This is a genomic window from Micrococcus sp. EYE_212 (assembly GCF_023147585.1).
Classification (GTDB): domain Bacteria; phylum Actinomycetota; class Actinomycetes; order Actinomycetales; family Micrococcaceae; genus Micrococcus.
This window is the reverse complement of sequence record NZ_JAHXOZ010000010.1, coordinates 56,312-108,277: the sequence shown is the minus strand read 5'-3', so window position 1 is coordinate 108,277 and position 51,966 is coordinate 56,312. Positions and strand designations below refer to the sequence as shown.

Genomic DNA, 51,966 nt, shown 5'->3' with positions numbered 1-51,966 from the left:
GTCATCGTGATGACTCCATTCGAGGGTGCTGTGAGAGGTTCACTCGAAGGATCACACGGTGGCCGCGTCCACGTCTGAGACGACGTGCCCGACCACCGGGCGCTACACCACTATGCGGGACTCAACTCAGCGGCCGACGGCAGGCCGGAGGAATAGGCGTCGCGATAGGGTGCACCCCGCGCAACAGAACCGTTGCGAAAGGTCTAACACCCCAACGCAACAGAGTGGGCCGCCATGCGCTGCCACGGGCCCGTGAACTTCGGTGTCACAGGTAGCGGCAGACATCCTCGGGGGAGCACGTGGCCGGGTCGCCGGCGGCGGCGTCCTCGCGCAGGTCGGCGATCGTGGTGCGTAGCTGCGCGAGCTCGGCGAGTTGCCGGTCGATCACATCAAGGCGGGTGTCGAGCAGGTCGGTGACGTGCCGGCAGGGGGCCTGCCCCCGGTCGCGGATGTCCAGCACCTGACCGATCTGGGCCAGGGTCAGCCCGGCCGCTTGCCCCCGGCGGATGAAGTCCAGCCGGTCGAGCACCTCGGCGCCGTAGTCCCGGTAGCCCGCCGGGGTGCGGTCCGCGGCGGGTAGCAGCCCGACCTCCTCGTAGTACCGCAGGGTCTTGCTCGTCGTGCCCGACGCCCGAGCCACCTCACCGATCCGCATGCCACTCATTCTCCCCCTTGACCTTCCAGTGCACTGGAAGGTCGATCCTGAGGGCGATGAAGGAGGAGTTCATGACGGCAACGGCTAACAGCAGGTCGTATGACCTGGCAATGATCGGGTCCGGTGGGGCGGCGTTCGCGGCCGCGATCCGCGCCACCAACCTCGGCAGACGGGTGGTGATGATCGAGCGTGGCACCGTCGGCGGTACCTGCGTGAACACCGGGTGCGTGCCCTCCAAGGCCTTGCTCGCGACCGCCGAGGCCCGCCACGTCACACTCGACGCCTCCCGGTTCCCCGGCCTGCCGCTCCCCGAAGTCCGGCCGGTCGACATGCCCGCCTTGATCGCCGGCAAGGATCGGCTCGTCGGGTCACTGCGTGGCGAGAAGTACCTGGACCTGGCCACCGAGTACGGATGGGATCTCCACCCCGGGGACGCCACGTTCGTCGGCACACCCAGCGAGCCGGCACTGCGCGTCACCGGCCCTGACGGCACGGTGGAGACGGTCCGGGCCGCGCACTACCTCATCGCCACCGGCTCCAGGCCCTGGGCGCCGCCGGTCCCCGGCCTGCAGGAGGCCGGTTACCTGACCTCGACCACCGCGATGGAACTGGACCACGTCCCGGAGTCGCTGCTGGTCATCGGCGGCGGCTACGTCGCGATGGAGCAGGCCCAGCTCTTCGCTCGGCTCGGCGTCCGGGTCACCATGCTGGTCCGCTCACGGCTGGCGTCCCAGGAAGAACCCGAGGCGTCCACCGCCCTGGATGAGATCTTCACGGACGAAGGCATCCAGATCATCCGCGGCGCGGTGCCCAGCGCGGTCCGCCGCGACCCGGCCACCGGCGAGGTCACGGTCACTGCCACCACCACTGACGGCTCACAGGAACTCCGGGCGGCCGAGGTACTCGTCGCCACCGGGCGCCGCCCGGTCACCGCCACGCTCGGTCTCGACACCGTCGACGTGCGCACCGGCGACCACGGCGAGGTGGTCGTCGACAGCCATCTGCGCAGCACCAACCCGCGCGTCTGGGCTGCCGGTGACGTCACCGCCCACCGTCAGTTCGTGTACGTCGCCGCGGCCCACGGCGCCCTCGTCGCCGACAACGCCCTCACCGGCGCCGGCCTCGAGGTCGACTACCGCCACCTGCCCCGGGTCGTGTTCACCAGCCCCGCCCTGGCCGCCGTCGGGATGACCGAACGGCAGGCCTCCGCTGCCGGGATCCGCTACGACAGCCGTGTCCTGTCACTCGCGCACGTCCCACGCGCGATCGTCAACCGCGACACCCGCGGGTTCATCAAGATGGTCACCGACGCCGACACCGGCCGCATCATCGGCATTACCGCCCTGGCCCAGGACGCCGGCGACCTCGCCGCCGCCGGGGTCTACATGCTCGAGGCCGGCATGACCACCAGCCAGGTCGCCAACCTCTGGAGCCCCTACCTGACCATGGCCGAAGGCCTCAAGCTCACCGCGCAGGCCTTCACCACCGACATCGCCAAGCTCTCCTGCTGCGCGGCGTGAACCTGCCCCGCACACAGGGACACCGATAGGGGACCGCCTCGCCCCGGGGCGCGAGACAAGAAAATGGGCGCCGATCAGCCCTACTTACTGGCACCCCTGCGTATCGGACCTGCAACCACCGGGGAGTTCAGTCGATGCAAGAACTCCCGTCCCAGGCCTATATCTGGACGTCTTCACGACCTCTACGTGCTCGACCCGACGAGGACAGCACTGGACGACGCGATGACCGCCTTGCGGCGCCGCCATGAGGCCGCGGTCCGTTTGGGCCGCGTCACCGCACCACCATGACCACGATCGTCACCACGTAAGCCGCGGCGACCAGACCGATCCCCAGCAGGGTGAGCACCACCCCGCGCCGGGCCGGCCGCTGGCCCTCGTCCGGCCCGGGGCCCTTGCCGTGCTTCGCGGTCATCGCGCGCTCCTAAGACGTTGCTCAAGCATGTGCGGCTCTCGCGAGCGGGCTTCCGTGCCGAGTGCTACCAGCTCAGGTCGTGACAGCCGTCGCTGCCGGCGCCCTCCACCTGCAAGGTGGCATGGGCGATACCGTAACGGTCGCGCAGCACCCGGCGCGCGCCGGCAAGCACGGCGCCGTGGTCCGCGCCCTGGTCAGCGACCAGGTGGGCCGTGGCCACGTTCATCCCCGACGTCAGGGTCCACAGGTGCAGGTCGTGGACCTCCTCCACCCCCTCGACCGCGTCCAGGTCACCGGCGACGTCCTCCGGGTCCACCCCTTCCGGGGCGTGCTGGCCCAGCACCGCGATCACCTGCCTGCCCAGAACCACCGCCCGGATGATGACGAAGACCGCGATGAGCGCCGCGACCACGACGTCCCAGATCGGCTGGCCGGTGAGGATGATCAGCACGCCGGCGACCATGACACCCACCGACCCGGCGGCGTCGGCGATCACCTCGTAGTAGGCGCCCTTGACGTTCAGGCTGTCCTTGGCCCCGCTGCGCAGCAGCAGCATGGAGATGATGTTGATCACCAGGCCGGCGAAGCCGACCGCGAGCATGGCGCCGGAGGCCACCTCCGGCGCGTCGCCCAGCCGGCTGATGGCCTCGACCACCACGTACACCCCGACCGCTAGCATCGCCAGCACCGCCAACGCCGAGGCGAACACCTCGGCCCGGTAGGAGCCATAGGTGCGTCGCCCCGTGGAGTCCGGCCGGCTCGCGATGCGCGTCGCCAGCAGCGCCGCACCCAGCACCACCACATCGGCAGCCATGTGCCCGGCATCCGACAGCAGCGCCAACGACCCCGACACCAGCCCCGCGACCAGCTCGATCAGGAAGAAGCCCGCCGTCAGGGCGAACGCCCCCGCCAGCCGCCGACGGTAGCGGCCACCGGCATGCCCGGTCGCCGGGGCATGGCTGTGTCCCGCCCCCATCAGCCCTGCCCCTCGTGGCGGGCGTGCTCACGGGAGACGTCCAGCAGCATCCGCACATGCCCGTCAGCGAGGCGGTAGTACACCATCCGCCCCTCCCGGCGGTTCTCGACCACCCCAGCGGTACGCAGCACCCGCAGCACCTGGGACACCGACGCCTCCGCGACATCGACCGACGCCGCCAGGTCACACACGCACAGCTCGCCGGCCTCCAGCAACGCATACAGCACCCGGGCACGGCGCGGGTCCCCCAGGAGCTTGAACAGCCCGGCCAACCTGCCGGCCTCGCGCTCGTCGGGGATCCTCTCCCGGGTCAGCGCCACCTTCTCCGGATGGACGGCGGTGACCTGACACGAATCCAACGGCGTCACACTCATGCCACGACCATACACCTATGCAGATATCAGCAACGGGAGCCACACACGAGAGGTCAGCAGGTTCTGTATGGTCAGCGCATGCTGACTATTGCTTCGCGGCTGGACGTGATGAACCGGCTGGGCCGGGCGATGGCCGACCCGACCCGCTCCCGCATCCTCATGACACTCCTCGAGGGCCCGAGCTACCCGGCGGTACTCGCCCGCGACCTAGGGCATGTCTGACAATCGTTTGGACCATGCGATCACAGCATTCAGCACCACAGCGGACCGGTAGACGATCGCGTACTTGTCATACCGGGTCGCCAGGCCCCGCCACTGCTTCAGGTGCGCGTACTGGCGCTCGATGACATTGCGGCCCTTGTAGGCGGCCGCGTCGAGGCCAATGGGGCGCCCGCCGCGGGCACCGCGCCGTCTGCGGTGGCCCTGCTGGTCGGCCGGTTCGGGGATGACCGCTTTGATCCCACGGGCGCGTAGGTGGGTGCGGATCGCCCGGGAGGAGTACGCCTTATCGCCCAGCACGGCCTCGGGGCGGGTCCGGGGCCGGCCCACTGGCCGGGTCACGCGCAGCTGCTCCAGAAGAGGAAGCAGCATCGGGGAGTCCCCTCACCTGGCCGGGGGTGATCAGGCTGACCAGTGGCAGCCCGGTCCCATCGACGAGCTGATGGATCTTCGTGCTCAGCCCGCCACGGGAGCGCCCGATGCCGTGATCGGCCGGCTCCTCACGCGGATTCTTGTAGTTCGATCCATCCCCCTGTGTGGCGGGTGATGTTCGTCGCGTGCTGGTGGGCGCGGGCGATCGTGGAGTCCACCGAGACCGACCAATCGATCAGGCCTTCGGCGTCAGCGGCGGCGGTCAGCGTGGCCAGCACCGTGTCCCAGGTGCCTTTATCGGCCAAGCGCCGATGCCAGGTCCACACGGTCTGCCAGGGCCCGTAGACCTCGGGCAGATCCCTCCAAGCGATTCCGCACCGGTACCGGTAGATGATCGCCTCCACCATGGCGCGGGCGTCGGCGAACGGCCTGCCGGCGCGGCCGGTCCGGGTCGGGAGCATCGGGGCGATCAACTCCCATTGGGCGTCGGAGAGCATCTGGAACCGGGACATGTCCCCAGGGTCTCAGCTGACTCGTGCATCTATTCTCAGACACGCCCTAACCCTGCACCAGTCCCCGGGCCGAGGCGCAGGTATCGTCCACGGCCTCCAGGGCACAGACCAGCAGCCCGGGGTCGGCTACCTCATCCCCGGCAGGCTCGGCCGGGAGCACGACCTCGGGCACCATGCCGGCCGGACCGATGGCCCCCGGCCCGAGGTGATGAACAGTTGTGGCGGCGGCCGTACCGGTGCCGGCCCAAGCCACGCTGGTGCCCGTACCAGCGTGCATCCCGAGCAGGCCCAGGATCAACACGAGGGTGCCCAGAACGGTTCGAAGGGCGGGCCAGCCGGACAGGGGGCGGCGGGAGGAGGTCACAGCAGCGATTCGGTGGTGTTCCCGCCGTCCGTGGTGGACAGCACGGTCGAGCCGACGACCAGCAGTGCTTCGGTCTGCCCGTCGTCGGTGATGCCCGTTCCCAGGGCGGTGGCCGTGCCGACCGGGCGGTCGCTGGCGGTCCAGGTGTCGCCGGCGTCGGTGCTGGTCAGCAGGTGTCCCTCGGTGCCGGCGCCCACGGCGGTGGTGTCATCGGCCCAGGCGACCAGGTGCATCAGCTGGGGGGTGTCCAGGGTGGTCCAGGTCGCGCCGTGGTCGGTCGAGCGCAACATGCCGGTTTCGGTGGTGGCCAGCACGGTCCCGGTTTGGGGGGAGATCGCCAGCGATGCCGGGGCGACGGGGATCTCAAGGCTCTGCCAGGTGAGGCCGTCGGTGCTGGCGCGCAGTTGCCCATCGAAGCCGAGAACCCCGTTCGGGCCGGCGGCCAGGGCGTGGAAATCGGATGCGCCGCCGCGGGAGAGCACCGTCCAGCTCTGGCCCCGGTCGGTGGACTCGGCCAGGCCCAGCGGCTCGGGCAGGCCGGTGCGCGGCGCGGGGTGACCCGAGGCCAGGTAGCGGCCCTCGGGAGTCAGGGTGAAACCCATGAAGTCCACGACCGGACCGACCTGGGTCAGCTCCCCGTCCTGGAGCCGGAACAGGCCCTGGTGGGTGGCCAGCAGCACCTCACCGGACTCGGGGTCCCGGGTGAGGGCATGGACGTGGGTGATGGCCGTGCCGGTGCCCTGCGTGCCGGTGCCCTGCGTGCCGGTGCCGGCCGCCGGGGATGTCGCGGGGTTCGGCGCGGCGCAGGCGGTGAGGGTGCCAGCGCCGAGCAGGGTCAGCCCGCCGGCGATCAGGGTTCTACGGGTCAGGGGGGTCATGGAGCCTTTCCGCCCCGGGCCAAAAGGCGGGGCTTCTACCATTGTCGGCCGGTGACGCGCCGGGATGGGGCGGTTTGCCTTGAAGATTCGATGAAGATTCCCCGCCCCGGCACCGTTCTGAGCCGCCGGGGCGCGAGACAGAGCGAGACTGGACCCATGAACTCTGGCACTGGCACTGGGACTGGTCCGGCGGCCGGCCGGGTGTTGGTGGTCGATGACGAGAAGCCGCTGGCGCGCATGGTGGCCACCTACCTGGAGCGGGCCGGCTACGAGGTGGCCCTCACCCACACCGGCCCGGCCGCAGTGCAGGCCGCCCGGGTTCACGAGCCCGACGTGATGGTCCTGGACCTGGGCCTGCCCGGGCTCGACGGGATCGAGGTGTGCCGGCGGGTGCGGGCCTTCTCCGAGTGCTATGTGCTGATGCTCACCGCCCGCGGCGATGAGCACCACCGGTTGGAGGGATTGGCGGTGGGGGCCGATGACTACATCACCAAACCCTTCAGCGTCCGGGAGCTGGTCGCCCGGGTGGGGGCGGTCATGCGCCGGCCGCGCACAACGGTGTCAGCCCCCGAACCGGAACGGGTCTGCGGTGACCTGGTCATCGACCTGGCCGCCCACGAGGCCCGCGTGTCGGGCCAGGTGGTGCAACTAACGCGCACGGAGTTCGACCTGCTGGCCGCCTTGTCGGGGCGCCCGCACCAGGCCTTCTCCCGGCGCCAGCTGATCGATATCGTCTGGGACCCGGCCTGGGTGGGCGATGAACGGCTCGTGGACGTGCACATCAAGAACCTGCGCCGCAAGCTCGACGCGGACCCGGCCCGCTATATCGACACCGTCCGCGGGGTCGGCTACCGGATGGCGGAGCAATGACCGGCCGGCGGCGCTACCAAGGATTAGCGGCCCGGTTCTTCCTCGCCCAGCTGCTGGTGGTGGGGGCCAGCGTGCTGGCCGCGGTGGTGGTGGCCTCCCTGGCCGGCCCACCACTGTTCCACGAGCACCTGGAACAGGCCGGGGCCGGACACGATGCAGCCCAGGTGCTGCACGTGGAGCAGGCCTACCGGGACGCCAATTTCTGGACCCTGGGCGTGGCCCTGGCCACGGCCTTGATCTGTTGTCTGGCATTGACCTGGCATGTCGCCCGCCGGATCCAGAGTCCGATCAACGCCCTGGCCCAGGCGGCCAAGGCCATGGCCGGTGGACGGTACGACACCCGCGTGCCGGCCATGGGCGCCGGCACCGAGGTGGAGGAGCTGGCAGGGTCTTTCAACACCATGGCCGCACGGCTTCAGCGCACCGAGGACACCCGTCGACGGATGCTCTCGGACCTGGCCCACGAGCTGCGCACCCCCGTCTCCGTGCTGACCGTCTACCACGAGGCCCTGCAAGACGGGGTGTCCCACTGGGACGAGCCCACCGGTGAGCTGATGGGCGAGCAGCTGGCCCGGTTGACCCGGCTGGTGGAGGACATCAACGACGTCTCCCGCGCCGAGGAGGGCCGGATCGAACTGGACCGCAGCCCCCAAGGGGTCAGCGGGCTGCTGCATGCCGCGACCGAGGCCCACAAGGAGGCCTACGCCACCAAGGGCGTGGCCCTGACCATGGACGCCGATCCGGGCCTGGCCGTGGACGTGGACCGCCAGCGCATGGGCCAGGTCCTGGGCAACCTGCTCACCAACGCCCTGCGCCACACCCCGGCCGGGGGCCGGGTCACCCTCGAGGCCCGACAAAGCCCGTCCGGGGTCACGCTCAGCGTCACCGACACCGGGGAGGGGATCTCTCCCGAGCACCTGCCGCACGTCTTCGAACGCTTCTACCGCGGGGACACCGCCCGCGACCGTGACCACGGCGGCTCCGGGGTCGGCCTGGCCATCTCCCGAGCTCTCATCCAGGCCCACGGCGGCACCCTGAGCGCCACCTCCACCACGGACGGGGCGACGTTCACCATCGACCTGCCCACCAAGCAGCCCCCCGACCAGCCCACCTACCGGCGCACCCGTTTATCCACCGTGAACACCGGCGCTCCACCCCTTGAATGATACCCCCGGGGGGTATATACCAAGAGGAGAGGCGCCGTCCGGCGCCGCCCTCAGACCTGAAGGAGACCGTCATGACCGAATCCGCCCGCACCCCGCTGCCGGGGGCCACCAACGGCTGCTCGTGCTGCGCCCCAGCCGCCGACGCCACCGCCCCCGCCGGGCGCCAGAGTGCCGACCCAACCGGGACGAGCGCCGGCGACGCGACCTACCAGGTGGAGGGCATGACCTGCGGACACTGCGTGGGCTCCGTCACCGAGGCCGTGAGCGCCCTGGACGGGGTGGACGATGTCCGGGTCGAACTGGTCGCCGGCGGGGCCTCCCCCGTCACCGTGACCGGGCCCGCCTCCGCGGACTCCGTGCGGACGGCCATCGAAGCGGCCGGCTACCGCGTCCGGATCTAACCGACCCATCCCCTCGAGGTCGGCGCCCCACCGCCGAGCCGGTCGCCGAACAGACCGCCGAGCAGAAGGAACACCATGAGCACCCCGCACCACCACGATCACCCCACCGACCAGACCGCCGAACACCCAGACCCGAACCCCCACGCCGGCCACGCCAACCACACCGACCATGCCGCCCACCACCCCGCGGACGCGGCCACCCACGGGCAGGCCATGCCCCAGGGCCACGCCCACTCGGCCCTGGACGAGGAGCACCAGGTCCATGACCACGGCAAGCACGCCGGGCATTCCACCGCGATGTTCAAGAACCGGTTCTGGGTCTCGCTGGTGCTGTCACTCCCGGTGGTGTTCTTCAGCCACATGGTCGGACAACTGCTGGGCTACCACGTCCCTGAGTTCCCCGGTTCGGCGTGGATCGCCCCGGTGCTGGGCACCGTGATCTACCTCTACGGCGGCGCCCCCTTCCTCAAGGGCGGACTCACCGAGGTGCGCTCCCGCCAGCCGGGGATGATGCTGCTGATCGCGATGGCCATCACCGTGGCCTTCGTCGCCTCCTGGATCACCTCCCTGGGCATCGGGGACCTGATGCTGGACTTCTGGTGGGAACTGGCCCTGCTGGTGACCATCATGCTGCTCGGGCACTGGATGGAGATGCGCGCCCTCGGCGCGGCATCCTCCGCCCTGGACGCCCTGGCCGCGCTGCTGCCGGAGAAGGCCGAGAAGATCGTGGACGGAGACACCGTGACCGTGCCCGTCGGCGAGCTGGCGGTCGGGGACACCGTGTTGGTGCGCTCCGGGGCCCGCGTGCCGGCCGACGGGACCATCCTGGAAGGCGCCGCGGAGTTCGACGAGTCGATGATCACCGGCGAATCCCGGGCCGTGGCTCGCACCGTCGGGGAGCGGGTGGTGGCCGGGACCGTGGCCACCGACAACACCGTGCGGGTGCGCATCGAGGCCGTCGGCGCCGACACCGCTCTGGCCGGGATCCAGCGGATGGTCGCCGACGCCCAGGAGTCCTCCTCCCGGGCCCAGGCGTTGGCGGACCGGGCCGCCGCGTTGCTGTTCTGGTTCGCCCTGGGGGCGGCGATCATCACCGCGATCGTGTGGACCGTGATCGGTCAGCCCACCGATGCGGTCACCCGCACCGTGACCGTGCTGGTGATCGCCTGCCCGCACGCCCTGGGCCTGGCCATCCCGCTGGTGATCGCGATCTCCACCGAACGCGCCGCCAAGGCCGGGCTGCTGATCAAGGACCGGATGGCCCTGGAGAAGATGCGGACCATCGACGTGGTGCTCTTTGACAAGACCGGCACCCTGACCGAGGGCGCCCACGCCGTCACCGGTGTCGCCGCGGCGCCCGGCATTTCCGAGGCCGAGCTGTTGGCCTACGCCGCCGCGGCCGAGGCCGACAGCGAGCACCCGGTGGCCCGGGCCATCGTCACCGCCGCCACCAGTCATGCCGAGGCCGCCCGGTTGGGCCTGCGCGGCACCGGATTCCAGGCCGCCACCGGCCGCGGGGTCACGGCCACCGTGGCCGGGGCCGAGGTCCTCGTCGGCGGGCCGAACATGCTGCGCGAGCTCACCCTGGACACCCCCGAGGCACTGGCCGCCGATGTCCGGGCCTGGACGGATCGGGGGGCCGGGGTGCTGCATGTGGTCCGCGACGGGTCCGTTATCGGCGCGGTCGCCGTGGAGGACAAGATCCGCCCCGAGTCCCGGGCCGCCGTGGCCGCCCTGCACGCCCGGGGGGTCAAGGTCGCGATGATCACCGGCGACGCCCGCCAGGTCGCCGAGGCCGTAGCGCGGGATCTGGGCATCGACGAGGTCTTCGCCGAGGTCCTTCCCCAGGACAAGGACACCAAGGTCACCGAACTGCAGGCCCGGGGCCTGTCCGTGGCCATGGTCGGGGACGGCGTGAACGACGCCCCGGCCCTGGCCCGGGCCGAGGTCGGCATCGCCATCGGCGCCGGCACCGACGTGGCCATGGAATCGGCCGGCGTGGTGCTGGCCGGCAATGACCCCCGTGCCGTGCTATCCATGATCCACCTGTCCAAGGCCAGTTACACCAAGATGATCCAGAACCTGGTCTGGGCCACCGGATACAACGTGCTCGCCGTCCCGCTGGCCGCCGGCGTGCTGGCCCCGATCGGCTTCGTGCTCTCCCCCGCGGTGGGCGCGATCCTGATGTCCGTCTCCACCATCGTGGTGGCCCTCAACGCCCAGCTGCTGCGCCGCACCGACCTGGACCCGGAGCACCTGGCTCCTCTCGAGCACCCCCGGTCGCAGGCTGCCCTTCAGCCGGCTGCGGTTTCCTGATCTCGCCCCTTGGCGTGAACCCTGATGTGAACCCTCAACCCACCATGAAAGGACCCACCATGAAACGCACCATGACGCTGACCGCCCTGACCCTGGCCTCCGCCCTGACCTTGACCGCCTGCGGCACCGGGGCCCAGGACGAGAACGCCGGCGCTGAGGCCTCGGCCACCGCGACCGGCTCCGCCCCCGCCGCCACCCCTGCGGCCACGGACACCGCGACACCGTCCGCCACGGAATCGGCTACTAGCTCGGCCACCGGTTCGGCCGAGGAGGTCTCCGCTGAGCACAATGACGCGGACGTGATGTTCGCTCAGATGATGATCCCGCATCACCAGCAGGCGGTGGAGATGAGCGAGATGCTGCTGGCCAAGGATGAGATCCCGGCCGAGGTGGCCGAGTTCGCCCAGAAGGTCATCGACGCCCAGGGCCCGGAGATCGAGCGCATGAACGCCATGCTCACCGCCTGGGGTGAAGACCCCGTGGACATGGGAGACATGGGCGGTATGGAGGGCATGGACCACGGCGGGATGTCCGGGATGATGTCCGAGGAGGACATGGCCGCCCTGGAGCAGGCCCAGGGCACCGAGGCCGCCCGGTTGTACCTGGAGCAGATGACCGCCCACCACCAGGGCGCCATCGAGATGGCCCAGGACGAGGTCGAGGGCGGGCAGACCCCGCAGGCCGTGGCCCTGGCCGAAAAGGTCGTCGCGGACCAGCAGGCCGAGATCACCGAGATGGAACAGATGCTTCAGGAGCTGCCCGCGACCTGACCGGCATCGCCGCACCACAATCCCAAGGAGGGCCCGTTCGGTGGACGGGCCGTCCTTGGAGGTGTGGTGCCGTCAGCGGATGATGGGCCGCCCTGGGTGAGGCCGGCCCCTGCTTCGACGGCAGGAGGGCCATCCCTTAGGGCGGGTCTGCCGTGAGTTTGGTTGACACGAGTTATCAGGCGGCGGCAGCCGCCTGGACTGATTGAACCATCTCGAACTCGACGGGGGTGAGTCTCCCGAGACGGGCCTGCCTACGACGGCGGTGATAGGTCCGCTCGATCCAGCTCACGATCGAGAGCCGGAGCTGGGCAAAGGACTGCCAGCGACGCCGGTCCAGCACGTTCTTCTGCAACAGCGCGAAGAAGGATTCCATCGCCGCGTTGTCCCCAGCAGCACCGACCCGGCCCATCGACCCGACCAAGCCGTTGACCCGCAGCGTCTCCACGAATCGCCTGGATCGAAATTGCGACCCACGATCCGAATGCACACGGCAACCCTGCACCTCGGCCTTGCCTCCACGCCGGGCCAGAGCCATCTGCAGGGCATCCACAGCCCGCTGCGAGCTCATCCGCCGATTGATCGAGTAGCCCACGATCCGGTTCGAGAACACGTCCTTGACCGCGCAGAGGTAGAGCTTGCAAGTCCCCGGACCAATGCTCTGAGATGTCCGTGAGCCGCAACTGGTTCGGCTTCTCAGCGCGGAACTGACGACGAACCAGATCATCATCAACGGCAGGGCCAGGACGCTTGCCCGAGCCGCGGCGGATCCAGTGGCCGCAGCGGACACGCACGAGCCGGCAGGCCTTCAACGTCTGGTGGTCTGACACGTCTAGGCCACGGTCGCGGAGCTTCTCAGCCAGGAACCGGTATCCGAACTCCGGGTCATCAGCATGGGCGTCGAGGACGGCATTGGCGGCATGCGCGTCGGACCGTTCCCGCGCGCTGACAGGTTCGGCCAGCCACTGGTAGTAGGCCTGACGGGTGAACCCGAGGACCCGGCAGGAGAGTTTCACGGGGATCCCGTCGCGGGCCAGGTCCTTCACGACGGGATAGGTCATTTCGGGGACTGGCCCAATTTCAGGTTCGCCTGCGACAGATACGCGGCGGCGCGGCGTAAGACCTCGTTCTCCATCTCCAATTCACGGTTGCCGCGCTTGAGCGCCTTCAGCTCCTCGTTCTCAGCTTTGGTGACGCCGGGCCGGATCCCGGCCTCGACATCGTCTTGGGCCAGCCAGCGACGCAGGCAGGACTCGGTGATGCCGAAGTCCTTCGCGACCTTCGCGATCGGCATCTGGCCCTTGCGGGCGATGCTGACGACGTCGTCGCGGAACTCTTGGGGGTAGGGGGCGGGCATGGTGCACATCCTTCCCGGCGGTGTGGGAACACTACAGATCGTATGTCACCTACACGCGCATCAGTCCCCGGACATTTATCGCCGCGAGTCAAAGGTGAGCACATCCAGCGCGAGCCGAGCGCGACAGACAAGACCGTTTCGGGCCGAGGCGACGCTGTGGTTCCAGCACGACGGGGCCACGGGGGCGGAGGTGGCCCTCGACGAGTCGTGGGGGTCGGGGGAGGATGGTCCGATGGAAGCGAGCACACAGGCACGGCTGGCCGGTCCGCGGGGGCGGCGTCTCTGCCTCGAAGCGGCGAGGGCGCTCAGCCCGCGGGTCGCGGACCTGGTGTTCTGGCTCGGGCATGAGCTGGCCCCGGATCGGGGCGGCGCCCGTCTCGTGTGGGCTGTCCACGAGGGCAGCTGCGTCCCGGTCTCGCCTCCGACGGTATCCCCGGACGAGGTGGCAGGGGCCCTGACCGGTCTCGACCTCTCGGGCTTCTCGGACGACGTGGTCCAGTCGGCTCTGGTCAGCGCCGTGGAATCAGCCAGGTACTGGCAGGAGCCCGACGGGGAGGACGTGCTGGCTGGGCAGTCGGTCATCCGCGCCGCCCTGGCACCCGTGGCCGCCGCCGTCGTGGCCTCACCCGCGTCCCGGCCCTGGGGACGTCCACGCCAGCCGGTGCAGTGGGTCGCCGACTGGCGGGATTTCGAGGATCCGACCCGGCTGACCCGTCACCCGGGTCGCGTCCTGTCGGAATGGGCCCAGGAGGAGCGGTTGCAGGAGGCTCGCGCCACCGTCGAACGCCCGGCCGACCCCACGGCGAACTGGTCCGGGAGCTGGTGGTCGATCCCTCAGGGAGTCACTGCCGGCTTCGGGCAGATCCCCGCGGGGTTGGACCTCGTCGAGGACGCTCTCGGCGCGGAGGCCGCCACGGTGATCCCGGTGCAGGGGGCGGGGAGGACGTATGAGATCCACGCCCCCGGTGACTGGGTGCGGCTGTGCCGGGAGTTCCCTCTGGAGGTGAGTGCCTCACGCCGGCACGACTGGTACCGGGTGACGGGCCGGTCCGGCCGTTGGGTCATACCGGACTGGGAGCAGGTCGCCTCGGAGTGGGACGCGGTGCATCTGACCACCATGGGCTATCTCAGCTCAGCCACCCGGGCGCTGTCCGTAGACGCTGATGCGGCCACGGTCCTCGCCGGGTGGGGCCCGGACACCACCGTATGGCTCACCGACACGGTGCGCGAGTCGGACGAGCCCAGGCAAAGCTGGCACCGTGGGCCCGGCGGCGGATGGATCCGCTGCGCGACTGCCGCTGATATCGGCTCCGCGGGGCCGGCACGGGCGGGTGACCGTACTCAGAAGGGGGAGAGGTGAGCACCCGCAGGCCGTCCTCTTCCGGCCCGATGCCCTCTAGGGAGGCGGTGTGCAGGCTTGTCGTCGAGCTGGAGCGGCGGCACTTCAGCCGAAACCGCTGTGCGTGGCTCCTGGATGCTGACGTGATCGCGGGGGTCCTCACGGTGGTGCCCTGGCAGGGGTGGCCGCCACCGGCGGACCCGGGACGGGTGATCGGGCAGCGGCCGGACCTGAGCCGACTGCTTACGAGATGCCCGGGCGATCTTGAGGCGGTGCTCATGGACGTGTTGCGAGGCCAGGTCCATGAGTCGAGCGCGCCGGGCAGGACGGCGTCCGGCGCAGAGCCGGCGTGGCTGCTGGAGCGATAACCGGGAGCCACCTGGTACGGGTGAACGCTCGGCGCCGCACGCAGGGCGCCAGGGGTCGGCGGCGAGGGCGCTCGGGATGCCCACGCGCTCCGTCTCGATGCCCAGCGTCATGGCGCGAAGCGGCTCGGCCAGAAATGACCGACTTCCCCCTACCGAACGGGTCGGAATCCGAGCCGCCGATAGATCCCCATGGCCGCTTCGGAGGTGCCTTCGCCGAAGCGCAGGCTGAGGGCGGGGTCGCCGGCGGCGGAGCAGGCGTCGACGGCGTGCTGTACCAGGGCGCGCCCGACCCCCTTCCCGCGCGCGGCGGGATCGGTGAAGAGGTCGATGATGAACGGCCCCGCGAGGTCCGCGTCCCAGATCGAGTGCGTGACGACCATGACCGCCCCGGCCCGGCGGCCCTCCACCCACGCTGAGGCGCTCGCGTCGGCGCGCAGCTCCCCGTAGTCGCCGCGTAAGGTCGCGTCCATCTCCTCGCGCGCCTCGGCCAGGTCGGAGGCGGCGACGCCCGGTGGGTAGCTGGCGAAGTAGCACCGGGCCAGCTCGTCAGCCGTTTCGACCTCCAGGCCTCGCAGCTCGAGGCCGCCGGGCACGTGCTCGCCAGGCCGCGCCGGCGACAGGTGGAGGGTTAGCAGGTCGGTGGGCACGGGGTTCCTCTCCTCATGGCCGGGGCGGCCCCGTCCGCGACGGCGACGGGTCCCTCCCAGCGCTGCTCGCCGTCGACGAGGTGTCCGGTGGGGCGCAGGCCGAGCCGCCGTGCCACGGCGGCCGAGGCAGCGTGGTCGGGGTGGATGTCGGCCACGACCTCGGGGACCCCGCGCCGGGCGAGCTCGTCGAGCAGCAGGCGCGCCGCGGCGGTCGCATGGCCCCGGCCCTGCCAGGGGACGCCGATCACCCACGCGATCTCGGCGGGCCCGCCCGAGACGGGCACGGTGGCCTGCACGTAGCCGACGGCTTCCCCGGTGTCGTCGAGTACCACCAGGTGGTTGAGCCACGTCTCGCTGCGGTCGTCGGAGTGGCCGCGGGCATGGACGGCGTACTGGCGGGAGAGGCCCTCCCGGGCGGGAGGCTCGCCGCCCGTGAACGTGTACAGGGCCGGATCCGAGAGGACGACGACCATCTCGTCGGCGTCGTCCGGGCGGAGGGGGCGCAGGTGGATCGGGGGAGTCATGGGCCCCACGGGATCGGGTCGGCGTGCGGATGTCAACACCGCCCCGGCGGGTCGGCGGGCGCGCCGGCGTCGTCACCGGCACCATGGGCCCCATGGCAACGGTGATCGAGGGAGGCGACCGGCCCTGGCTGTGCGTGCTCGCCGGACGCGCCGGGACGGGCAAGACCACGCTGGCCCAGGCGCTCGCGCGGGCGACGGGCGCCTGCTGTCTGCGGGTGGACGCCGTCGAGACCGCACTGGGGCGGGTCCAGGACCACGTGGGCGCTGCGGGCTACGCCGTCGTGCACGAGCTCGCGGTCTCCAACCTGCTGCTGGGCCACGACGTCGTCGTCGACGCCGTCCATCCCGTCCCCGCCTCCCGGGCCGGCTGGGCGGGGACCGCGCCGCGGGCGGGCGCGCGGCTGGTGGTCCTGGAGACGGTCCTGCCTGACGAACGGGAGCATCGCCGCCGGGTCGAGACGCGCGCGGCCGACATCCCCGGACACCGGGTCCCGACCTGGGATGACGTCCAGGCGGACGGCTGGGTGGCGTGGGACGTCGACCGCGACGGTCCCCGGACCGTGATCGACACGACCACCCGCGCGGCCGCGCTGCGCGACGCGCTGGCGGCCCTGCCCCGCCGGTAACGCGCGCCCTCGCCGTCGGCGGCCCGGGCGGCGTCCTGAGGGGGACCGCGCACCCGTGCCGCGTCGGGCCCACGGCCTAGACTCGAGGCCATGTCATTCCCCCACCAGCGCCCCCGCCGTCTGCGCCAGTCCGCCGCCATGCGCCGCCTGGTCGCCGAAACCCGCCTCCACCCGGCCGAGCTGATCCTGCCGGCCTTCATCAAGGAGGGCGTGGCCGAGCCGCAGCCCATCGCGTCCATGCCGGGCGTGGTGCAGCACACCACCGACTCGCTCAAGGCGGCCGCGGCCGAGGCCGCCGAGCTGGGCCTGGGCGGCATCATGCTGTTCGGCGTCCCGGCCACGCGCGACACGTGCGGCACCGCCTCCCTCGACCCCGAGGGCGTGCTGAACAAGGCCATCCGGGACGTCAAGGCGGAGGTGGGCGACGCGCTCGTCGTGATGTCCGACCTGTGCCTGGACGAGTTCACCGACCACGGCCACTGCGGCGTGCTCCGCGAGGACGGCGCCGTGGACAACGACGCCACCCTGGAGATCTACGCGCAGATGGGCGTGGCCCAGGCCGAGGCCGGCGCGGACGTGCTCGGCCCCTCCGGCATGATGGACGGCCAGGTCCGCGTGATCCGCGAGGCCCTCGACGACGCCGGCCGCACCGACACCGCGATCCTCGCCTACGCCGCGAAGTACTCCTCCGCGTTCTACGGCCCGTTCCGCGACGCCGTCGACTCCGCCCTGCAGGGCGACCGCAAGACGTACCAGATGGACGCCGCGAACCGCACCGAGGCCATGCTGGAGGTGGCGCTCGACCTCGAGGAGGGCGCGGACATGGTCATGGTGAAGCCCGCCATGAGCTACCTGGACATCGTGCGCGATGTCGCCGAGATGGCCGACGTGCCGGTCTCCGCGTACCAGATCTCCGGCGAGTACGCGATGATCGAGGCCGCCGCCGCGAACGGCTGGATCGACCGCCGCGCCGCGATCACCGAGTCCGTGCTCTCCATCCGGCGCGCCGGCGCCGACACCGTGCTGACCTACTGGGCGGCCGAGCTCGGCCGCTGGATGAAGGAGGGCTCCCTGTGAGCACCCGCACCCCCCGCACCACCAACGCCGCCGCGTTCGCCGCGGCCCAGACCGTCATCCCCGGCGGCGTCGACTCGCCGGTGCGCGCGTTCGGCTCCGTCGGCGGCACGCCCCGCTTCATGGAGCGCGCGCAGGGGCCGTACCTCTACGACGTCGAGGGCCGCGAGTACGTGGACCTCGTCTGCTCGTGGGGTCCCATGCTGCTCGGCCACGGCCACCCGGCCGTGCTGGAGGCCGTGCACGCCGCCGTGGACCGCGGCCTCAGCTTCGGCACCTCCACCGAGTCGGAGACCGCGCTCGCCGAGCTGATCGCCTCGAAGGTCCCCGTGGAGCGCGTGCGCTTCGTGTCCACCGGCACGGAGGCCACCATGACCGCCCTGCGCCTGGCGCGGGGCGTGACCGGCCGCAACCTCATCGTGAAGTTCGCCGGCTGCTATCACGGCCACTCCGACGGCCTGCTGGCCGCCGCCGGCTCCGGCGTCGCGACGGCGGCCCTGCCCGGGTCCGCGGGCGTCACCGAGGCCGCGGCCTCCGAGACGCTCGTGGTCACCTACAACTCCCGCGAGGACCTGGAGAAGGCGTTCGCCGAGCGCGGGTCCGAGATCGCCGCCGTGATCACCGAGGCCGTGCCGTGCAACATGGGCGTGGTGGAGCCGCAGGACGGCTTCAACGCGTTCCTGCGGGAGATCACGCAGCGTCACGGTGCGCTGCTGATCTGGGACGAGGTCCTCACCGGCTTCCGCGCCACGAGCCGCGGCGCGTGGGGCCTCAGCGGGGAGCCCGAGGGCTGGACCCCGGACATCTGGTGCTTCGGCAAGGTGATCGGCGGCGGCATGCCCGTCGCCGCGCTCGCCGGCTCGGCCGCGATCATGGACCACCTGGCCCCGCTCGGCCCGGTGTACCAGGCGGGCACGCTCTCCGGGAACCCGGTGGCGATGGCCGCCGGGTACGCGACGCTGAGCAGCGCCGACGACGCCGTGTACGCCGCCGTGCAGCGCGCCTCCGACGCGGTCCGCGAGGGCCTCGTGGCGGCGCTCGACGCGGAGGGCGTGGACCACTCGATCCAGCGCGCCGGGACGCTCTTCTCCGTGGCGTTCGGGACGTCGAAAGGCGGCGTGAATGACTACGCCGACGCGCAGGGCCAGGAGGTGTTCCGCTACGCCCCGTTCTTCCAGTCGATGCTGGAGTCGGGCGTGTACCTGCCGCCGTCGGTCTTCGAGGCCTGGTTCGTCTCGGCGGCGCACGACGACGCCGCGATCGGCATGGTCCTCGAGGCCCTTCCCGGCGCGGTGAGGGCGGCCGCGGCCGCGACGCCGCAGGGCTGAAAGCGGTCCGAGCTCCGAGGGTCAGGCGCCGGGCTCGACCGGCCACTCCCGCGAGACCGTGGCCGCCGGATCCTTCCGGCGCAGGTACTCCTCGAAGCTGGCGGCCTGCTCGGCCTTCCACTGGGCCTGCCTCGCGTGCAGCTCCGACAGCTCGATCTGGACTGCGGGGTACTTGCGGGCCAGGTGGTCCGCGACCTGGACGGCGGCGAGCGCGTCCGCGGCCGAGGTGTGCGCGTCCTCCAGCTGCACGCCGTAGTGCTCCGAGACGGCGGTGAGAGTGCGCTTGCCCTTGCGGTAGCGGTCCAGCTGCTTGTCCAGCACGTAGGGGTCGATCACGGGTGCGGCGTCGAGCGGGGTCAGGCCGTGCCGCCGCGCCTCACGGTCCATGACCGTGAAGTCGTACACCCCGTTGAACGCGATCACCGGGATGCCGGCAGCGAAGAGGTCCCGCAGCGTCTCCGTGATCTCGATGACCCCCTGCGCCGCGGGCATGCCCTCGGCGCGGGCCCGCTCCGTGGTGACACCGTGCACCTGCGCCGCCTCGTCCGGGATCGGGACGCCCGGGTCCAGGAGCCACTCGGCGGCGGACACGGCCGCGCCCGAGGCGTCCACCATCACGATGGTGGCCGTCACGATCAACGCCTGCTGGGGGTCTCTGCCCGTGGTCTCGAGGTCGAACCCGGCTCGGATCTGCTCATGCCAATTCACGTCCGCCACGCTACCGCCGGAGCCGGACGCGCGAAGCACCCTCAGGCGGGCGGGCAGGATGGGCTCGTGTCCTCCGCCGCCGTCCCGCGCCCCGCTCCGCCGCGCCGCGCTCCTCCCCTCCCTGCCGCGCCACCCGAGGGTCCGCTGACGGTGGCGGAGGCGCTCGCCGCCGTCGCGTGCCTCGTGCCCCCGGGGCGTGCCGTGTCCTATGGGGCGCTCGCGCGGATCCTGGGCCGCGGCGGCGCGCGACTGGCCGGACGCGCGATGGCCGAGGCGGATCCGGGTACCCCGTGGTGGCGCGTCGTGCGGGCCGACGGGTCCCTGCCCGGGGACCTCGCCGCCCGCGCCGCGCCCGAGCGCGATCGCGAGGGCACGCCGCTGCGCCCGGCCGCCGGCGGGCTGCCGCGTGTGGACCTGGCCCGTGCCGCCTGGGATCCCCACGACGACGGCGACGGCCCCGCGCTCGCGGCGATCGCCGACCTCGCGGCGCGCGTGGACCACGGCCGCGGGAGCATCAGCCCGGCAAGCGGGCGCACCCCTTAACCTGTCCCGCGCCGATGGGAGGATGACCCCATGAGCGCACACGAGCACGCCGCAGCCGCCCCGGACGGGGCGCTCGAGGAGGCCGCGATCCTCGCGGCGGACGAGGCCGAGGAGCCCGTTGCGCCGCCCGTGCACGCCCTCCTCGTCCGCGAAGGGCGGCAGCGGGCGGAGACGGTCGAGCTCACCCCCGCGCAGGAGGCCGTGGCGGGCCTCGCCCCCGGGCACGGGGCCGTCCTCGTGCTCGGTGCGCCCGGCACGGGGCGAAGCACCGCGGCCGTGGAGTACGCCGCGCGGCGGCTCGAGGCGGGGACGGATGCCGAGTCCCTCCTGGTCCTCGCGCCGAGCCGGGACGCCGCGGCCCGTCTGCGCGACGCCCTGACCGAGCGCCTCGAGGCCACGGGGCACGGCACGCGCGCCGTCACGCCGGTGCGCACGTGGGCGTCCTACGCGTTCGACCTGCTCCGCCGCGCCCGCGTCACGGGCCCCCTCCGGCACCTGGCGAACGCCCCGCGGCTGCTGTCCGGCGCCGAGCAGGACACGGTGATCGCCGAGCTCCTGGAGGGCTATGCCCAGGGCCACGCGGCAGGTCCGGAGTGGCCGGCCGACGTCGTCCCCGCTGTGGGCACGCGGGGGTTCCGCCGTGAGGTGCGCGAGCTGGTGGACCGCATGAGCGAGTTCGGGGTGGAGCCCGGCCGCCTGCAGGAGCTGGGCGAGGTGCACCGGCGGCCGGCGTGGGAGGCGGCGGCCGTCCTCGTCCAGGACTACCGGGACCGCCTGGACCTGGGCATGGCGGAGGCCTTCGACCCCGCCGGCCTCATCCGCGCCGCCGTGCTCGTCCTGACGGAGCGGTTCCCGGAGGACCCGGAGCGGGACCGTGCCGGCGTCGAGTTCGCCCGGGCGGAACGCGCCCGGCTGAGCGCCCTCGTGGTGGACGACCTCCAGGAGGCCACCCCCGCCGTGCACGATCTCCTCCGCGTCCTCGGCGTCGGCAGGGATGTCCTCCTCACGGCGACCCCCGACACCACGGTCGAGGGATTCCGCGGCGCCCGCCCGGACCTCGTCCGCGAGTACCCCACCGCCCTGGACCCGGCTCCCGTGCCGGGCGCCCCGGCGTCGCCGACGCCGGGGGAGCGGACCGTCGTCCTGGCCCAGGGGCACCGCATGGCGGCCGGCGTGCTCGAGGGATACCTGCGGGTGGCCCGGCGGGTCCGGCAGCGGCACGAGCCGGTCGAGCGGGCCCGGCGCACGGCGCTGCCGGCACAGGAGGGCGGCGAGGTGCGCGGCCACGTCGTGCGCTCGCGGGCGGACGAGGACCAGTTCGTCCTCGAGCGGGTCCTGCGGGTGCATCACGAGGAGTCCGTGCCGCTGGACCGGCTCCTCGTGGTGGCCCGCTCCGGCTCCCGCGTCGCGGCGCTCGCCCGGCATCTCGAGGCGGAGGGCGTGCCGGTCACCCGCGACGCGTCGGGCACCGTGCTCAAGGAGGAGCCGGCGGTGGCCCCGCTGCTGACCCTCCTGGGCGCCTGCGCCACCCTGGCGGGGGACCCCCAGACCGACGTCGTCTCCGTGCTGGACCCTGAGGAGCTCGTCGGCCTGCTGACCGGGCGCTACGGAGCGGCCACGGCGCTGCACGTGCGGCGGCTGCGCCAGGACCTGCTGCGGGCTGAGCGGGCGCGCGGCGGGCGGCGCTCGTCGGACGAGCTGCTCGTGGCCGCCCTCGCGGATCCGGCGCTCGCGGGAGAGGAGGCCGGGCGGCATCGTGCCCTGCGGCGCGTGGCGTGGATGTTCCGCGCCGGCCTCGAGGCGGCCGCCGCTCCCGGGGCGACGGCCGAGACCGTGCTCTGGGCCCTGTGGTCGGCCTCCGGCCGGGCCGACCGCTGGCGCTCGATCGCCCTCGGGCGGGTGGACGGGGCGGACACCCGCCGGGACGCGCGGCGGGCGGACGCAGACCTGGACGCCGTCGTGGCGCTGTTCCAGGTGGCGGAGCGCTTCGTGGACCAGTTCCCCGGATCCTCGCCCGAGGACTTCCGCGGGTACATGGAGTCCCAGGACCTGCCGATGGACACCCTCGCGCGCCGCGCGGAGACCGGGGACGCCGTCCACGTGCTGACCCCTGCCTCCGCCGTCGCCGCCGGTCGCGACTGGGACACCGTGATCGTCGTGGGCCTGCAGGACGGCGTCTGGCCCAACACGCGGCTGCGCGGCCAGCTGCTCGGCGCCACGGACCTCGCGGACCTGCTGCTCGCGCCCGACCCCTCCGCGTGGCCGACGGACCACCGCACCCGGTTGCAGGAGACGCGGCAGGACGAGCTGCGCATGCTGGCGGCGGCGGTCTCCCGGGCGCGCCGCCGCGTCCTCGCCACCGCCGTGCGGAACGAGGACGAGATGCCCTCCGACTTCCTCGACCTCCTGGCCCCCGCGGAACCCGGCGACGATGAGAGCGGCGTCCGCCCCCTCACGGAGGTGGCGCCGCCGCTGACGGCCGGCGCGCTCGTCGCGCGGCTCCGCCGCGCCCTCGAGCAGGGGGAGGAAGGCGCCGGGGCCGTGGATCCGGCGGCGGCCGCCGCGGCCCTCGCCCGGCTGGCCGCGGACGGCGTGGAGACCGCAGACCCCGCGCACTGGTGGGGCCTCGCGCCGCTGTCCACAGAGGAGGCCCTCACGGACGTGGCCCACCACCCGGTCCGCCTCTCGCCGTCCCGCGTGGAGACTGCTCTGACCAATCCCCTCAACTGGCTGCTCTACCACGTGGGGTCCCAGGCTGGAGCGACGCTGGCGCAGTCCGTGGGCACCCTCGTCCACTCCGTGGCCGAGCACCACCCGGACGGCCCGCCCGAGGCCGTGCGCGCCGAGCTCGAGCGTCGCCTGCCGGAGCTGGGCCTGCCCGGGGGGTGGGTCAGCGAGCTCGAGCACGCCCGGGCCCGCGAGCTGGCGAAGGCCTACCTCGGCTACCTCTCCGTCGTGCGGGCCGCGGGGCGGCGCGCCCTGGCCCAGGAGGTGCCCATGCGGGCCGAACTCACGTGGGCGGGACTGACAGTGCTGATCAACGGCGTCATCGACCGGCTCGAGGTGGACGCGGCCGGACGCCCGTACATCGTCGACCTCAAGACGGGCCGCCGCGCGCCGTCGGCGGCCGAGCTGCCCCGCCAGCCGCAGCTCGCCGCCTACCAGGTCGCCCTGCGCGCGCACGGGGTGGCGGTGCTGCGGGATGACCCGGAGGCCGACCCGGCGCTGCGGGCCGCCCTCGCGCAGCTGGCGGAGCCGTCCGCCCCGGCCGGGGCCGCGCTCGTCCAGCTCGGCGCGGGCACCCAGAAGACGAAGGTGCAGGACCAGGCCGCGCTGACCGACGAGGACCGCTGGGCCCTCGACCAGGTCTTCACGGCCGCCCGCCGGACCGTCGGGCCCCGCTTCCTCGCCCTCCACGACGGGTCCGCCGGCTGCGCCCTGCCGTCCGTCTGTCCCCTCTGCGCCGAAGGAAGGCAGGTCACCGAATGGAACCGCTGAACATGGACGTCCCCGCCGCGGTCCACGCGCCGGAGGACATCGCCGCCCGCCTGAAGGTGCATCCGCCCACGGACGAGCAGGCCGAGGTCATCACCGCTCCGCTCACGCCCCGGCTCGTCATGGCCGGCGCCGGCTCCGGCAAGACCGCCACGATGTCCGACCGCGTGGTCTGGCTCGTGGCCAACGGCCACGCGCGGCCCGACCAGATCCTCGGCGTCACGTTCACGCGCAAGGCCGCCGGCGAGCTGGCCCACCGCATCAACGACAAGGTGGACGCCCTGCTGCGCTCCGGGCTCGTGATCCCCGGGTTCGACGGCGAGCCGGAGGACCTCGGCCGCGCCGCCGTGTCCACGTACCACTCCTACGCGGGCGCGCTCGTGCGCGACCACGGGCTGCGCATCGGCGTGGAGCCCGAGGCCGTGCTGCTCGGCGAGGCCGACGCGCACCGGATCATGGCCGGCGTCGTGGAGTCCCATCCGATCGTGGCGGACCGCCTCGGCGTCCGGCCCTCCACGCTGATCTCCCAGGCGCTGCGCCTCGCGGGGGACATGGCGGAGCACCTCGTGGCCCCCGAGGACGTCCGTGCGCACCTGGAGGCGCTCGTCGCCCAGGGCCGGGGGCTTCCGCTCCCGGCCCGCATGAAGGAGCCCTCCGGCGTGATCCTCGAGCTGATCGGGGCGTTCGAGGACCGGGCCCTCATGGCCGACCTCGTGGCCCGCTACGACGAGGCCAAGCAGGAGCGCGACGCGATGGACTTCGGCGACCTGCTGCGCCACGCCGCGCGGATCGCCCGGGAGGTGCCCTGTGCGGGGGAGCAGGAGCGCGGTCGCTTCCCCGTCGTCCTGCTGGACGAGTTCCAGGACACCTCACACGCCCAGATGCAGATCTTCGCCGGGCTCTTCGGCCCCACCGGCCCCGAGGCGGATGCGCCCGGGCTCGGGCACTGCGTCACGGCCGTCGGCGACCCCCACCAGTCCATCTACGGCTTCCGCGGCGCCTCCGCCGGCCAGCTCTTCGCCTTCCCGGGCACCTTCCCGCGGGTCCAGGCGCTCCCCGACGGCGGGACTCGGCGTGTCAACGCGGACGTCTCCCACCTGACCGTCGCGTGGCGCAACGACGAGGCGGTGCTGGAGGCGGCCAACACAGTGGCGGCTCCGCTCGTCGTCCACGCGGAGGCGGGGGCAGGCTCGCCCATCGAGCTGCGACCCCTCCGCCCCCGCCCCGGAGCGGGCGAGGGGGAGGTGCGCATCGACCGGCACGTCACCCAGGACGAGGAGGCGAGGGCGCTCGCGGAGCGGCTGGCGGCGCTGCCGGACGTCGCGCCCGACGGCCGGACCCGCCTCACGCGGGCGGTCCTGTGCCGCACGCGCGCGCAGTTCGTCCCGGTGCTCGCGGCCCTCGACGAGGCGGGCCTGCCCTACGAGGTCCTCGGCCTCTCGGGACTGCTCTCCCTTCCCGAGGTCTCCGAGGTGCTCGCCGTCCTCCACGTCCTCGCCGACCCCTCCCGCAACGACCACGTGGTCCGCATGCTCACCGGCCCCCGGTGGCGCATCGGCCCCGCGGACCTCGAGGTGCTCCACGAACGCGCCCGCTTCGTCTCCCGCCTGCGGGCCGCCGGAGCCGAGGGGGCGGCGGACGTCGAGGCCGCGGACGTGAGCCCCGAGGAGGACACCGACGCCCCCGCCCTGCTGGAGGCCCTCGACTCGCTGCCGCGGGAGGGCTTCGACTGGACCGGCTCCCGCGGGCGCGGCTTCTCGGACGAGGGCCTGCGCCGCCTGCGCGAGGCCAACCGCCTCCTGCGGCGCCTCTCCGCTCGTGCGGACGCGGAGCCCGCCGAGCTCATCGCCGAGGTCGAGCGGGAGATCGGCCTGGACGTGGAGGTGGCCCTGCGCCCCGACGCGTCCGGGGCCTCCGCCCGCCGCCACCTCAACGCGTTCCAGGACGCGGCGCGCGGCTTCGCCGCCGGCACGACGGCGGCGGCGGGCCTCTCCGCGTTCCTCGCCTGGACGGCGTCGGTGGAGGAGCACGAGAAGGGCCTCGGCATCGAGGCCGGGGAGCCCGCCCCCGGGGTGGTCCAGGTGCTCACGACCCACGCGTCCAAGGGACTGGAGTGGGACGTCGTCGCGGTGCCGGGGCTCATGGAGGGCTCGTTCCCCTCGGCTCGGTCCGACCGCTGGACCGCGCCCGCGAACGGCGCGCTGCCGTGGGCCCTGCGCGGTGACGCGGCCTCACTGCCGCAGTGGGACGCCGGATGGGCTGAGAACATGCGCGACTGGGCGCAGTCGGCCGGCAGGACCTACACGTCCAAGGATGCCGAGGGGCTGCCCGAGCCCTACCAGATCGCCGTGGACGCCCACGGGAGGCGGGAGGAGCGGCGGCTCGCGTATGTCGCGTTCACCCGCGCGCGGAGCCGGCTGTGGCTGAGCACCACCCGCTGGAAGGGGACGAACAAGAACCCCGCGGCGCCGTCCGAGTTCCTTGAGGAGGTCGCCGCGCTCGCCGGCTCGTTCCCCGGGATCGAGATCGGCCACGAGCCGGACCCCTCCGAGCTGACGGAGGAGAACCCCGTGGCCGGCCGCCTGCTCGCCGCCTGGTGGCCGTTCGACCCGCTGACGGGGCCGGAGGTCGCCGTCGCTGACCCGGAGGACCCCGAGGACGAGGACCGCTGGGAGAAGCTCCCGTCCCGCTCCCGGCCGCGGCGCGCCGCGGTCGAGTCCGCGGCCGCGCGCGTCCGAGGCGCGGCCCCCGAGGACCTCGAGGCGGACCCGGAGATCGCCCGGGAGCTCGCCTGGGTGCTGCTGCGGCGCCGGGACATCGCCGGGACCGGGGGCCAGGTGGCGCTGCCGAGCCACGTCTCCGTCTCGCTCTTCGGTGAGCTGGCGGCGGACCCGCAGGCGGTGGCCGAGCAGCTGCGCCGGCCCATGCCGCGTCCGCCCGCCCACGCGGCGCGCCGCGGCACGGCGTTCCACGCCTGGCTCGAGGACCGGTTCGGCGCGACGGGCATGCTGGACATCGAGGACCCCTCGGACGCCGCCGACCAGTGGGTGGACGACGCCCTGGACCTCGCCCCGATGCAGGAGTGGTTCCGGTCCTCGCGCTGGGCGGACCGGACCCCCGCGTTCGTGGAGGCGGCGGTGGAGACCACGGTCGCCGGGATCACCCTGCGCGGGCGCGTGGACGCCATCTACTGCTCGGGAGCCCGCGAGGGGATGCCCCTCGATCCCGAGGCCGAGTGGGAGCTGGTGGACTGGAAGACGGGCGCGGTGCCGTCGGACCGCGACCTCGAGGTCAAGGGCCTGCAGCTGGCGGTCTACCGGCTCGCGTGGTCACGCCTGCACGGGATCCCGCTCGAGAACATCAGGGCGAGCTTCGTCTACGTCGCGCACGGCGTCGAGCGCTCGCTCGCCCACCTGCCGGGGGAGGATGAGCTCGAGCGCATCGTCACCGAGGCGCTGAACCGCCCGTGATCCCGTCGCCGGGGCTCTGCGCCCGGCGAGCACCCCGGGCGGCGGCCCGGTCCGACTCCCGGCCCGGAGCCGGCACCACGGTGAGGGCGGCGGTCTGGTCGTCGGCCTCGTCCGGCTTGCGCTCGCGGCCCGCGTCGTCACCGTCGGCGTCCTCGTCGTCGTCATCCACCGCGTCGCCCGCCGGCTCGCCGTCGGCCGCCTCGCCGTCGGCGTGCTCCGGTGCGCTCCCGTGCGTGCGGCCCCGGACGGCGTCGGCCAGCTCGGCCAGCATGTCCTCCGCCTCGGCGATCATGTCCGCGTCGTGGCGGTCCACGCCACGCACCAGCCACTGGGCCAGCGCGAACTCCGCGAGAAGGGAGGCGCGGCGCATCAGGTGCTCGTCCCCGTCGTCACCGGCTCCGGCGTCGGCGCGCCGCCCGCGGTAGGCGTCCAGCACGCGCTCGGCGAAGTCGGGGTCCTCGGCGGCGGCCAACCACGCGAGGTCCACGGCGGGATCGCCCACGTGCAGGTCGGTCCAGCCGGTCACCCCGACCACCCGGCCGCGCTCCACGAGCAGGTTGTCCTCGTGCAGGTCTCCGTGCACCGGCACCGGGGAGAACGACCACAGGGCCTCCTCCTCCATGGCCTCCTCCCAGCGACGCAGCAGCACCGGGGGGATGCGACCCGTGGTGGCGGCCTGGTCCAGCTCATGCAGCCGGCGGTTGCGCACCTCCTCCGCCGTGTAGACCGGCAGGTCCGCGAGGTCCACCACGGAGGAGGGCAGGGTGTGCACGGCCGCGATGACGCGGCCGACGTCCTGCACCGCGGGCTCGCCGAGCGCGACGAGGTCCTCGAGGGGGAGGGGACGGCCCGGCATGTCCTGGTACACGAAGGTGCGCAGGCCACCCAAGCGCACCGCGCCGGCCACGGAGGGCGTGCGGAAGGGCAGGGCCGCGCGCACGCGCGGGGTGAGCGCGGCGAGCACCTGCAGCTCGGTCTCCAGGCGGATCCCCGCCTCCGGGGTGCGCGGGGAGCGCACGCGCCACCACTGGCGCTGGGCGTCCACGACGACGGCGGCGGAGAAGTCCGCGGGGTCGTCCGGGCTGGCGACCACCGAGACCGGGGTCAGGCCGGGGACGGCCGCGGCGGCCAGGGCTGCGAGGTGGAGGGACTGACGGTGCACGGGGTCCACCCTATGCGCGCCCACGCCCGAGCGCGGTGGGGCGCACCGGCGTCCGCGGGTTGGTACGGTGGGACGTCGCCGGACGCGCAGACCCTGGACACCGAGGAGGACTCGTCCCGCATGAGCACTCCCGATGAGATCCTCCGCGGGCTCGACACCGAGCAGCGGCAGGCCGCCACCGCCCTCCGGGGCCCCGTGTGCATCCTGGCCGGCGCCGGCACGGGCAAGACCCGCGCCATCACCCACCGCATCGCCTACGGCGTCGCCTCCGGGGTGTTCGACCCCCACCGCACCCTCGCGCTGACGTTCACTGCGCGCGCGGCCGCGGAGATGCGCACGCGCCTGCGCGACCTCGGCGTGGACGGCGTCCAGGCCCGCACGTTCCACTCCGCCGCGCTGCGCCAGCTGCAGTACTTCTGGCCGCAGGCCGTCGGCGGTCCGATGCCCACGCTCGTGGAGAACAAGGTGCGCCTGCTCACCCAGGTGGCCCAGGGCATGCGCATGAGCGTGGACCGCGCCGGGCTGCGCGACCTCGCCGGCGAGATCGAGTGGGCCAAGGTCTCCCTCCACGCTCCCGAGGGATACGCCGAGGCGGCCAAGGAGCGGGAGATGCCCTCGGGCTGGACCGCCACCACCGTGGCACGCCTCTACATGGGGTACGAGGAGGCCAAGACCGCCCGCAACATGATCGACTTCGAGGACGTGCTGCTCATCCTCGTGGGCATCCTCTCCACGGAGCCGCGCATCGCGGCCACGATCCGGGACCAGTACCGCGTCTTCGTGGTGGACGAGTACCAGGACGTCTCCCCGCTGCAGCACCGCCTCCTGGACCTCTGGCTCGGGGACCGCGCGGACCTGTGCGTGGTGGGTGACTCCTCCCAGACGATCTACTCGTTCACGGGCGCGACCTCCCGCTTCCTCACAGGCTTCCGCGAGCGCCACCAGGAGGCCACCGTCGTCAAGCTCGTGCGCGACTACCGCTCGAGCCCCCAGATCGTGGAGGCCGCCAACCGGCTCCTCGCGGCGCGCACGGCGGAGGGGCAGCGCGACCGCCGGCTCCCGCACTGGCCCGAGCCGCTCCAGCTCACCTCGCAGCGCCCCGCGGGGCCCGACGTCGTCTTCGCCGAGTGCACGGACGACGAGGCCGAGGCGGGCTGGGTGGCCCAGCGGATCCGCGAGCTCGTGGACGGGGGCACTCCGCCCGCCGAGATCGCGGTCCTCTTCCGCACGAACGGCCAGTCGGAGGCGTTCGAGACCGCTCTGTCCGCGGCGGGACTGGGCTACCAGCTGCGGGGCGGCGAGCGCTTCTTCTCCCGCCGCGAGGTGCGCGACGGCATCCTGCAGCTGCGCGCCGCGGCACGCGCCGACCCGGGTCTCACGGGGGAGGAGGTGACCGCCCGTGCACGGGACGTCCTGGCCTCCCTCGGGTACTCGGCCGAGCCGCCCGCCGCCACGGGCGCGGCGCGCGAGCGCTGGGAGTCGCTGCACGCCCTCGTGAACCTCGCCGACCAGCTGGCCGCCGCCCGCGGGGCCGAGTTCACGCTCACCGAGCTGGTGGCCGAGCTCGACGAGCGCGCCCAGCACCAGCACGCCCCCACGGTGCAGGGCGTCACGCTCGCCTCCCTGCACTCGGCCAAGGGCCTCGAGTGGGACGCGGTCTTCCTGGTGGGGCTGTCCGAGGGGCTCATGCCCATCTCCTTCGCGGACACGCCCGCCGAGATCGACGAGGAGCGCCGCCTGCTCTACGTGGGCATCACGCGCGCCCGCCAGCATCTGTCGCTGACGTGGACGCTCTCCCGCGGCACCGGCGGGCGCGCCTCGCGGCGGGCCTCCCGCTTCCTGCGGGATATCGACCCGACCCTCGGCGGCACCCGCGAGCACGCCCCCGCCGCCGCGTCCGGGGCAGGCGCACCCCGCGGTCGGCGGCGCGGCGCCACCGTGGCCACGTGCCGCACGTGCGGCAAGGCCCTCGAGACGGGCGCCGAGCGCAAGGTCGGCCGCTGCCTGGACTGCCCGGCCACGTACGACGAGGCCGTTCTCGACACCCTGCGGGACTGGCGCGCCAGCACCGCCCGCGCGGGGAAGGTGCCCGCGTTCGTGGTGTTCACGGACGCGACCCTCGTGGCGATCGCGGAGGCCATGCCGGCCACCCCCCTCGACCTCATCAAGGTCCCGGGCGTGGGCAAGGCCAAGCTGGACCGCTACGGCCCGGACGTGCTCGAGCTGCTCCACGGCACCGCGCCCGCCTGAGTCACCAGGTCCGCCTGAGGCACCATGCCCGCCTGAGATGCCGGGGGGTCGGATCACGCGCCCGGGTCAGGCCCCCGACGAAGGCTCCCCGAGGTCCGGCGGCCCGCCGAAGCCGGGCAGCACCCCGAACTCCTGGTGCAGCTCCTCGCTCAGCTCCCGGGTGAGCGCGGCCAGGTCCGCCGCCATCCCGTCCGGGTCGCACGGGCACCCGTGCCGCGGGCGGACGCCCTCGGTGGTCTCGTCCAGCGCATAGGCCCAGCTGCGCACGACGCCCTGCCATGCGGGGGAGGAGGAGCCCGCGACCAGCAGGTCGTGGACGAGGACGGCGGTGCGCAGTGCCCCGAGCACACTCTCCGGATCCTCCTCGCCCGGCCCGTCCTCCCACGCCGCGTCGCGGCTGCGGCCGGTGGCGGCCTCCTCCGCCGGGCGGCGGACGTGCTCGCACAGGGCGCACCCGGGGGATCCGGCGATCGTCCAGGGCCCGACGGCCGACTCCTCGTCCACGACCACCGGCAGGAGCGGGTGCTCGGCGGCCAGCGCCCGCGCCACGAGCGATTCGTCGATCCGTCCGCGCGTCACCGAGACGGTGGCCGTCCCCATGAACACGGCCTCCGGCCCATGGTGGGCGAACACCCGCTCGCGCGGGTGGAGTTCGCGGATCCGCCGCTCGGCCGCGACGGCACGGGGCCGGCCGAGGTCCGCCGGCCGGTAGCCCGTGCCGAGGTCCGACGCCCCCACGGGCGTGGGATCCCACAGGGCGAGCGGGCCCATGCCCCGGCTGGCCAGGAGCAGGGCGATCGCCAGCCCGGTGCGGCCGAGCCCCGTGACGTGGACGCCGTCGGGGAAGTCCACGGGCGGGCCGTGGGGAGGAGCGGAGGAGGTGGGACGGCCTTCGCCGTCGGGAAGCGGGAGGGGGCGGGGCATGGAGGTCTCCGATCGCTCGACGTGGCCCCACGGTGTCACGAGGGAGGCGCCGCGGGGGCCTCATCCACAGGGATCCGCGGAGCCGTCGCGCACAATGGAGTGATGCCGCCGCGTCGCCCCGCCTCCCGCCCGGTCCGCGAGACCGTCGACCTGGACTGGGAGGGCACGCCGGTGCGGCTCGTGCGCTCCACCGCGCGCACGCGCACCGTGTCCGCCGTGTGGCGCGAAGGCCGCCTGCAGGTCTCCGTCCCCGCCCGGCTCTCCCGCGCCGAGGAGCGGGAATGGATCTCCCGCATGGTCGAGCGCGCGGGCGCGGCCCCGGCGCCCGCGGGTCCCACGCCGCCGACCGACGGAGGCGCCGGGCCTGATCCGAGCCGTCCCCGCACGTCCACGCCCGGGGCGTCCTCGCCCGCCACGCCCGACCCCGGGGCCTCCGCCCCGGGCGACGCCGCCCTGCTGGCCTGGGCGCGCCGCGTCTCGGCCGATCACTACGGGGGCGAGGCGGATCCGGTGAGCGTCACGTGGTCCACGCGGCAGCGGCACCGCTGGGGATCGTGCACCCCGGCTCGGCGCACCATCCGGCTCTCGGCGCAGCTGCGCGGCATGCCCGACTGGGTGGTGGAGGCCGTGCTGGTGCACGAGGTGGCCCACCTGCTCGAGTCCGGCCACGGGCCCCGCTTCCAGAGGCTCGTCGCCCGCCACCCCCGCTACGCCGAGGCCATGGCGTTCCTCGCCGGCGTCACCTACGCGCAGGGTCGCGGCCTCGCCGCCGGGCCCGCTTCCGCAGACGACGACGTCGCCGCCCCGGGCTGGGGCGACGACGTCGAGGGGGGCTGAGGCAGGCGCGGGGCTCAGCCCTCCTTGGGGGCCTCGCCGAAGCCGCCGTCGAGTAGCCGCTGCAGCTCGTCGTCGAGGGCGTCCGTGGAGGCGTCCGCGGCCGTGCGGCGCTGCGCGTAGCCCGTGGGGTCGTCGAGGTCCTCGCCCGTGGGCTGGCGCTCGGGATGGCGCCAGATCGCCTCGCGGTACTCCTTGCCCTGCTCGGCCGTGACGTGCTCCCAGAACGCGGCCGCCTCGCGCAGGCGGCGCGGGCGCAGCTCGAGGCCCACGAGGGCGGCGAACGCCTGCTCGGCGGGTCCCCCGGAGGCGCGCCGACGGTTCATGGTCTCGCGCAGCGCGCTCGCGGACTCCAGCGGCGTGGCCGCCTCGGCGACGACGACGTCGACCCAGCCCTCCACGAGGGCGATGAGCAGCTCGAGCTGCTCGAGGGCGGCGCGCTGGGTGGCATCCGGCTCTGCGATGAACGAGGCGCCGTCGAACACGGCCTGCATGGACTCCGGGTCCATGGGGTCGACGGACTCCGCGGCCCGCTCGATCCCGCTCACGTCCAGGCGGATGCCGGCCGCGTACTGCTCGATCGCGGCGAACAGGTCCCGCTCGAGCCACGGGGAGTGCAGGAAGAGGCGCATGCGGGCCACCTCGCGCAGCGCGAGGTACAGGCGCACCTGGTCGTCCGGGACGCTGAGCCCGTCGCCGAACTCCTCGATGTTCACGGGGATCAGGGCCAGGCGGTGGCCGGCGATCGGCAGGCCGATGTCCGTTCCCGAGAGCACGTCCTTGCCGAGCGCGCCCACGGCGCCGCCGAGCTGGAGGCCGAACATGGTGCCGCCCATGTTCTTGAGCATGGGCTGCAGGCCGCCCAGCATTGAGGGGTCCATGCCCTCGGGCAGCTGGCCGGGCAGCTGCTGCTCGATGGCGGCGGACATCGCGTTCGCGAGCGAGACGGCCACGGGGCCGGTCATCCGCTGCCAGTTCTCCATGGTGGCCTCGACCCACTCGGCGCGGGACCACGCGGCCCCCATCTGCCCCGTGGACTCCGTGTCCGTCACGCCGTCCAGCCAGAGCTCGGCCAGGCGCAGGGCCTCGTCCACCTCGCGGCGGGCGAAGGAGCCCACGGCGGGGTCCTCGCCGGCGACCGCCTGGCGCGCGGCCTGCCTGGCCAGGGTCCAGTTGACCGGGCCCTCGGAGCCCGCGCCCGGGTTCATCATGGCCTGGAACTGCGCCATGGCCTGCTGCATCATGGCGGGGTCCAGCCGGGAGGGGTCGAAGGGCATGCCGCCCGTCCCGCCCATGCCCTGCATGGCGCGGCGGATCTCCTCGACGTCCGGGGCCTGCCCGCCGAACATCTGCCGGAGCATGTCCTCCAGGGGGTCGCGGCCGTCGTCGGATCCGGGGGTCTGCGGGTGGTCAGTCATGCCGAACAGCGTATCCGCGGGCCTCGCGCCAGGCCCACGGATGGACGGCGCGGCGCCGCGGTTCGCGCAGGGCGCACGACGGCGCTCCGGCCCGGCCCCGGCCGCGGCGGCCCCGTAGACTGGTGCGACCGTCCCCCCGCCAGCGCGTCCGCGCCTGCGGCGACGGCCCCTGATCCAGGACCACGGCAGGAAAGTCGGTGTCGCGTGCCCGCAGTGCCCCGCGCAAGGAGCCGCCGCGTCGCCGCGCGCCCGTCGGTCTCCGGATGGATCGCCGCGGCCTCGGCGGCCACCGCCCTGGCGCTGCCCGCGCCGTACCTGCTGGAGGGGCCCGGCCCGGCCATCGACGTGCTGGGGGAGGCCGACGGCCACCCCGTCCTCACCGTCGACGGCGCCTCCCGGGTGGACCCGGGGGAGGGCGCCCTGGACATGACCACCGTGATGGTCTCCGGCCCGCCGACGGGCTCCACCTCCGTCCTCGAGCTCGCGGGCGCGCTCGTGGACCCGGGACGCGACACCACGCCGCGCGAGCTGGTCTACCCCACGGGCGTGTCCGCGGACCAGGTGAGCGAGTCCAACGCGTGGGCCATGACCGCCTCCCAGGACCTGGCGACGGCGGCCGCCCTGCACGAGCTCGGCCGCGACTACGGCCGCGGGCTCGCCGTGCGGGAGTTCGCCCCGGACAGCCCGGCCCGCGACGTGCTGCGTGCCGGCGACGAGGTGCTCGCGGCGGGCGGGACGCCCGTGGACGACGTCGTCGCCCTGCGCTCGGCGGTCGACGCCGCCGGCCCCGGGCCGGTCGCCCTGCGTGTGCTCCGGGACGGCGTCGAGACGGACGTGGAGGTCCCCGTGCGCGCCGCGCCGGAGGGCGCGGGCCAGGCGTGGCAGATCGGCGTGTTCCTCGAGACCGTGTACGACTTCCCGGTGGACGTGGAGATCAGCCTCGAGGACATCGGCGGTCCCTCCGCGGGCACCATGTTCGCCCTCGCCGTCCTGGAGCGCCTCACGCCCGGCGCGATGACGGGCGGCGCGCACATCGCGGGCACCGGCACCATCACCGAGGAAGGCCAGGTCGGTCCCATCGGCGGCATCGCCCAGAAGGTGCGCGGCGCCGCCGACGCCGGAGCGGCCGTGTTCCTGGCCCCGGCCGCCAACTGCGCGGACCTCGACGGCCGAGTGCCCGAGGGCATCGCCGTCTACGCCGTGGACACCCTCACGACCGCACGTGGCGTGGTCGAGGCCGTGGGCCGCGGCGAGACCCTCGACGGGGTGCCCACCTGTGGGTGATCCCCCCGCCCTTCGACATCCCGCGCGTCCCCTCCGTGGCCGCGGCGGACGACCCCGGACCCCAGACGCCCGTGCCGCCCGGCACGGCGCCGACCGCAGACCCCGCCCCCGGCGGGGAGAGGAGAGACAGTGAGCTTCGGACAGGGAAGCGGCGGGCCCTTCGGCGGCCCGCCCCGTGACGGCGGCGGATCCGCCGGCGCGGGGGGCTCCGGCCCCTTCGGCGGCTTCGGCCCCTTCGGCGGCGCCCCCATGGGCCCGGGCGACGGCGGGCCCGCGAGCCCCGGCAGCGGCGGTCCCAGCGGGCCCGGCGACGGCAACGGCAGCTCGGCGGCCGGCCGGCCCCGGCCGGCGACCCCCGGCCGCCCCAGTGCGCTCGTGCTCACGATCGTCTCCGTGGCGATCCTGGTGGGCCTGTTCGTGCTGTTCACCAACGTGTACACGGACGTGCTCTGGTTCTCCCAGGTGGGCTACGAGGACGTCTTCTGGACCGAGGTCCTCACCAAGGCGGCCCTGTTCCTGATCGGCGCGCTCCTGATGGGCTCCGCCGTGTGGCTGGCGATGCGGCTCGCGTGGCGCCACCGCCGGCAGGACGCCCCCGCCGACGCGCGTGACTCGCTCAGCCAGGCCCAGCGCCAGCTCGAGCCCATGCGCCGCCTCGTGTTCCTCGCGGTGCCGGTCATCCTGGGCCTCTTCGCGGGCTCGGCGGCCATGAACGGCTGGACGACCGTCCAGCTGTTCCTCCACCAGGTGCCCTACGGCCAGACGGACCCCGAGTTCGGCCTGGACCTCATGTTCTTCCTGGCCACGCTCCCGTTCCTCACCCTCGTGGTCGGGTACCTCGTCTCCGTGGTGCTCGTGGCGGGGATCGCCGGCCTGATCATCCACTACCTGTACGGCTCCGTGCGGGTGGAGGACTCCGGGGGACTGTCCGTCACGCCCTCCGCGCGGGTCCACATCGCCGTGACGCTGGCGCTGTTCCTGCTCCTCCAGGCCGTCACGTTCTGGCTCAACCGGTACCGCACCACGCAGTCGCAGACCGGCTCGTGGGCGGGCGCCATGTACACGGACGTCAACGCCGTGATCCCCACCTCCGCGATCCTCGCGGTCACCGCCCTGATCGTGGCCGCGCTGTTCGTGTGGACCGTGTTCTCCGGACAGTGGCGCCTGCCGCTGGTGGGCACCGCCGTGCTGGTCATCACCGCCCTCGTGGTGGGCACGGCCTACCCGTACCTGGTGCAGCAGTATCAGGTGCAGCCCTCCGAGCGCACGCTCGAGGCCGAGTACATCGATCGCAACATCCGGATGACCCGTGAGGCCTACGGCCTCGACGACGTGCAGGTGACCACCTACGAGGGCAGCGTCGAGGCGCAGGAGGGAGCCCTCGCCGGCGAGGAGGCCAACACGGCCAACGTGCGCCTCATGGACCCGAACCTCATCTCGCAGACCTTCGGGCAGCTCCAGCAGTTCCGCCCCTACTACTCGTTCCCCGGCACGCTGCACGTGGACCGCTACGAGGTGGACGGCGAGTCCCGGGACACCATCCTCGCCGCGCGCGACGTGAACGTGGAGGACTCCCAGTCCTGGGTGAACCGCCATGCCATCTACACGCACGGCTACGGCATGGTCATGGCTGACGCCTCCGAGGTGGCGGCCGGCGGCCGTCCCTCGTTCCTGCTCTCCGAGATCCCCTCGCGGGGCCCGCTCACCGACGACTCCCAGTACGAGCCGCGCATCTACTTCGGGCTCAACTCGCCCGAGTACTCCGTGGTGGGCGCGCCGGAGGGTGCCCCCGCCGTCGAGCGCGACCGCCCCCAGACGGCGGACTCCGGGGAGGACACGGCCTACACCTTCGCCGGCGACGGCGGCCCGGCCGTGGGCGGGCTCTTCAACAAGCTCGCCTACGCCGTGAAGTTCGGCTCGCCCGAGCTCCTGCTCTCCTCGGATGTGAACAGCGCCTCGCAGATCCTCTACGACCGCCATCCGGAGGAGCGGGTCCGCAAGGTGGCCCCGTACCTGACGGTGGACACCAACGCCTACCCGGCGATCGTGAACGGGCGCGTGAAGTGGATCGTGGACGCCTACACGACGTCCGACCAGTTCCCCTACTCCACGTCGCAGCGCCTCGGCGACGCCACACAGGACGCGCTGAACCGCGACCAGCGGGCGCTGCTGACCGGCCAGGTGAACTACATCCGCAACTCCGTGAAGGCCACCGTGGACGCCTACGACGGCTCCGTGGAGCTCTACGCCTGGGACGAGGAGGACCCGCTGCTGAAGGCGTGGCAGGGCGTGTACCCGTCCTCGCTCAAGCCCTACTCGGAGATGAGCGCCGCCCTCCTGGACCACGTGCGCTACCCGGAGGACATGTTCAAGGTGCAGCGCGAGCTGCTGGGCCGCTACCACGTGACCGACGCGGACGACTTCTACGAGAACAACGACGCCTGGTCCGTGCCCGCCGACCCCACGCAGGACGACCCGAACGTCAAGCAGCCCCCGTACTACATGACCCTGCAGGTGCCCGGCCAGGACGAGCCCGCGTACTCGCTGACCACCACCTACATCCCGCAGATCACCGAGGGCTCGCAGCAGCGCAACGTCCTCTACGGGTTCCTCTCGGCCAGCGGCGACGCCGGCACGGGCAGGGACGGTGAGCGGGCCGAGGGCTACGGCACGCTCCGTCTGCTGGAGCTGCCGCGCCAGACCACGGTCCCCGGGCCGGGCCAGGCGCAGGCCAACTTCGACTCCAACGCCGGCGTCTCCCAGGAGCTGAACCTGCTGCGCCAGGGCGCCTCCGAGGTGCTCAACGGCAACATGATCACGCTCCCGGTGGCGGGCGGCATCCTCTACGTGCAGCCCGTGTATGTGCGCTCCTCGGGCGCCACGTCCTACCCCACCCTGCGCAAGGTGCTGGTCTCCTTCGGGGACAGGGTGGGCTTCGCCGACACCCTCCAGGAGGCCCTGGACCAGGTCTTCGGCGGCGACTCCGGGGCCGTGACCCCGGAGGAGAACCAGGGCGACGGCGAGGGCGAGCCCGGCCAGGGTGAGCCCGGGGAGCCGACGTCCGCGGACCAGGAGCTGAGCGCCGCGCTCGCGGAGGCGCAGGACGCCATCGCGCGCGGCCAGGAGGCCATGGCGGCGGGCGACTGGGCCGCCTACGGCGAGCAGCAGAAGCGCCTCGACGAGGCGTTGAAGCGGGCGACGGCGGCCGACGACGCCCTGCGCGGGACCCCGCCCGCGGACGGGGCGGAGGAGGCCCCCGAGCCCCAGCCCGCGGGCTGATCCGACCACGCCCCCGCCGTCTCGGATGGCGGGGGCGTGGCCGTCAGGTGACGGGCGGCTGTCCTCGATTTGAACGCACTGCTCCGGGTGTGTATAGTCATACGAGTCGCCGCGGGGTGGAGCAGTTCGGTAGCTCGCCGGGCTCATAACCCGGAGGTCGCAGGTTCAAATCCTGCCCCCGCAACGAGAGAAGGCCCCCAGTATCTGCTGGGGGCCTTCGTGCGTGTCCAGGAGGACCCCGGCTGAGACGACGGCGGCGTCCGGCGGACCTCCACCGCTCGTGGTGGGGGACCGCTCGACGCCGCCGTCGGAGTGCGGGACGCTCAGGCCTTCACGGCCGCCCGGCGCGCCGGATCCGTGCGCCGCAGCCAGATGGAGACGAGGATCGCGGCGACGGCGATCGCGCCCCAGATGCCCACCACCGACCAGGCCAGGCCCGCGATCAGCAGCAGCGGCACGAAGGAGACGGCGGCGATCTCGACGGGCACCACGGGAATGTAGGCCACGCCGAACTGCTCCATGGTCCCGGACTTCAGCTTGGGGTCCACGATGCGCAGCATGGCCACGCCGGTGGCGACCGCGCCGGTGGCCCAGCCCCACGTGAACAGCTGCTTCTCGAACCACGAGTCGGTCATGACGCGCGGGGCCACGAAGGTGCCGAGCGCCAGCGCGAGGGCCAGGCCCACGACGAAGAGCACGAGCAGGGGCTGCCAGTACTCGACCACCACGGTGGGGGCGATCGAGGCGATGCCGCACACGATGAGGATGTCCGTGGCGGTGCCCGAGACCGAGTTGAGCGAGGCGGAGTCCAGGAACTGCGCGGTCCGCGTGGCCTGGAACAGCACGCGCGCGACCAGGCCCATGATGAACGCGATCGCGAACGCCGGGATGATCAGCTGGGGCCCGCCCTCGCCCACGACCTGCGGCCACACGGCGGTGATCCACGTGACGACGCCGTGGGCGGCGGCGGCGATCATGGCGACGATGCCGACCTGGAATGCGAGGGACTCCACGGAGGCGGCGGAGAAGGTGTGGCGGCCGATCACGGGGCGCTCCTCCACCTGGCTGAGCACGCCGGTGCGCAGCTCGTCCGGGATGGACGTCAGGCCGGCGAACTCCTGGGCGTGCCCGCGCTTGGCGCCGATCTTGGCCTGGATGATGCCGCCCACCACGCCCACGATCATGCCGACGGTGGCGGAGGTGTACGCCAGGGACGTCACGGTCGCGTCCCCGTTCGCGGCGTATGCCTGGCCCACGGCCGCGGCTGAGCCGAAGCCGCCGGCCCAGCCGGCGAACAGCAGGGCGGCGAAGGAGTCCGGGGTGCCGAACAGCGGCTTGAGCACCACGAGCGCCACGAGCGCGCCGAGGGCCACCTGGGACGCGTAGATCAGCACGCCGTAGGCCGCGAACGAACCCACGGGACGGCCGATCTTGCGCACGTCGAAGTCGTCCGTCAGCGCGATGCAGACGAAGACGATGACGATGAGGATCGACCCGTAGGTGCCCAGCTGCGAGCTGAAGGGCAGCCATCCGGCGCCGTTCGGGCCCAGGGCCAGCCCCAGGATGCCGGCGATCACCGAGGCGGGGATCATCAGGGTCTGGAGGGGCTTGATGAGGGCGCGGCCGAGCGTGCCGACGGCGAGCAGCGCGCCGATCAGCCCCCCGTCCACCAGGACGGACCACGCCGTGAACTGGTCTTGCATGTGGAGGTACCCCTGTCGGGTGCGAGGGAGGAACGAGGATCCCCCGAGGGATGCGGGGGACTGGGGGACCCTAGCAATCCGCCCCCGCAGACGCGAAAACGGCGACGCCGGGCACCCGGGAGGGGTGCTCGACGTCGCCGTCGTCGAGGGGCGGACGCGGCCGCGGCGCGGCCGGCGTCGTCCCGCAGGCGATCAGGCCCGGGCCTGGGTGGCCGTCTCGTCCTCGGCGTAGTCCAGCTGGAGGTTCTGGCCCTCGGCGGCGGAGGACTCGATCTGGGCGGGCGACTGGCCGGCCTTGAGGGCAGCGAGGCGCGCCTCGACCTCGGTCTGCTCGCCGAGGTCCTCGAGGGACTCGAACTGGGCGTCCAGGGAGGAGGAGGCGAGCTCCTGCTGGCCGCGCACGCGGGCCTCCTCACGGCGGACCTTCTCCTCGAAGCGGTTGACCTCGGAGGTGGGGTCCAGCAGGTCGATGGACTTCACGGCGTCGGCCACGGCGGACTGGGCGTGGGCGGACTTCGCGCGGGCCGTGAGCTCGTCCCGCTTGGAGACCAGCTGCTGGCGCTTGACCTTCATCTGGTCGAGGCCGGTCTTGAGCCGCTCCACGATGTCGCGCTGGGAGGTGATGGTCGGCTCGGCCGACTTCATCTGGCGCTCGGCGTCCATCTGGCGCTCGATGGCGACCTTGGCGAGGTTGTCGAACTTGTCCGCGGAGGCGGTGTCGCCGCTGCTGCGGAAGTCGTCGGCCTTCTGCGAGGCGGCGAGGGCCTTCTGGCCCCAGCTGCGGGACGCGTCCTGGTCCTCGCGGTAGTCGTCCTCGATCATGCGCAGGTTGCCGATGGTCTGGGCGACGGCGGCCTCGGCCTCCGCGATGTTGTTCGTGTAGTCCCGGACCATCTGGTCCAGCATCTTCTGGGGATCCTCCGCCTTGTCGAGCATGGCGTTGATGTTGGCCTTGGCCAGGGTGCTGATGCGACCGAGGATGGACTGCTTGACCATGATGTCTGCCTTTCGTCGGTGTTCCACTTCCCGCGGGCCGGCGGCCCGCGGTGGTTCGTGCGTCCCGGCCGGCCCGAGGGCGGACGGGTCCCGTGCCGGTCAGGACCGGGCCGGGGCCGGCGCGTCGACGCCGGAGTCGTGGGCGATCAGAAGCCTCCGCCGCTGATGTCGCCGAAGCCGCCGAAGTCGCCGCCGCCGAGCCCGCCGCCGTCGAATCCGCCGAAGCCGCCGCCGCCCCACGAGTCGTGGTGGCCGCCGCCGAGCATCGAGTTCATGAGGATGCCGCCGAGCAGCGCGCCGCCGAGTCCGCCCGCGAAGCCGCCGCCGACGCCGCTGCGCTGGTAGCCCATGCCGGGGCCGTAGCCCATGGTGCCCATGCCGCCGCCGTAGCCGAAGCCGCTCACGTCCTCCTGCGCGAGCTCGCTCGCGCGGTCGGCCAGCTGGGAGGCGCGCTGCGCGTGCTGCAGGGCCGTCACGGGGTCGGAGCCGCCCAGCTGCATGGCGGTCTGGAGGGCGCGGTCCGCCTCCGCGAGCCGGGTGCGCGCCTCGGATCCCACGGCGCCGCGGCGAGCGCCGATGAAGGAGGCCGTCCCGTCGATCTGCGCCTGGGCCTGGACGATCGCCGCCTGGAGCATCTGCGCGGCCTGGCGGGCCTGCTCGCGGCCGTCGCGCACGCTGGAGAGCGGCACGTCGAGCTGTCGGTGCGCGGCCTCGAGACGGCGCAGGAGGTCCAGCGGGTCAGGTCGTCCGGAGGCGAGGGAGGAGCGGACCGTGGTGAGGGTCTGCTTCATGCCGGCCACGGGACCGGCGAGGTCGGAATGGGCGCCGGAGCGGACCACGGCCTCGGCCTCGGCCACGTCCTGTTCGGACTGGGCGATGCCGGTGTGCACGTTCTGCAGCATCGTCCGCAGGGACTGGTCCGCACCGTCGACGGCCGCGGTGAGCGTGTCCACCTGGGCGAGGGACTCCTCTGCGGCGCGCACGGCCAGGGCGGCGGTGGAGCGATCCCCGGAGTTCCAGGCCTCCTTCGCCTTCGCCTCCGCGGTGCGGACGAACTCGATGCGCTGGCGTGCCTGGGCGGCGTTGTCCTTGACCTCGGCGAGGGCGGACTCGGCGTATGAGCCGTGCAGGGCGACGAGCGCGGACTCCGCCCGCCGGACGCGCTCCTCGGCCGCCGGGACCTTGGCGGCGATGCCCTCGAGCGCCTCGGGCACGCGGTTCTCGAGGTCCCGCAGGGAGTTGAACTCCTTCTCGTGGGCGGCCAGCGCCGCGCCGACCTCGTCGCAGCGCGCGATGATCTCCTTGAGCCACGAGCGCTGGTCGGCCTCGGTGTCCGGGATCTCGTCGTCGAGCTGGTGCTGGAGCTGGAAGGAGGCGCGCATGTGCTCCTTCGCCTTGTCCAGGTCCTCGCGGAACGTCCCCACGGACTTCTCCCCGTAGGAGGCCATCGCGAACCCGAGCTCCTGCTCGGAGGAGCGGATCGCGTCGTCCGCGGCCACCAGCTTGGAGCCGGCCTTCGTGCGCAGCTCCTCCACCGGGAGCGCGTCCAGGGGGTCGCGCGGGGCAGCGGGACCGGCCGCGACCTCGCGGCCGCGGGCCTCGCCCCCGTCCTTGCGCTTGCGGCCCCGGGCCACCGCGACGCCGCCGGCCACCGCGGCGGCCACCGCGCCGGCGCCGAGCAGGCCGGTCAGCGGGCCGCCCGCGCCGTCGGAGGGGGCGGCGTCCTGCTGCCCGGAGTCCTGCCGGGCGGCGCCGCCGGCCCCGGCGCCCGCGGGGAGCGGGCCGCCCGGATCGAGCTGCGCGCCGCTGGCCCCCCGGCCGTCGAGCGCGCCGTCGGCGGCGTCGTCCACGCCCGCGATCGCGGCCTCGGCCGGGGCGAGCCAGTCGGCCGGGTCCGACGTCGGCAGGGCGGGACCGATGTACGCCGAGGTGATGTCCCCCTGCATCCGGTTGAGGGCGCTGCCGGCGTCGAAGCCGTAGAGGCCCTCCTCCACCGCGATCGCCAGCACCTGGTCATTCGAGCCCAGGGGGCGGGACGCATTGACGTCCTCCACCACTCCCTGGGAGCCCCCGGCGCCGAACTGGTCCACGTACACCACGTAGAGGTTCTGACCGGTCTCGCGGCGCATCTGCTGGATGTCCTGCGTGAGGCGCTGCTCCTCGGAGGAGGAGAGGACGCCCGCCTCGTCCACCACCTGCACGCCCGGCGGCACGGCCACCACGGCGTGGGCGGCGGGGGCCGCCAGCGCGGCGAGGCCGAGGCCCACGCCTCCCGCGGTCACGGCGCGGCTGAGCCGGCCGACGTGCGTGGTGGGGGCGGGGATGGCCATGCAGGCGCTCCTTCGGTGGGCGTGCGGAGCGGACGCCGCCAGGAGGGCGGCGCCCGGGGGAACCTGCGCTCGAGTGTAGGGGCCGCCCGGCGGGGGAACCAGGGGTCCCGTCCGCCCCGCCCTGCTTCGTCCCGCATGTGGAGGGGACGTCCAGGACACGTCCAGGCGGAGGGGGAACGATGGGGGCGCCGCCGGGGCAGGACCGACGCGCGGAGGGCCCGGGTCCGCTCGCAGAGCGTGGCCCGCACCGGGCCTCCAGGCAACGAGCAGCAGAGGCAGGACGCCGTGGACGAGACCACGCGGGGGCCGCAGACCGCCCCCCTCCAGGACGCGACCCTCCACCAGGGCGCCACCCCCCATCATGAGCCTGAAGCCGGCACGCGCTCCGGCGCGGCGGCCGTGCGTCCGGCGCGCCGCGTGGGCATGGGTGCGTTCGCCGCGGCCGTGCTGGCCGCCGGGCTCGTGGGCGGCGGCGTGGGCGCCGGCGTGAGCCGCCTCGCGGACGACGCCCCGGCCGCCGTCGCCGGCACCGCCCAGGAGGGCCAGGGCGGTGCGGGGCAGGGAGAGCAGGCCCAGGCCGGCGCGACGCCCGTCGACTCCGTCCCGCCCACGGGGGCCACCGCGGTGGGGCAGGCCGCCGGGAAGGCGCTGCCCTCCGTCGTGACGATCTCCGCGACCTCGCCCCAGGGCTCCGGGTCCGGCTCCGGCTCGATCCTCGACGCCGAGGGCCACATCCTGACCAACACCCACGTGGTGACCCTGGGCGGGCAGGCGGCCGACCCGTCCCTCACGGTCCGCACCTCGGACGGCACGGTGTACGCCGCCACGGTGGTGGGGACGGACCCGCTCTCCGACCTCGCGGTGCTGAAGATCGACGCCGAGGGGCTCACCCCCATCGAGCTCGGCTCCTCGAAGGACCTGAAGGTGGGCGACGACGCGATCGCGATCGGCGCGCCCCTGGGCCTGCCGAACACGGTGACGGACGGCATCATCTCCACGCTGGACCGCACGATCGCGGTCGCCTCCTCGGAGGCCCCGAAGCAGGACGCCGCCGCCGGCGCACCCGGCTCGGAGCGCTTCCAGTTCGAGCTGCCGAACTCCGCGCAGCAGGCCCAGAACGGCGAGGTGTACATCAACGTGGTGCAGACCGACGCGGCCATCAACCCGGGCAACTCCGGCGGCGCCCTCGTGGACGGCCAGGGCCGCCTCGTGGGGGTGAACGTGGCGATCGCCTCCGCGGGCGGCGCCGGTGGCTCCGGGGAGGCCGGCAACATCGGCGTGGGCTTCGCCATCCCGGTGGACTACGCGCACCGGATCGCGCAGGACCTGATCGAGGACGGCGAGGCCACCCACGGCATGCTCGGCGTGAGCGTCACCCCCGAGCCCGCGCAGGCCAAGGGCGGATCGGAGGACTCGGCGGCCGTGTTCAGCGCCGGCGCGCGGGTGCGCGACGTCGTCGCCGACTCCGCGGCCGCGAAGGCGGGGCTGGAGTCCGGCGACGTCATCACCGCCGTGGGGGAGCGCGCCGTCTCCGACGCGCAGTCCCTCACCGCCGTGGTCCGTGAGCAGCGCGTGGGCGACACCGCCACCGTGCACTACCGCCGTGGCGGCGAGGAGAGGACCGCGGACGTCACCTTCGCGGACGGGGGCGCCGCGTGACGCCCGCGACGAACGCGGCCGCGACCGCCCTGGTCACCCCCGCGGCGCTCGCCCGGCAGCGCGGCTGGCGCACCGTCCTCGCCGTGGGCGCCCACCCGGACGACCTCGACTTCGGCGCCGCGGCGACCCTGGCGGGCTTCTGCGCGGCCGGGCTGCGCGTGGTCCTGTGCGTGGTGACCGACGGCGACGCCGGCGGCTTCGACTCCGCGGGGCCCGAGGCCATGACGGCCCGCCGGCATGCCGAGCAGCGCGCGGCCGCCGCCGCGATCGGCGTGGAGGACGTGCGGTTCCTGGGGGAGCGGGACGGCCACCTCGAGCCGGACCACCGGGTCCGCAGGGCGCTCGTGCGCCTCATGCGCGAGGTGCGCCCCGACGTCGTCCTCTCCCCGCACCCCGAGCGGGACTGGGAGCGCATGCAGGCCGCCCATCCCGACCATCTCGCGTGCGGGGAGGCGGTGGTCCGCGCGGCGTACCCCGCGGTGGAGAACCCGTACGCCTACCCGGAGCTGGCCGAGGCCGGCCTCGAGGCGTTCCGCATCCGCCACCTGATGCTCTACACGGCGCCCGCCGAGCGGAGGAACCTCGCCGTGGACGTCACGGGGCTGGAGGACGTGAAGCTGCGCGCCCTCGACGCGCACCTCTCCCAGCACCCGGACCTGGAGGGGATGCGCCGGCACGTGCGGGGGATGCTGGCGGAGAACCACCGTGCCGCCGCGGGCCCGGCCGGCCCCGCGGGCTCGGCCGAGGCCTTCCACCTCGTCACCGTCAACGGCCCCGGCACGATCGCCGGCTTCTGACGGCCGCGGCCCCCGCCCGAGAGGAGCGGGGGCCGCGATCGATGCGGGTCGGTGCGTCTCAGCCGTGGCCGGAGGGGCGTCCGCCGTACTGGGGCCCGGTGTGCGAGCCGGGGTCCAGGCTGATGCTGACGAGGGGCTTCGAGGTGGGGACGGCGGGAGAGTCGTCCGCCTCCTCGGTGAGGGAGAGCGCGGCGAACCGGTCCAGACCGCGGAACGCCAGCGGGTCCCCGAAGTCGCCGGAGCCGTACTGCCCGAGCGAGGAGGGGGCCGAGCCGTCCTTCGGGTAGAGCCACACCTGGTAGGCCCTGCCCTCGGGAAGCCGGGGCATGCCGTTGACGGTGACGAACCCGCTGTTCTGATCCGTGGAGAGGAACGCCTGGAGCGTCCCGCCCTGGCGCCCCGGATACGTGGACGTGGTGTAGAGGTCCTGGGCCGACTCCACACGGTGCACGATCCCGGGACGGGAGAACTGGTCCCAGGCCACCCACGCGCCCGCGGCCACCACGAGCAGCGTCAGGAGGGCCAGCAGCGCGATCTTCAGCGGTCGCCGCCGGTCCCGGGGCGGACGGACGGGTCTGCCGGCCGCGTCCTCCGCGGCCGGAGCGGGCAGGCGGTGGAGCAGGTCGTCCAGCAGGGCCGAGGGCGGCTCCGCCACGACGCCGCGGAAGGCCCATGTCACGGCGCGGCGGGCGCCGTCCACGCGTGATCGCCACACCGCCAGGTCACCGCCGCCGCGGCGGCGCACGGCGTCGACGGCCGCGGCGTGGTCCTCGGGGCTCAGGGCATGGAGGGCGGCCAGGTCCGCCAGTTGGGCGCCGCGGCCGGCTTGGAGGTCCTCGGCGGTGGTGGCGCCGAGGGGGACGTCGGTCGTGCGGGCCGCGTCCGCGTCGGCGGGCTGGTCGAGTCCGCGGGTCAGCGTGCGGTGCGCGGCTGTGAGCTGGCGGACGCCGGTGCGCACCAGGGTGCGGGCCGTGTCGCGCGGAAGGCCCAGTCGCTCGGCGAGCTGGGCGTCGGTCAGGCCGCCGAGCCACGCACCGCGGACGGCCTCGAAGGCGGCGGGATCGACCCGCCCGCTGAGGTCCTCCGGAGGTGCGTGCCGGTCGGAGGCGGCCGGCCCGGCGCCGTCGGGGAGGCGGCCCCGACCGGGCTCCGCCTCCTCGCGCAGCAGTCCGGTCATCACACGGTGGGCCAGCACCTCCAGCCACGCGAACACGAGGCGCTCGCGGTGGGCGGCGTCGTCCTTCTCGCTCAGGTCCAGCTCGGCCTCGGGGGCCGCCTCCCACGCGGCGAGGTAGGTCTGCAGCGTCGCCTCGGCCGCGTCCCGCGGGGAGCGGAACATGGCCGCCGCCATCCCGTGCACCCACGGCACGGTCGCGTCGTAGAACGCGGAGAAGGACGCGCGGTCCCCCCGGGCGCTCTGACGCAGCAGGGCGTCCACCGTGAGCGGGTCGGAGGGCGAGCGCCCGCCCTGCTCCTCGAGCGCGGGGGCGGGGGTCTCGTGCGCGTCAGTCGTGTCCATGGTGACCTCAGTGTAGGGAATCGCCGTCCGGGGCCGCGGAGCCCGCGAAGCCGTGCTGCCGCCACGCCTCGAACACGGCGACCGAGACGGCGTTGGCCAGGTTCAGGGAGCGCCGGGACGGCTGCATCGGCAGGCGGACCGTGGCGGTGACGCGCGGGTGGGCCAGCACCTCCGCGTCGAGTCCGGTGGACTCGCGCCCGAACATCAGCACGTCCCCCGCCTCGTAGGCCACCTCGTCGTGGCGCACGCCGCCCCGGGCCGTGAACGCGAAGACCCGCGCGGGGCCCAGCGCGGCGAACGCCGCCTCGAGGTCCGGGTGCACGGTCACGACGGCGAGGTCGTGGTAGTCCAGGCCCGCCCTGCGCAGGTGGGCGTCCTCGAAGCCGAAGCCGAGCGGCTCCACGAGGTGGAGCTCCGCACCCGTGATGGCGGCGAGCCGGATCGCGTTGCCCGTGTTGCCGGGGATCTCCGGGGAGTGCAGGAGGATCCGGAACCCGGGCGTGCCGGGGGCGGGGCCCCGCTCCGCTGCGGCATGGGGGTTGAGGGGCGCGGACGCGGGGAGATCGGGCACCCGCCCATGGTAGTGCCGGGCCCGGTCAGTGCAGCCGGGCGACGAGCGCGCCGAGGACCCGGCGGTCCACGAGGTCGCGGTGCTCGCCCGAGCCGAGGAAGAGCAGCAGGTCCCGCAGGAACGTCTTGCCCGCGGCCGGCGGCTCGGTGAGGAGGTCCTCCTGCGCGGCGGGGTCGTCCGCGCCGCGGGCGTGCCGGATCACGGGCGTGTGCATGGCGTCCCGGTCCGTCATGACGAGCACGAAGCCGCCCACGGTGACGTGCGGCAGGGCGTGCTGCCACGCCATCATGGCCGGCCCCAGCAGCGGCGGCGCGACGGGGCGGGTCCCGGCCCGCAGGTCCGTGCCGTCCCACGTGTAGACGCCGTCCGGCACCTGGACCGATCCGATCAGCGCCAGGCGGTGCCCGCAGAGCACCGCGTGGTCCACGTCCAGGGGCCGGCCCCAGCGGCCGGCCAGGCGCAGGCCCGTCAGGATGCGCGCGGCCGGCAGCGCGTCGAGGACGTGGCGCATCAGCAGGTCCAGGGTCCGGGCCTGACGCAGCACGCGGTGCTCGTCCGGCAGGAGGCCCCGGGGCCGGGGCGCGCCGTGCACGCGCTGGCTCGATCGGGCCAGGTCCAGCACGGCCAGGTCCGCGGACGCCTCGCCCGGCGGCGGGTCGTAGCGGACGGGCGTCGCGCCGGGCCGTTCGGCCGCGCGCGCGGACGGTGCTCCCGCCCCCGGCCCGGCGGCGCCCCGCGCGGGGTCCGTCGGGAGGGACAGGTCATACCGCCGGCGGGCCTCGGGGTCCCCCAGGGTCTCCCATGCCCTCGTGAGCGCGCGGAAGGCCGCGGGGTCCCCGCCGACGTCGGGATGGGTCTGCCGGGCCGCGCGGCGGTAGGCGCGGCGGACCGCCTCCTCCGTGGCGGCCCGGGGCACGCCCAGGACCTCATACGCGGTGCGGTGGTCCCCGTCGTCGTGCGCCATCGCACCATTGTGTCGCACGCCTCGCGCCGGGAATCGCGGGAGTGCTCCGCGTGGCGCCCCACGCGGGTGTAGACTCCCGGCTCGTGCCCATGCCCTCAGCGCCACGCATGCCCGGCCGTCCGCGGCTGCGTCCCGTGCAGGCGGTCGTCCTGTCCTTCCTCGTCGTGATCGCGCTCGGCACCGCCGCCCTGCGGCTGCCCGCGTCCTATGCCGGCCGCGCGCCCACGCTCCTCGAGGCGGCCTTCACCGCCACGAGCGCCACCACGGTGACGGGCCTCGGCGTGGTGGACACCGAGACGTTCTGGACGGGGTTCGGCCAGGTCGTCATCCTATGCCTGATCAAGCTCGGAGGCCTCGGCGTGATGACGTTCGCCTCCCTGATGGGCCTGCTGGTGATGCGTCGCCTCGGGCTGACCCAGCGGCTGGACGCGGCCGCCTCCTCGCGCACCTCCGGGATCGGGGACCTGCCCGGCGTGCTGCGCCTTCTCGTGACGGTCTCCGCGGCGGTGGAGCTGAGCGTGGCGGCGTGCCTGACCCTGCGGTTCTGGCTCGGCCACGGCCTGCCGCTGCCCACCGCGGCGTGGCACGGGCTCTTCCACGCCGTCTCCGCGTTCAACAACGCCGGCTTCGCCCTGCACTCGGCGAACCTCATGGACTTCGTGGCCGATCCGTTCGTGTGCCTGCCGATCGCCGCCGCGATCATCGCCGGCGGCCTGGGCCTGCCCGTGTACGTCACGTTCGTCCGGCACTTCCGCAGGCCAAGCCGCTGGCCGCTCACGGCGCGCATCGTGGTGGTCGGCACCGTGGCGCTGCTGGCCGCGGGCACCGCGATGTACCTCGTGATGGAGTGGAACAACCCGCGCACGCTGGGTGCCCTGGACCCGGCCTCCCGCGTCCTCGCCGCGTTCTTCCAGTCGGTCACCACCCGCACCGCCGGCTTCAACTCCCTCGACTACGGGCAGATGCACCCCGTCACCCTCATGGCCACGGACCTGCTGATGTTCATCGGCGCCGGCCCGGCCGGCACGGCGAGCGGCGTGAAGATCACGACGGCCGTGGTGCTGGGCGCCGTCGTCGTCACCGAGCTGCGCGGCGACGCGGCCGTGAACGTGATGGGCCGCCGCCTGTCCCGCTCGACGCATCGCGAGGCGATCACGGTCATCATGCTCTCGGCCGCCGCGGTGATCACGGGGACGGTGCTGCTCATGGGCATGACGTCCTTCACCACCGACCAAGTGCTCTTCGAATGCGTCTCCGCGTTCGCCACCGTGGGGCTGTCCACCGGCATCACCGCCCAGCTTCCGCCGCTGGCGCAGCTGGTGCTCATGGTGCTCATGTTCGTGGGGCGCATCGGCCCGGCCACCGTGGCCGGCGCCCTGGCCCTCAAGACCCGCACGCGCCACTACGAACTCCCGAAAGAGAGGCCCCTGATTGGCTGATCCGCTCCGCTCCCTGTTCTCGGCCAAGCCGTCCACCGGCGCCCTGGGCTCCACCGTGGTGGTGCTCGGCCTCGGCCGCTTCGGTGCCTCCGTCGCCCTCGAGCTCATGGCCTCCGGCCGTGACGTGCTGGGCGTCGACCACGACCCGGCCGTCGTCCAGTCCCTCCATGGCCGGCTCACCTACGTGGTGCGCGCCGACACCGCAGACGAGGAGGCCATGCGCGAGCTGTCCGTGCACGAGGCCGACCACGTGGTGGTGGCGATCGGCGGAGACCTCGCGGGGTCCGTGCTGACGACCTCGCTGATGCTGCGCTTCGGCGTCACGCATCTGTGGGCCAAGGCCAACGACCCCCGGCACGGCGCGATCCTCCAGCAGCTGGGCGTGGCCCACGTGGTCCACCCCGAGCGGGACATGGGCCGCCGCGTGGCCCACCTCGTGCTCAACGCCCTCGACGACTTCGTGGAGGTCGAGCCCGGCTTCGCGATCGTGCGCACGTCCGCGCCTCAGCGCCACCTCGGGCAGGACCTGCGCTCGGCCGGGTTGGCGGGGGAGACCGGGGTGCGCGTCGTCGCCCTGCGCAGCGGCGACGGATGGGCGTACCCGCCCGGCCATCACGTGCTCGTGCCCGAGGACACGCTGCTCGTGGCCGGCCCCACGCGCGCCGTGGAGGCCTTCGCGGCGCTGCGCTGAGGGGCGGCGGCGGCGTCCGTGCCCGCGCTCCGTAGACTCGCCCCGTGCCCGAGACCCGCCCCGTGACCACGCCCCGACGCGTCTACCTGGACCACGCCGCGACGACCCCGGCGCGGCCCGCGGCGCTCGCGGCGTTCGCCGGCGCGGCCGGGGAGGTGGGCAACCCCGCCTCGCTGCACGCCACGGGCCGCCGCGCCAAGCTGGGGCTCGAGGAGTCCCGCGAGCGCATCGCGGCCGCCGTCGGGGCGCACCCGTCCGAGGTGGTGCTGACCTCCGGGGGCACGGAGGCGGACAACCTCGCCGTCCAGGGGCTCTTCCGCGCGCGCCGCGCGGCGGACCGGGGCCGCACGCGGATCGTGCACACCGGGATCGAGCACCACGCCGTCCTGGACACGGTCGACTGGCTCGTGGCCCATGAGGGCGCCGAGTCGGTGCTCGTCCCGGTGGACGACGACGGCGCCGTCGACCTCGGCGCGTGGGCGGCGGCCCTCGCGGAGGCGCCGCACCGCACGGCACTGGCGACGCTGATGTGGGCGAACAACGAGATCGGCACGGTGCAGCCCGTGGCGGAGGCGGCACGGATCGCGGCGCAGCACGGGGTGCCTATGCACACCGACGCGGTGCAGGCCGTGGGCGCGGTGCCCGTGGACTTCGCAGGGTCCGGGCCGGCGACGCTCGCCCTGTCGGGGCACAAGCTCGGCGCGCCCGTCGGCGTGGGGGCGCTGCTCGTGCGGCGGGACGTGTCGCTCGAGCCGGTGGCGCACGGCGGAGGGCAGGAACGGCGCCTGCGCTCCGGGACGGTGTCGGCGGCGCTGGCGGCGGCGCTGGCGGCCGCCGTCGAGGAGGCGGTGGCCGAGCAGTCGGG

At 73.7% G+C, this 51,966-nt stretch carries 39 protein-coding genes, 1 tRNA gene and 3 pseudogenes (1 of these 43 running past the window's edge); 24 read left to right on the top strand and 19 right to left on the bottom strand.

Going from position 1 to position 51,966, the window contains the following annotated elements; genetic code table 11:
* Positions 1–265 precede the first annotated feature (265 nt).
* Positions 266–655 carry a heavy metal-responsive transcriptional regulator gene (locus KZX60_RS08145; protein ID WP_036382791.1) on the bottom strand — a complete coding sequence of 130 codons (390 nt, stop codon included), beginning with the start codon at positions 653–655 and terminating at the stop codon, positions 266–268.
* A 56-nt stretch (positions 656–711) separates the two neighbouring features.
* On the opposite strand from KZX60_RS08145, the gene merA reads away from it, so the two are divergent.
* Positions 712–2,175: a mercury(II) reductase gene (gene merA / locus KZX60_RS08140; RefSeq protein ID WP_052520066.1), complete on the top strand. Its 1,464-nt coding sequence runs from the start codon at positions 712–714 to the stop codon at positions 2,173–2,175.
* Between the two features lie 271 nt (positions 2,176–2,446).
* Here merA and KZX60_RS08135 read toward each other — a convergent pair whose 3' ends face one another.
* From KZX60_RS08135 to KZX60_RS08125, 3 genes are all read right to left on the bottom strand, one after another.
* Positions 2,447–2,587 carry a hypothetical protein gene (locus KZX60_RS08135; protein WP_002854087.1) on the bottom strand — a complete coding sequence of 47 codons (141 nt, stop codon included), beginning with the start codon at positions 2,585–2,587 and terminating at the stop codon, positions 2,447–2,449.
* A 64-nt stretch (positions 2,588–2,651) separates the two neighbouring features.
* Entirely contained in the window at positions 2,652–3,563 is a 912-nt protein-coding gene (locus KZX60_RS08130; RefSeq protein WP_002854089.1) for a cation diffusion facilitator family transporter, read from the bottom strand.
* Positions 3,563–3,937, bottom strand: coding sequence for a metalloregulator ArsR/SmtB family transcription factor (locus KZX60_RS08125; RefSeq protein WP_036334148.1), 375 nt, complete (start codon positions 3,935–3,937; stop codon positions 3,563–3,565). The genes KZX60_RS08130 and KZX60_RS08125 overlap by 1 nt, the downstream gene beginning before the upstream one ends.
* A 78-nt stretch (positions 3,938–4,015) precedes the next feature.
* Between KZX60_RS08125 and KZX60_RS08120 the strand changes: the two are divergent.
* A pseudogene (locus KZX60_RS08120) lies at positions 4,016–4,150 on the top strand (ArsR family transcriptional regulator); the annotation flags it as partial.
* On the opposite strand, the pseudogene KZX60_RS08115 reads toward KZX60_RS08120, so the two are convergent.
* Both KZX60_RS08115 and KZX60_RS08110 read right to left on the bottom strand, forming a co-directional pair.
* Positions 4,145–5,040: pseudogene (locus KZX60_RS08115) on the bottom strand (IS5 family transposase). The pseudogenes KZX60_RS08120 and KZX60_RS08115 overlap by 6 nt on opposite strands.
* Before the next feature lie 360 nt (positions 5,041–5,400).
* On the bottom strand, positions 5,401–6,282 hold the full coding sequence (locus KZX60_RS08110) for a F510_1955 family glycosylhydrolase (RefSeq protein WP_248117265.1): 882 nt from the start codon (positions 6,280–6,282) through the stop codon (positions 5,401–5,403).
* Positions 6,283–6,438: 156 nt separating this feature from the next.
* Between KZX60_RS08110 and KZX60_RS08105 the strand changes: the two genes are divergently transcribed.
* The 5 genes from KZX60_RS08105 (at position 6,439) to KZX60_RS08085 (ending at position 11,805) form a co-directional block, all read left to right on the top strand.
* Entirely contained in the window at positions 6,439–7,152 is a 714-nt protein-coding gene (locus KZX60_RS08105) for a response regulator transcription factor (RefSeq protein WP_248117262.1), read from the top strand.
* Complete coding sequence (locus KZX60_RS08100) at positions 7,149–8,318, top strand: HAMP domain-containing sensor histidine kinase (protein WP_248117261.1); 1,170 nt, start codon at positions 7,149–7,151, stop codon at positions 8,316–8,318. The genes KZX60_RS08105 and KZX60_RS08100 overlap by 4 nt, the downstream gene beginning before the upstream one ends.
* 71 nt (positions 8,319–8,389) lie before the next feature.
* Positions 8,390–8,719, top strand: a complete 330-nt coding sequence (locus KZX60_RS08095) for a heavy-metal-associated domain-containing protein (RefSeq protein WP_012801982.1) — start codon at positions 8,390–8,392, stop codon at positions 8,717–8,719.
* Between the two features lie 297 nt (positions 8,720–9,016).
* Positions 9,017–11,035, top strand: coding sequence for a copper-translocating P-type ATPase (locus tag KZX60_RS08090; RefSeq protein WP_248117271.1), 2,019 nt, complete (start codon positions 9,017–9,019; stop codon positions 11,033–11,035).
* A gap of 59 nt (positions 11,036–11,094) precedes the next feature.
* Complete coding sequence (locus tag KZX60_RS08085; protein ID WP_041290833.1) at positions 11,095–11,805, top strand: DUF305 domain-containing protein; 711 nt, start codon at positions 11,095–11,097, stop codon at positions 11,803–11,805.
* Positions 11,806–11,980: 175 nt separating this feature from the next.
* Here the strand turns inward: KZX60_RS08085 and KZX60_RS08080 are convergent.
* Positions 11,981–13,159 (bottom strand): annotated as a pseudogene (locus KZX60_RS08080) (IS3 family transposase).
* A 232-nt stretch (positions 13,160–13,391) separates the two neighbouring features.
* Here KZX60_RS08080 and KZX60_RS08075 point away from each other — a divergent pair.
* Complete coding sequence (locus KZX60_RS08075; protein ID WP_248117259.1) at positions 13,392–14,519, top strand: hypothetical protein; 1,128 nt, start codon at positions 13,392–13,394, stop codon at positions 14,517–14,519.
* 496 nt (positions 14,520–15,015) lie between these two features.
* On the opposite strand, the gene KZX60_RS12090 is transcribed toward KZX60_RS08075, so the two are convergent.
* Together KZX60_RS12090 and KZX60_RS08065 are read right to left on the bottom strand one after the other, a co-directional pair.
* Positions 15,016–15,513: a GNAT family N-acetyltransferase gene (locus tag KZX60_RS12090; RefSeq protein ID WP_248117251.1), complete on the bottom strand. Its 498-nt coding sequence runs from the start codon at positions 15,511–15,513 to the stop codon at positions 15,016–15,018.
* The gene (locus tag KZX60_RS08065) at positions 15,495–16,037 is read right to left on the bottom strand and encodes a GNAT family N-acetyltransferase (RefSeq protein ID WP_248117249.1); all 543 of its coding nucleotides are present in this window, start codon (positions 16,035–16,037) and stop codon (positions 15,495–15,497) included. Before KZX60_RS08065 ends, KZX60_RS12090 begins: the two co-directional genes overlap by 19 nt.
* A 92-nt stretch (positions 16,038–16,129) precedes the next feature.
* On the opposite strand from KZX60_RS08065, the gene KZX60_RS08060 reads away from it, so the two are divergent.
* From KZX60_RS08060 to hemL, 3 genes are all read left to right on the top strand, one after another.
* Positions 16,130–16,663 (top strand): ATP-binding protein, encoded by a 534-nt coding sequence (locus KZX60_RS08060; RefSeq protein ID WP_248117247.1) that lies wholly within the window; start codon positions 16,130–16,132, stop codon positions 16,661–16,663.
* Between the two features lie 90 nt (positions 16,664–16,753).
* A complete protein-coding gene (gene hemB / locus KZX60_RS08055) occupies positions 16,754–17,740 on the top strand; it encodes a porphobilinogen synthase (protein ID WP_248117245.1) in 987 nt (328 codons plus the stop codon).
* On the top strand, positions 17,737–19,065 hold the full coding sequence (gene hemL, locus KZX60_RS08050; protein ID WP_248117243.1) for a glutamate-1-semialdehyde 2,1-aminomutase: 1,329 nt from the start codon (positions 17,737–17,739) through the stop codon (positions 19,063–19,065). The genes hemB and hemL overlap by 4 nt, the downstream gene beginning before the upstream one ends.
* A gap of 21 nt (positions 19,066–19,086) precedes the next feature.
* On the opposite strand, the gene KZX60_RS08045 is transcribed toward hemL, so the two are convergent.
* Positions 19,087–19,773: a 3'-5' exonuclease gene (locus tag KZX60_RS08045; RefSeq protein WP_248117241.1), complete on the bottom strand. Its 687-nt coding sequence runs from the start codon at positions 19,771–19,773 to the stop codon at positions 19,087–19,089.
* 66 nt (positions 19,774–19,839) lie between these two features.
* Here KZX60_RS08045 and KZX60_RS08040 point away from each other — a divergent pair, with 66 nt between their 5' ends.
* From KZX60_RS08040 to KZX60_RS08030, 3 genes are read left to right on the top strand one after another with little or no spacing between them, the layout of a single operon-like run.
* Complete coding sequence (locus KZX60_RS08040; protein ID WP_248117239.1) at positions 19,840–20,316, top strand: MGMT family protein; 477 nt, start codon at positions 19,840–19,842, stop codon at positions 20,314–20,316.
* A 30-nt stretch (positions 20,317–20,346) separates the two neighbouring features.
* Positions 20,347–23,814 carry a UrvD/REP family ATP-dependent DNA helicase gene (locus KZX60_RS08035; protein WP_248117237.1) on the top strand — a complete coding sequence of 1,156 codons (3,468 nt, stop codon included), beginning with the start codon at positions 20,347–20,349 and terminating at the stop codon, positions 23,812–23,814.
* Positions 23,802–27,281 (top strand): ATP-dependent DNA helicase, encoded by a 3,480-nt coding sequence (locus KZX60_RS08030; protein WP_248117235.1) that lies wholly within the window; start codon positions 23,802–23,804, stop codon positions 27,279–27,281. Before KZX60_RS08035 ends, KZX60_RS08030 begins: the two co-directional genes overlap by 13 nt.
* Here the strand turns inward: KZX60_RS08030 and KZX60_RS08025 are convergent.
* Positions 27,256–28,443 carry a macrolide 2'-phosphotransferase gene (locus tag KZX60_RS08025; RefSeq protein ID WP_248117233.1) on the bottom strand — a complete coding sequence of 396 codons (1,188 nt, stop codon included), beginning with the start codon at positions 28,441–28,443 and terminating at the stop codon, positions 27,256–27,258. The two genes, KZX60_RS08030 and KZX60_RS08025, sit on opposite strands and share 26 nt — an antisense overlap.
* 120 nt (positions 28,444–28,563) lie before the next feature.
* Here KZX60_RS08025 and KZX60_RS08020 point away from each other — a divergent pair, with 120 nt between their 5' ends.
* A complete protein-coding gene (locus KZX60_RS08020; RefSeq protein ID WP_248117231.1) occupies positions 28,564–30,693 on the top strand; it encodes an ATP-dependent DNA helicase UvrD2 in 2,130 nt (709 codons plus the stop codon).
* 66 nt (positions 30,694–30,759) lie between these two features.
* On the opposite strand, the gene KZX60_RS08015 is transcribed toward KZX60_RS08020, so the two are convergent.
* The gene (locus KZX60_RS08015; protein ID WP_248117229.1) at positions 30,760–31,617 is read right to left on the bottom strand and encodes a ThiF family adenylyltransferase; all 858 of its coding nucleotides are present in this window, start codon (positions 31,615–31,617) and stop codon (positions 30,760–30,762) included.
* Positions 31,618–31,719: 102 nt separating this feature from the next.
* Between KZX60_RS08015 and KZX60_RS08010 the strand changes: the two genes are divergently transcribed.
* The gene (locus tag KZX60_RS08010) at positions 31,720–32,454 is read left to right on the top strand and encodes a M48 family metallopeptidase (protein WP_248117227.1); all 735 of its coding nucleotides are present in this window, start codon (positions 31,720–31,722) and stop codon (positions 32,452–32,454) included.
* A 14-nt stretch (positions 32,455–32,468) separates the two neighbouring features.
* Here the strand turns inward: KZX60_RS08010 and KZX60_RS08005 are convergent, their stop codons facing one another.
* Positions 32,469–33,869: a zinc-dependent metalloprotease gene (locus KZX60_RS08005; protein WP_248117226.1), complete on the bottom strand. Its 1,401-nt coding sequence runs from the start codon at positions 33,867–33,869 to the stop codon at positions 32,469–32,471.
* Positions 33,870–34,073: 204 nt separating this feature from the next.
* On the opposite strand from KZX60_RS08005, the gene KZX60_RS12085 reads away from it, so the two are divergent.
* From KZX60_RS12085 to KZX60_RS07990, 3 genes are all read left to right on the top strand, one after another.
* A complete protein-coding gene (locus KZX60_RS12085) occupies positions 34,074–35,153 on the top strand; it encodes a S16 family serine protease (RefSeq protein WP_248117223.1) in 1,080 nt (359 codons plus the stop codon).
* A 129-nt stretch (positions 35,154–35,282) separates the two neighbouring features.
* Complete coding sequence (locus KZX60_RS07995) at positions 35,283–38,432, top strand: UPF0182 family protein (protein WP_248117221.1); 3,150 nt, start codon at positions 35,283–35,285, stop codon at positions 38,430–38,432.
* 110 nt (positions 38,433–38,542) lie between these two features.
* Positions 38,543–38,616, top strand: a tRNA-Met gene (locus tag KZX60_RS07990).
* Positions 38,617–38,755: 139 nt separating this feature from the next.
* On the opposite strand, the gene KZX60_RS07985 is transcribed toward KZX60_RS07990, so the two are convergent.
* The 3 genes from KZX60_RS07985 to KZX60_RS12000 all read right to left on the bottom strand — a co-directional run bounded on the left by KZX60_RS07985 (position 38,756) and on the right by KZX60_RS12000 (position 43,461).
* Positions 38,756–40,135 carry a sodium:glutamate symporter gene (locus tag KZX60_RS07985; protein ID WP_248117219.1) on the bottom strand — a complete coding sequence of 460 codons (1,380 nt, stop codon included), beginning with the start codon at positions 40,133–40,135 and terminating at the stop codon, positions 38,756–38,758.
* Between the two features lie 192 nt (positions 40,136–40,327).
* Positions 40,328–41,131 carry a PspA/IM30 family protein gene (locus KZX60_RS07980; RefSeq protein ID WP_248117217.1) on the bottom strand — a complete coding sequence of 268 codons (804 nt, stop codon included), beginning with the start codon at positions 41,129–41,131 and terminating at the stop codon, positions 40,328–40,330.
* A 146-nt stretch (positions 41,132–41,277) separates the two neighbouring features.
* Positions 41,278–43,461, bottom strand: a complete 2,184-nt coding sequence (locus KZX60_RS12000; RefSeq protein ID WP_282442708.1) for a TPM domain-containing protein — start codon at positions 43,459–43,461, stop codon at positions 41,278–41,280.
* Between the two features lie 285 nt (positions 43,462–43,746).
* Here KZX60_RS12000 and KZX60_RS07965 point away from each other — a divergent pair, with 285 nt between their 5' ends.
* Entirely contained in the window at positions 43,747–45,120 is a 1,374-nt protein-coding gene (locus KZX60_RS07965; RefSeq protein ID WP_248117215.1) for a trypsin-like peptidase domain-containing protein, read from the top strand.
* Complete coding sequence (locus KZX60_RS07960; RefSeq protein WP_248117213.1) at positions 45,117–45,917, top strand: PIG-L deacetylase family protein; 801 nt, start codon at positions 45,117–45,119, stop codon at positions 45,915–45,917. The genes KZX60_RS07965 and KZX60_RS07960 overlap by 4 nt, the downstream gene beginning before the upstream one ends.
* Before the next feature lie 58 nt (positions 45,918–45,975).
* Here the strand turns inward: KZX60_RS07960 and KZX60_RS07955 are convergent, their stop codons facing one another.
* The 3 genes from KZX60_RS07955 to KZX60_RS07945 all read right to left on the bottom strand — a co-directional run bounded on the left by KZX60_RS07955 (position 45,976) and on the right by KZX60_RS07945 (position 48,971).
* Complete coding sequence (locus KZX60_RS07955; protein ID WP_248117211.1) at positions 45,976–47,436, bottom strand: anti-sigma factor; 1,461 nt, start codon at positions 47,434–47,436, stop codon at positions 45,976–45,978.
* Positions 47,437–47,443: 7 nt separating this feature from the next.
* Positions 47,444–47,923 (bottom strand): tRNA (cytidine(34)-2'-O)-methyltransferase, encoded by a 480-nt coding sequence (locus tag KZX60_RS07950; RefSeq protein ID WP_248117269.1) that lies wholly within the window; start codon positions 47,921–47,923, stop codon positions 47,444–47,446.
* A gap of 109 nt (positions 47,924–48,032) precedes the next feature.
* Positions 48,033–48,971, bottom strand: a complete 939-nt coding sequence (locus tag KZX60_RS07945) for a DnaJ domain-containing protein (protein ID WP_248117209.1) — start codon at positions 48,969–48,971, stop codon at positions 48,033–48,035.
* Between the two features lie 89 nt (positions 48,972–49,060).
* Between KZX60_RS07945 and KZX60_RS07940 the strand changes: the two genes are divergently transcribed.
* The 3 genes in view from KZX60_RS07940 to KZX60_RS07930 are tightly spaced (at most 44 nt apart) and all read left to right on the top strand, a layout consistent with a single transcriptional unit that may run on beyond the window.
* Complete coding sequence (locus KZX60_RS07940) at positions 49,061–50,410, top strand: potassium transporter TrkG (RefSeq protein ID WP_248117207.1); 1,350 nt, start codon at positions 49,061–49,063, stop codon at positions 50,408–50,410.
* Positions 50,403–51,101 carry a TrkA family potassium uptake protein gene (locus KZX60_RS07935; protein WP_248117205.1) on the top strand — a complete coding sequence of 233 codons (699 nt, stop codon included), beginning with the start codon at positions 50,403–50,405 and terminating at the stop codon, positions 51,099–51,101. Before KZX60_RS07940 ends, KZX60_RS07935 begins: the two co-directional genes overlap by 8 nt.
* 44 nt (positions 51,102–51,145) lie before the next feature.
* Positions 51,146–51,966 carry the 5' portion of a cysteine desulfurase family protein gene (locus KZX60_RS07930; protein WP_248117203.1) on the top strand. It continues 400 nt past the right edge of the window, so only the first 821 of its 1,221 coding nucleotides appear in the window; the start codon lies at positions 51,146–51,148; its stop codon lies off the right edge, out of view.

Excerpts from the sequence above, each read along its gene's own strand:
- KZX60_RS08030 (WP_248117235.1), top strand. The coding sequence starts at position 23,802 with ATGGAACCGCTGAACATGGACGTCCCCGCCGCGGTCCACGCGCCGGAG.
- KZX60_RS08135 (WP_002854087.1), bottom strand. The coding sequence starts at position 2,587 with ATGACCGCGAAGCACGGCAAGGGCCCCGGGCCGGACGAGGGCCAGCGG.
- KZX60_RS07940 (WP_248117207.1), top strand. The coding sequence starts at position 49,061 with ATGCCCTCAGCGCCACGCATGCCCGGCCGTCCGCGGCTGCGTCCCGTG.
- KZX60_RS08010 (WP_248117227.1), top strand. The coding sequence starts at position 31,720 with ATGCCGCCGCGTCGCCCCGCCTCCCGCCCGGTCCGCGAGACCGTCGAC.
- KZX60_RS08105 (WP_248117262.1), top strand. The coding sequence starts at position 6,439 with ATGAACTCTGGCACTGGCACTGGGACTGGTCCGGCGGCCGGCCGGGTG.
- KZX60_RS07945 (WP_248117209.1), bottom strand. The coding sequence starts at position 48,971 with ATGGCGCACGACGACGGGGACCACCGCACCGCGTATGAGGTCCTGGGC.
- KZX60_RS08060 (WP_248117247.1), top strand. The coding sequence starts at position 16,130 with ATGGCAACGGTGATCGAGGGAGGCGACCGGCCCTGGCTGTGCGTGCTC.
- KZX60_RS08100 (WP_248117261.1), top strand. The coding sequence starts at position 7,149 with ATGACCGGCCGGCGGCGCTACCAAGGATTAGCGGCCCGGTTCTTCCTC.
- KZX60_RS08005 (WP_248117226.1), bottom strand. The coding sequence starts at position 33,869 with ATGACTGACCACCCGCAGACCCCCGGATCCGACGACGGCCGCGACCCC.
- KZX60_RS08130 (WP_002854089.1), bottom strand. The coding sequence starts at position 3,563 with ATGGGGGCGGGACACAGCCATGCCCCGGCGACCGGGCATGCCGGTGGC.
- KZX60_RS08085 (WP_041290833.1), top strand. The coding sequence starts at position 11,095 with ATGAAACGCACCATGACGCTGACCGCCCTGACCCTGGCCTCCGCCCTG.
- KZX60_RS08020 (WP_248117231.1), top strand. The coding sequence starts at position 28,564 with ATGAGCACTCCCGATGAGATCCTCCGCGGGCTCGACACCGAGCAGCGG.
- KZX60_RS08095 (WP_012801982.1), top strand. The coding sequence starts at position 8,390 with ATGACCGAATCCGCCCGCACCCCGCTGCCGGGGGCCACCAACGGCTGC.
- KZX60_RS08145 (WP_036382791.1), bottom strand. The coding sequence starts at position 655 with ATGCGGATCGGTGAGGTGGCTCGGGCGTCGGGCACGACGAGCAAGACC.
- KZX60_RS08075 (WP_248117259.1), top strand. The coding sequence starts at position 13,392 with ATGGAAGCGAGCACACAGGCACGGCTGGCCGGTCCGCGGGGGCGGCGT.
- merA (WP_052520066.1), top strand. The coding sequence starts at position 712 with ATGAAGGAGGAGTTCATGACGGCAACGGCTAACAGCAGGTCGTATGAC.
- KZX60_RS08065 (WP_248117249.1), bottom strand. The coding sequence starts at position 16,037 with ATGACTCCCCCGATCCACCTGCGCCCCCTCCGCCCGGACGACGCCGAC.
- KZX60_RS08015 (WP_248117229.1), bottom strand. The coding sequence starts at position 31,617 with ATGCCCCGCCCCCTCCCGCTTCCCGACGGCGAAGGCCGTCCCACCTCC.
- KZX60_RS08110 (WP_248117265.1), bottom strand. The coding sequence starts at position 6,282 with ATGACCCCCCTGACCCGTAGAACCCTGATCGCCGGCGGGCTGACCCTG.
- hemB (WP_248117245.1), top strand. The coding sequence starts at position 16,754 with ATGTCATTCCCCCACCAGCGCCCCCGCCGTCTGCGCCAGTCCGCCGCC.
- KZX60_RS08125 (WP_036334148.1), bottom strand. The coding sequence starts at position 3,937 with ATGAGTGTGACGCCGTTGGATTCGTGTCAGGTCACCGCCGTCCATCCG.
- KZX60_RS08035 (WP_248117237.1), top strand. The coding sequence starts at position 20,347 with ATGAGCGCACACGAGCACGCCGCAGCCGCCCCGGACGGGGCGCTCGAG.
- KZX60_RS12000 (WP_282442708.1), bottom strand. The coding sequence starts at position 43,461 with ATGGCCATCCCCGCCCCCACCACGCACGTCGGCCGGCTCAGCCGCGCC.
- KZX60_RS07955 (WP_248117211.1), bottom strand. The coding sequence starts at position 47,436 with ATGGACACGACTGACGCGCACGAGACCCCCGCCCCCGCGCTCGAGGAG.
- KZX60_RS08090 (WP_248117271.1), top strand. The coding sequence starts at position 9,017 with ATGTTCAAGAACCGGTTCTGGGTCTCGCTGGTGCTGTCACTCCCGGTG.
- KZX60_RS07985 (WP_248117219.1), bottom strand. The coding sequence starts at position 40,135 with ATGCAAGACCAGTTCACGGCGTGGTCCGTCCTGGTGGACGGGGGGCTG.
- KZX60_RS07980 (WP_248117217.1), bottom strand. The coding sequence starts at position 41,131 with ATGGTCAAGCAGTCCATCCTCGGTCGCATCAGCACCCTGGCCAAGGCC.